This is a genomic window from uncultured Rhodoblastus sp., assembly GCF_903903185.1.
Taxonomy (GTDB): domain Bacteria; phylum Pseudomonadota; class Alphaproteobacteria; order Rhizobiales; family Beijerinckiaceae; genus Rhodoblastus.
On sequence record NZ_CAIUXT010000072.1, the window covers coordinates 1 to 48,402 of the forward strand.

Here is a 48,402-nt window from a genome sequence, read left to right on the forward strand (position 1 = left end):
CACAAAACTGCCACACATCGTCGGAAAAATCGTTCGACGGGAATCTGGCTCCGGGGAACCGTATGGCAATTTCGAATGAGGGTTCCGCGCAATTTTGTGGGAACGGTGGGGCGAGAATTCCGACTTGTGGAAAAGCACAAGGATCGCCTCGCGGCCTCATCCAACGCGCCTGTGACGTGGATGAGTTCAAGACGGAGACCTACCTGACGGTTGTGGGTCGCTTCATTCGAATCCGGGCATCGCTGGACGAGTTTAGAGACGTCCTGACTGAAGGACAGGAGCGTTGAAATCGCATAATCAAAAAAACGGCGGCCATGGGCAAGGGAGTCGGATGACTCCCTTAATTTGTTCGGGACAAAGGCCTGTCCAAGTCAGCGACGTGGATGCGTATATTGGGACGAAACAGATTGAGACCTGCGTTTCTCCCGAGCCATAGTTAATGGGCGTGTCCTTGCAATAGATTCCGACTTAGGCATGTGCTTGTTTAAAATGTTAATAATAGCAGCAAGCGCAGGATTCAATTGTGGGAACAGTTTAAGCGTTTCTCCTTTTACGCTGTCCTCGTCACTCGTCTGCTCGTATAACGCATCGACGATTTCAAATATACAAGTGATATCATAATTATTGCTTACGACTTTCCAAGGAAGCGTCGCAAGAGCGGTATTAAGCAGAAGCATGTTTCGCGTGCCGTTGGTCTCACGAAATATGTCGTTTTTTGCCGGTTTAAGCTTACTGAAATGAATCGGCACTGCGAATGCCGCGTATGTTTTTTTTCTCTTTTTCGAAAATGCGGGAGAGAAGATATCTCTGCTCAACCGCCATTCCAGATTCAAACGTTTTAGCTCGCGAGTGAGTTCTATTCTCCAGCCCCCCTCGGTTCCCTGTGTGTTGTGTCGCTTTGCGCCAACCGGCTTCTTCGAGTCAACGGATCGTCTCATACCAACTCTCCTCGCGAATTAATGACTGACTGGACAGTCGATAATTAAAAATACCCCTAAAATATCGATTTGTCAAGTGTTGGCTCGATTTCGATCAAATTTGTCGATGCATAAAGGTGCCATACACAAATATATGTAAACAATTCGGCATGAAAGATGTGAACATTTTTGCGTTGATGTCCGTAGAAATTAACCATTTTTCAACGCTAATTGCCTGACAATCGGTAAACAATATATGTGTTTACATGCGACGTCGTCGATGCACGGCTTGAAATTTATTGTGGAATTTGGAAGCACCCCGATTTGGGGGGATCATAAAACGCGCTGAAAACACCCCACCGGGATACGACATCATCGGGAGTCATCACAGCGGAACAACAGCTTATCCGCCCATGCTCAGCGCGTTCATCCCGCCGCCAGCCGCCACGACAGCCCCGTAGCAGCCCCCCTCGCACATCAACTGGCGTAGCTTCACGATGTTGGGAAAGCGTGTTCCGGCTTCCGGGGTGCCCTGATCAACGGCTCAAATGCCCCAAGCAAAGTGTTTGATATTCCACTTGCTTTATAGCGTCCAACAACGCCGCCGCCGGATACCCGCGCCCATAATTTTCCGCCGTGGCGTCGCCATCGCCATTCTCGTTTGCCCATCCGCCGAGCGCATATGTGATATCTTTTGGTATCCGGGCTTCTCGGAGGGCATCACGAAAATTATGTCGGAAGCTATGGAACGACGTTCGTGGCCGCTTCGCCCCCGCTTTTTCGAGGAAACGCGCGAACCACTTGGAGAAGTTGTCGCTGTAATATCCCGTCGACGCCAACGAGAGTTCTGGAAAGAGCTTTCCTTGACCACTCCCTCGGCGCTCCGCAAGGTGTTCATTGAAGCCGAATTCCAAGAGCTTCGGATGGACAGGGATAATCCGCTCGGCGTTTTCGGTCTTCAATTTTTTCCCGGTAGCCGCGCCAGCCGTTTCCGTGGTGACCACGAAACATTCAATGCCAACAATCGTGCGCACATCCGCGACATCGAGTTGACAAATCTCATTCAATCGCATGCCGGAGAAAAGACCAATCAACGGGACCCAAAAACGCCCGCGACGTGGATGGTTTTCACCCGGACTGGCATATCCTGCCTCATCATCAACGCATCCTCGAAAAAGCGGCGCGCTGAAAATCCCAGTCAATTGTTCGGTCGAAAAAGGCTTACGCTTGTCTTTTTTCCGCACTGGATCGACGACCCTGAGTCCGCGCGCTGGATTTTTGGAAATGATGCCCTCGTTTTCGGCCCAGTTGAATAGGGCGGAAAGCACTACGAGGTGAAGGTTTACCGTGGTTGGACTCATCGGGGCGAGACCTTCCGCCTTGGCTCGTTCGACGACGGCTTTCCCGCTTATGTTCCCATAACGCTTCACGGCATTGGGCGGCATCGACCGCAGCGTTTCGAGGACACGACGACAGTCATCGCGGGTTACTGAGGCAATCGGGGCGGATTCGCCTACGAGTTCGGCCAGACGATTATATATTGAGCGGTAGGCAAGCAGTGTTTTGGCGGAGCGGTGCGCTGCCGGATCGTCGACGAATCGTTGGTATATATCCTTCAGCGTCAATACCGGCTGGACCGGTCGGACAGGCTGAGGCGGCATGATCGGCTGAGGCGAAGTCGCAGCCTCTTGGCGTGGTGCGACGGTTTCTTGTCGCCTCACCGAAACAGTTTCGCACTCGGGGACAAATGGTTGAGGCATTGAGGCTCCCGTCCCCTGCCCTCCCCGGAACATTTGCTCGATCTCAAACGCGACGATCCGCGCCCGACGGATGGCGTCACGATAATCCGAGGTTTGAAGCGACCGGTAGACCAATTCTCGCCCCACCGTTCCCACAAAATTGCGCGGAACCCTCATTCGAAATTGCCATACGGTTCCCCGGAGCCAGATTCCCGTCGAACGATTTTTCCGACGATGTGTGGCAGTTTTGTGTGGCAGGGTTGTGTGGCAGTCTGGGCGAGTGTTTTCCCCACGGTTACAAACACTTATGGCCGATTCGGCGTCCTCAATGTGTGGCGCCGTTGTGCGACAGTCTTGTGTGACTGTAGCTGAAATCATTGTGAATTCAGATGGTTGTGAAAAATGGTGGGCGATATAGGGATCGAACCTATGACCCCACCCGTGTGAAGGGTGTGCTCTCCCGCTGAGCTAATCGCCCGGACGTCAGGGATTTTTCGATTAATCCGCATCGTCGGAGGCCCTGTTTAGAAAACCCGCGCCGCCGCGTCAAGGCGTTCGCGCCGCCGCCGGGGTTATTCGAGGTTCACCACGGCGGCAAAAAATTTTGCCAGGGAGTCCTTTTGTGGCGAAAATGCGTTAAGGAATCGGTCGGCGGCACGGGACGGGCCGTCTGAAAATCGGGTGAAGCGGGAGCTAATCGCATGGTGGGTCGCAATTCGCTTTTTGGTTGGCGCCTTTCGTTTGGCGCCGGTCCAGTCAAAGCCTTGGCGCTGGCTGGCCTTTGCCTTTTATCCGCCGCCCCGGCGCGCGCGGATATCTTCTCCGACATTTTTGGCGGCGGGCGCCCGCTCTCGCGCGAGGGACGCCCGCTCGCCGGCGGCATTCCGCGCGAGACCGTGGCCTATTCGGGCCGTGAAGGCGCCGGGTCCATCGTCGTCGCCACCTCCGAGCGCCGGCTCTATTACGTGCTCGGCGACGGGCAGGCGCTGCGCTATGGCGTCGGCGTCGGGCGGCCCGGCTTCGAATGGTCGGGCGCGCATCATGTCACCGCCAAGCGCGAATGGCCGGACTGGACGCCGCCGGCCCAGATGATCGCGCGCCGCCCCGACCTGCCGCGCCATATGGAAGGGGGGATAAAAAATCCGCTCGGCGCGCGGGCGATCTATATCGGCGGCACCCTTTACCGCATTCACGGCTCCAACGAGCCGGAAACCATCGGCCAGGCGGTGTCCTCCGGCTGCATCCGGATGACCAATAACGACGTAATCGATCTCTACGACCGGGTCAGGATCGGCGCGCGGGTGGTCGTCCAGCGCTGACAAGGCCAAAATCGCCGGCGGCGATCGTTCAGCCGGCGTTCAGCCGCGCGCCCGCCAGATAGGCGCCGCGCAGCGGATTTTTCGCGCCGCGAAGCGTGGCATCGCCCAAAAGGAACTGCATGACGCGCCAGGCCCGCTTTTACGGATCGGCCCGCTTTTTCGCCGCCGTCCTGATGGTTGGCGCGCTCACGGCGGGCCGGCAACAAATCTCGGCGCAGCCGGCGTCGGCGACCTCATCGCGCCTCGCGCTGGTGATCGGCGAGGCAGGATACAAGAATGGCCCCCTGTCCTCGGCGGCCAATGACGCCGGCCTGATCGCCGACACATTGCAGAAGGCGGGATTCGACGTCACCGGCGCCGCCGATCTCGACCAGAACGGTTTGCGCCTCACGTTGCGCGATTTCGTCGACAAGGCCTCGATCGCCGGTCCCAACGCCATGGTCTTCATCTATCTGGCCGGCCGGGGCGTGCAATATGAGGGCGAGAATTACCTCGCGCCCGTCGATGCGGTCATTCCCCGCGCCGTCAATGTGCCGCTGGAGGCGGTGCGGCTGCGCGATTATCTGCAACCGCTGTCGCAAATGCCGCTCAAGGCGCGGGTCATCGTGCTCGACGCGGCGCGCATCAATGCTTTCGCGCAAGATGGCGCGCCGCTGGCCGGCGGCCTTGCTCTGGTCGAACCCGAGCCGGGCGAATTGATCGCCTTCAACGCCGCGCCGGGTTCGGTGGCGCCCGCCGAGACCGGCCCCTATGGCGTCTATGCCCAGGCGCTGAGCGAAATGCTGCGCGAAGGCGGCCTGCCGCTCGACGCGGCTTTCGCCCGCACGAGGCTTCGGGTTTCCGAACGGACCAGAGGCGCGCAGGTTCCGTGGAGCGAATCGAAAATTTTGCCGGCGCCGGCGCTGTTCGCCCGCGCCCCCGGCGCGCCGCCGCCCGCCGTCGCGTTCGAGACCCAGGCCAACATGCGCGCCCGGCCGATCCGTGATTTTCCGGTCGATCAGGCCTATGGCGCGGCGCTCGAACAGGACACGCTTTCAGCTTACGTCGATTTCCTCAACGCCTATCCCAATTCCGCCTATGCCGAGCGCGCGCGCGCCATGCTGGCGCTGCGCCGCGAGGCGGTGACGTGGCGGCGCGCGTGGCTCGCCAATATGCCCGGCGCCTACTGGACCTATCTGCAATTTTATCCGCGCGGGCCGCACGCCGAGGACGCCCGCCGCCGCCTCGGTCTGCTCAACGTCGCGCTGTTGCCGCCGCCGCGTTTCGACGCTTACGCTTTCGACGTTCCGCCGCCGGCCGACGCGGAGGAGATCTATTTCAACCGGCCCTATGTGGTGTTCGACGATCCGGCCTGGGGCGCGCCGCCGCCGATGACCTATCTGTTGCCCGAGCGCCCGTTCCTGGTCGAGCGCGCGCCTCCCGCGCCGCCCTATGCCGGATTGCTGCCGCTGGTCGCGGCGCCGCTGCTTTTCGCCATTCCCGCCGTCCGGCAGGGGATTTTTCATGCGCCCGCCGCCGTCACGGCGCAGCAGCCCGGCGCCGACGCCTGGTACAGCAGCCGTAATGGCAAGCCGCCCGGCGCGGCGCCTGCGACGCCCGGCGCGCCCAGCGGAAAGCCTTTGCCGCCTGGTCCGCAGCGACAAAACGCCGCCCCTCCAAGCCCGGGCAAGTCCCCCGGGACGCCCTTGCCGCATCAGGCCAGTGCGCCCGGCGCGGCGCCGGTTGGAACGCCGGGCGGCGCTGCCTTGCCGCATGGCCCGCAGCCCCCTAAAGCCGCGCCGCCCGCCGTGACGCCCCTGCCCCACCCGGCGAATGCGACCGGATCAGCGCCCGCGCCTCAAGCCCCAAAAGCCCGCAAAGCCCCGAAAGCTCCAATTGCCGCTCCACCGGGCGGGACGGTCTTGCCCCATACGGCAAATGCGCCCAATGCACCGCCCGGCCGAGCGACCTTGCCGCGGGCCCCGCAGGCCCCGAACGCCGCGCCTCCCGGCGGGCAGCGCCCAGCCGTCGCGCCGGTTCCCCATGGGGCGCCGCCGCATCCGGATGCGCCCAGGCCGCAAGCGGAGCCTCAGCGTCCTCAGACGCCTCGTCCAGCGGCCGCGCCGCCGACGCCGCCTCCCGCCGCGCCGCCTGCCGCCGCGCCGCATCCTGCTGCTCCGCCCCAGCCCGGTCCGCCGAAACTCGAACCTCCACATGGCGCGCCGTCCCAGCAGCAGCGTCCCCGTTGCGGCACGGCCGGCGAAGCGCCCTGCCGTTGAGTTTTGGGTTTTGGGGCAAAAAACGCCCGTTGCGTCTCCCGCGCCGGGCGTTTTTTCGCTGCATGCGCTTTCATCTCGATCTCGATGCGCGGGACCTGTGGAGACACATTCGCGCCGTTACGCTATCACGAATCGCGGCGCAGCAGCCGCTGCGACCAGCCGCATAGGGGTAATACCCTCGACCCTTGAAAAGGACCGAGGGTATCCGCTCCGACTGGAGCGGCGCCAGCGGGCGCCGGTAGCGCGTTGCAAGCAAAGGCCGATGGTATAAAGCCGCATGGAGCCGCAATGACGGTCATCCGCCAATTTGCGCCGTTCGTCGGCGTGAACCCGGTTCGGGTCTCGACCGCCCAGACTCCCCCCTTTGACGGCTGGCGTCACTCCCGATGCGCCGCCGCCGCGACGATCAATCCGTCGGAAAACCAGTTGGCGAGAAATTGCGCCGCCATTGCGGCGAGATCTGCTTCCCCTTCGCCGGGCCGCGAAAAGGCCAGAGCCGCGCAGATGTCGCCGAAGGGTTTGCCGCCAAAAGCCTCGCGCAAGGCCATAGCCTCCAACTCGGCCAGCAGACGATAGCGGACCTCCAGCCCGTCGCGCCAGACCAGTATGACGCCTTGCGCATCGCCGAAAGCCGCCGGATTGAAGTCGGCGATTTCCGCTTGCGCGGCCTCGTAACAGCGTAATGCCGCGACGGGCGCGTCGACCAGAACGACGGTAGGATGAAAGCCAAAGCACAGGCGCGGCCAGTCTTCCGGCGGCGCGGCGCCCAAGCGATCGACCGGCAGAGTCGCCGCGTCGGCGGCGTCGAAGCTGCGCGCCAGCGCTTCCTCCAGCGCCGCCAGTCCGCAGATGAACCCGTCCCCGGCGAAGGGCGGGGTCTGGCTCAGGAATTCCGGCAGTCCGGCGCCGAACCAGCGCGCGTTGCGATGGCGCGACGGGCGCGCCTCGATATAGGTCTCGACAATGGCGCCGAAAACCTCGTCGCCCAAAGCCTCGCGCAGCACCGGATAATCATGGCTCAGGAATTCCGCCATGCGCAGGCGAAAACCGTCGTGATAGACCGCGAAGCGTTCTTCGATGTTTTTACCCCGCGTGGGAGGATTCAACCGCGCCAAGAACACCGAGTCCGGCGTTTCGGCCAGCACATTGGCCTGAAACAGAGCCTGGATTTGCGCGAGGTTCATGCCGGCTCCGGCTCAAGGTGTTCGACGCGCTCGACCCGCGCGGCGATGTCGCGCATATGATCGAGTTCCGCGAGCAAATCGGCGAAGGGCGGAAACGCGTCGTCGCGCTCGATCATCGCCGGGATGGCGCCGAATTTTTTCCGCACATGAGCGAACAGCGACCAGACCTCATCGCAGACCGGCTGGTCGTGGGTGTCGATCTTGTGGGTTTCGAGCGAGGTGTGGCCGGCGAGGTGAATTTGCGCCACGCGGTCCTTGGGCAGCGCGCCGAAATATTTTTCGGCGTCGAAACCGTGGTTGAAGCTGGAGACGAACACGTTATTGACGTCAAGCAGCAGCAGGCAGTCGGCGCGCGCCGCCAGTTCGGCGAGAAACGCCGCCTCGCTCATGTCGGCGCCGGCGAAGGCGACATAAGTGGAAGGGTTTTCCAGCGCGATGCGGCGGCCGAGAAATTCCTGCACGCGGGCGACGCGGGCGACGCAATGGTCGAGCGCCTCGCTGGTCAGCGGCACGGGAAGCAGATCGTGAAGATTGAAACCCTTGACGCCGGTCCAGGCGAGATGGTCGGAGACCAGTTCGGGCTCGACCCGCGCGGCGAGATTTTTCAGCGCGCGCAGATAGTCGAAATCGAGCGGATCGGTCGAGGCGATCGACAGCGATACGCCATGCATGCGCAACGGATAATCGGCGCGGATGCGATCCAGCATGGCGAGCGGACGCCCGCCCGGAACCATGTAATTTTCGGACAGGATTTCGAACCAGTCGACCGGCTGCGGGGCGCCTAGAATTTCCGGATAATAGACCGCCCGGAGGCCCAGCCCGAAACCCTGCGCTCTGTCGATCAACATCCAGGCCTCCGGAACCTTGAAAAAGCCCCCTCCCCGCGACCGGCGGGAAGGGAGTTGCAGAAAAAATCAGCCTTCGACCTTGCCGCCGGCCTTGGTGCAGGCCGAAACCGATTTCTTCGGCAGCCAGCCCATGCCCTTGCAGGAATTCTGGCCCTTGCAGGCGTTGCTGGCGGTCTTGCAGGAACTGGTTCCCTTGCAGGAATTGATGCCGACGCAATGAACCGGGGCCTTGCTGGCTTGCGCAGAGGTGGTCAGGCCGGCGCCGGAAACGGCGAGAGCAATGGCGGCGGCGGCAAGGCTGGCGCCGGAAACGATTTTCATCTGCATCGGTAACTCCCTGAGGAAATGGCTCTTGGGCAAGAGCGTCGAGTCAGGCCGTCGCGGCCTGCAAAGGGGTTACGAGGCCCTTGGCGAATGGTTACAGGCGAGGTGAAAATATTTCGGCAGGCGGCGATCGGAGGGAGAAATTCAGCCGCCGGTGAGGCTCATCGGGCGGCGCGCGGGGGCCATCCGGCCGGCCTTCTGGGCGACGAAATCATGGCCGCGCGGCTTGCGGAAAATCGCCTCGTCAAGCGCCGCGTGGAGCTTTGCGTCGTCCGGCGAGGCGCGCAACGGGGCGCGCAGGTCTGCCTTGTCCTCCTGGCCGAGGCACAGGTAGAGCATGCCCGTGCAGGTCACGCGCACGCGGTTGCAGCTGTCGCAAAAATCATGGCTCAGCGGCGTGATGAAGCCGACGCGGCCTCCGGTTTCCGAGACATCGAAATAACGCGCCGGCCCGCCGCTGGCGAAAGCCGAAGGGGTCAAGGTCAGCTTGCGCGACAAGGCGGCGGCGACCTCGTCGAGGGGCAGAAAATTTTCGATATTTTGCGCGGCGTCCTCGCCGAGCGGCATGGCCTCGATGAAGGAAATCTCCATGCCGCGCCCATGCGCCCATTCGGTCAGGCCTAAAAATTCGCCGTCATTGGCGCCCTTGAGCGCCACGCAATTGATTTTCACCCGCAAGCCCGCCTTTTGCGCGGCGTCTATGCCGGCCATGACCCGGGCGTGGTCGCCCCAGCGGGTGATGGTGCGAAATTTTTCGGCGTCGAGCGTATCGAGCGAGACATTGATCCGACGCACGCCGCAATCGGCCAGTTCACCCGCGAAGCGCGCCAGCTGCGCGCCATTGGTGGTCAGGGTCAGTTCATTCAGGCCGGCGCCCAGATGGCGCGACAGGCCGCGAAACAATTGCATAACATTGCGCCGCACCAGAGGCTCACCGCCGGTCAGCCTGATCTTGCCGACGCCGCGCGCGATGAAGGCCGCGCAGAGCCGCTCCAGCTCCTCCAGCGTCAAGAGATCTGACTTGGGCAGGAAATGCATGTTTTCCGACATGCAATAGACGCAGCGAAAGTCGCAGCGGTCGGTGACCGAAACGCGGATATAATCGACGCGGCGGGCGAAGGCGTCGACCAACGGCGTCCTTGCCGGAAAAGCCGCGTTCGGAGACTGGTTTTCTGGATCGTTCGGGCGCATAGAACCAATATAGGCGATTTGCGCGCGGCGAACAGGATATCGCGCGCAGGAAACTTTTTATGAGGAGCGGCGCGTGGCGGGGGAAGATCATTGGCCGACGGCGATCCGGCTCGCCGACCAGGGCAAAACGCTGAATATCGACTTCGAAAGCGGCGAAAATTTTTCGCTTCCGGCGGAATTCCTGCGCGTCAGCAGCCCGAGCGCCGAGGTTCAGGGCCATGACCCGAGCCAGAGAATCACCGTGCCGGGCAAGAAAAACGTCGCCATCGCCAGTGTCGAGCCGGTGGGCAATTACGCCGTGCGGCTCGCCTTCGACGACGGCCACGGCAGCGGCTTTTACACATGGACCTATCTCCACGAACTCGGCGCCCGGCAGGCGGAGCTTTGGGCGGCCTATCTCGATGATCTGGCGGCCAAGAAACTTCAACGCTGAACAAGGCGTCAATGGAACTGGCATGAACTGGAAACAGGATCTCGTCGCCTGTCTGGGCTTTTTTTCCCGCCTGCCGCTGCCGCACGCGCCGGGCGCGGCGGATTTTCCGCGCCCGCTGCGGCTCGCCCCGCTCGCCGGCGCCCTGCTCGGCCTCGCTTCGGCGATCCCCTTCGGCCTTGCCCTTCATTTCAACCAGCCGCCGGCGGTCGCCGCCCTGCTCGCGCTGGCGACGGCGACGCTGTTGTCCGGCGGCCTGCATGAGGACGGGCTGGCCGATGTCGCCGATGGTTTCGGCGGCGGCTTTTCGCGCCAAAGCAAGCTCGAAATCATGCGCGACAGCCGCATCGGCGCTTTTGGCGCCTCGGCGCTGATCTTGAGCTTCGGCCTGCGCGCCGCCGCCCTCGCCGCCCTTGCGGCGACGCCGGGCCGCGCCGTCGCCGTGCTGGCGGCGGCGGGCGCGTTGTCGCGGCTTTGCTGCCTCGCGCCGCTGCTGCTGCTGGCGCCGGCGCGCGCCGACGGAGCCGGACGGGCGGCGGCGCTGACGGTTGAACAAGCGAAGCCGGCGCTGACGCTGGCGCTGGCTTTTTCGCTGCTGCCCTGGTTCGCCGGCTTTACGCTGGCGACCGCGCTCGCCGCGCCGGTTCTGGCGGGGGGCGTAGTCTGGGGCTTTTGCCAATTCGCACGGGCTCAGATCGGCGGCCAGACCGGCGATGTCGCCGGCGCGGCGCAACAGATTTCCGAGATCGCCGTCCTGATGGTCTACGCCGGGGCGGCCGTATGAAGGTGGACAATAAAGTGGGCCAGAATCCGCACAAATATCTGGAAACAACCAGTTCGCCCTGCACCGGCCTGTGCCGGATCGACGAAATTTCCGGCCTTTGCGTCGGCTGCGGCCGCACCAGAGCCGAAATCGCCGGCTGGCGGGCGATGAGCGAGCCTGAGCGGCGCGCGATCATGGCCGTTCTGGCGCGGCGGACCGGTCGCGGTTCAGTTCAGGGCGCTGCTGATTGACGGGAACTTGCCGGCGACCTGCGAGCCGATCGAACTGAAGGCGGCGATCAGGCCGGTCGAGACCATCCCGCTGATCAAGGCATATTCGAGCGCTGTCGCGCCGCCTCGATCCATCCAGAAAAGCCGGAGCCGCCGCATCGATCCTCCTCTTGTTGCGAAAACCTGACATGGATTGACGAAGGACAGGTTAGCCCGCCGCCGGCCTTTGGGCCTCACGCAGGTAAGCAAGTGTCGCATTGTGCGACAGGCGCCGCATCCACCAGTTGCAGCGCCTCCTCCACCGTGCGCGCGTCGGCGCCCCTGCGCACCGCAAAAGTCGCGAGATGGCGGCGGAAGGCGCGGGCGCCGGGGCGCCCGGCGAAAAGACCGAGCATGTGCCGCGTCATGTCGGCCAGCCGGACGCCTTCGGTCATTTTCCGCTCGATATAGGGCAGGAAAGCCAGCGTCGCGGCGTGCGAACTGGCGAAAGGCGCCAGCGCGCCGAAAATTTGCGGATCGACCTCCTGCAGCATCGACAGGTTGTGATAGGCGGCGCGGCCGACCATCGCGCCATCGACGAAGGCGAGTTGCTCCATGGCCAGATCGAGCGTGTCGATCCCGCCATTGATGGCGATCGGCAAGGCGGGAAAGGCCCGCTTCAGTTCATGGACCAGCGGATAATCGAGCGGCGGAATATCCCGGTTTTCCTTGGGCGACAGGCCTTTGAGCCAGGCTTTTCGCGCATGGACGATAAAGGCGTCGGCGCCGGCGGCGATACAGGCGCGCGTCAGCGCGAACAAAGCCTCGCGCGGCTCCTGGTCGTCGACGCCGATGCGGCATTTGACGGTCACCGGCAGGTCCGCCGCTTCCTTCATCGCCCTGACGCAGCGGGCGACGAGCAAGGGCTCGCGCATCAGGCAGGCGCCGAAAGCGCCATTCTGCACGCGGTCCGACGGACAGCCGACATTGAGATTGATTTCGGCATAGGAAAATTCGGCGCAAATGCGCGCGGCCTGCGCGAGGTCCGCCGGATCGGAGCCGCCAAGCTGCACGGCAAGGGGATGTTCGCTCGCCTCATGGCCGAGCAGGCGCTCGCGGTCGCCGTGAATGATCGCCGCCGCGGTCACCATTTCCGAATAAAGCCGGGCATGACGCGAATGCAGCCGCGCCAGCGCGCGATAATGGCGGTCGGTCCATTCCATCATCGGAGCGATGCTGAATCGCCAGGTTTTTGGCTGTGTGTCTGCCTGCGGATGCATGCGGTTCGTCTACAGGCATTTTTCGGCATTGCCAAATAGCCGGCCGGCGAGCCGCGCGAAATCATCGACGCGGACCGGCGTTACCCCTTTTCCGAAACTCTCGTTATCAGAAAGCTTTGGTAAGGGTCCCCACCGTTATGTGCGGGAAGCTGAGGCCTTTGAAATTGATCAGGCCCGTCTGCGAATATTGCAGTTGCAGAAACTCGTCGCCATTGGCGTCGGTCACGCTTTCGATCGCGAAAACCGACTCCAGCGACAAGGTGTTGGCGTTGGTCGTGATGAACGGGATGTTGCCGATCGAACGGTCGTCGGGCGTCATGGTGATCAGCCGGGTGATCCAGTTCAGCACCTTGCCTTCGTCGTTGACCTGGCGCGCCAGCGTATCGCGCAACACCTGGTTGGGATCGTTGACGATCGCCTGGGTGATCTCGGGAGGAAGCGATTGGGAGCGATTCGGGGTCGCGATCGACAGGTCATATTGCGGAAAGGGGTTGGCGCTTCCCGGCGCCGGCGGCGTTCCGCCGATCGGGAAAGGAATGACGTTGGCCGGCGGAATCTCGGGAATGCGGTCGTATTGGGCCTGCTGCGTGAAGCCGACGGTGCAAAACGCATTGCCGTGCGGGATCGTCCCAAGGCGCGCGATGCTGGCGTCGGCCTTGGGATCGGTGGTCGCGGGAATGTTCAGCCACATTCCCGGTTCGATATGCAAGGCGCCGCCCGTCACCGCATCGGTCACCCGATGGAGATAGGTCACGCCAAAGATGGAGATGGCGCCCTGCACGCTGCCGCGATTAAGCACTGGCGAACCGATGGTGGTGATTTCCAGCGTTTCGCGCAGCAGGTTCAGCTGGAGAAACATGTCGTTATCGCCGCCCTCGAAATGCGGACGGGCGATGAGGCTGAAGCCGGTCCCCTCCCAATAGCCGGGCAGGTTCTTGAGCTCCCCCAATTGCTCGGCCAGGGTGGCCTGCGACTGCACGGCGCGAACGTGGGCGGTGCGTTTGGATGGGTCCGTATCGGTCATTGCCCTACCTTTCCGAGATTTCAAGCATGTTACCCCAGTCTGTCCTTTGGGCAATGCTGGCGATCAGGCGTATTCGGCTATTTTTGCGCGCAGAATTTCGATCCCGTCCTTCGCCACCTCATAGGCGCTGGCCACGCCGGCGACCGGCTGGTCTTCGCCCGGAATCCAGAATTTGCGCCGCGTCAGCCGCATCAGACGGTCGAAAGGCGGCACGGCGTTGAACACTTCGATCAGATAGGGACCGCTGAAGGCTTGCAGAAATTCCGGCATCAGCATGGCCCAGGGAATCCAGCTGTCCTTCAGCGCGCCGCGATCGGGCGGCGATATGTGGACATAGTGCAGGCGTCCATCTTTGCGCGCAGCCTTCACATTATCGCGAAAGGTCTCGGGACCGGTGCTGCCGAGGACGATATGCGCGGTGTCGAAGGTCGCCCCCACCTGAGCCAATTTGACACGGTCGGTAAAGGCGAGGACGTCCGACACCGTGTTGGGGCCCGGCGTTTCCCAATGATCGACGGGCTCGATCGCCAGCTTGACCTTTTGTTTGACGGCGAAATCGGCGAGTTCGTCGAACACGGCGACGGCATGGGGGTAACGCGGCGCCAGCCAGTCCTGCAAAGCGTCGCTCCACAGCGGATCGCCCGAGTCCAGCGTTGGAAACAGGCCGTAGGGATAGAGAAATGGCCCGGCCATGATCGTGTCGCCCTGATTCCCGTCGAGCACGCGGGTGATCTCGACTCGGGACTTGAGATAGGCCAGCGCCTGCCGGCGCTGTTCCGGGTAGGGCGAGGTCGGGTCGAAGGTGCTGGTCGCGCCGACATTGGTGGTAAAGCGCACGCCGTCGAGCCCTGCCCGGTCAAACGCCTCCCGCAGCCGCTTGTAATGGTCGATTTCGGCGCGGTGATCGAAGGTCTGAACGGGGGCGACCGGCAAGTCGAAGCCGGCATAGCCCAGCTCCCGCATTTTGTGGATATGACCGATCCACCTTTGCGCGGCCGAGTCATCACCCGGCTGCAGATTGGCTGTGAACATGAAAAAGCTCAGATAGATATCCCGTTGGGCTCCGCTCATTTTCACCACCCGAGCAAATGATGCAGATAGTCGCTGGCGATCTTGGCGTATTTGAGCGGGTTGGCCTTGGCCGGGTCCTGCTCCGCCTCCACCACCAGCCAGCCTTCGAATTTCGCGCCGGCCAGAATGTCGATCAACTCGGGGTAGGAGTTTATCGAGCCGTCCGGGTCGCCGGGCACGGTAAAGATCCCGGCCTCGATCCCCTGCTCGAACGACCAGCCTTTCGCATGAACTTCCTTGACCACTTTCTCGCGCATGTTCTTGAGGTGGACATGCTTGATCCGTGAAGCATGCTTTTTCGCAAGCGCGATGGGATCGCCGCCTGCGGCGGCGAGATGCGCAGTGTCGAGCAGCAGATGTACGACATCGGGGTCGGTCAGCGCCATCAGCCGGTCCACGCTTTCCGACCGCATCACGCCGGTGCCAAGGTGGTGGTGGTAGCAGAGCTTGCGACCGCGATTCTTGGCGAGGAGCCCGATTTCGTTCAACCCTTCGGCGAGCGCCTGCCACTGCGCGTTATCGAACACCGGGCAATTGGGAAACAGCGCCACCGGCAGGGGATTGACCGCATGGCCAAATTCCGCGACCACCAGATCGGCGCGACGCGGATCGTCCCACCCCGCCTCGAACTGCTCCATGAAATCCAGCTGCGCGCCGACCTTGTCGATGGTCTGCTGCTTCATCGCCTCGATGGTGAAATAGGTGCTGACCCAGGGCTCCGACACGCGCAGGTCGCGCAGGCGCAACGCCGCCTGCAACACCTTCGGATCGGTCGGATATTTGTGGCCGACGCTGCAGCCTTTAAAGCCGGCCAGCGCCATCTCGCTGACGCATTGCCCGAAGGGGATGCCGATGTCGATGGTCAAAAAGTCGTCATTCCACCAAAGCGTGGGCGTGACGCCCAGCCAGACCTTGTCCTTGGGCAGTTTGGGCGCTTTCGTAGTCATCGCGATCATCCTTGCTTGAAAGGCGGGTGCCCCCTGAGGGGAGTCGATGGCGGCCCGAAGGCCGCCAGCAGACGGCTAGAAGGAAGGAATGTTCGGCGGCAGCCTCCAGGATCCATAGCCGGGCGCTTTTGCCCCAGGCGGATGGGAGCCGATCGCCGGCCACAGCAGCCCTTCGACAAAGGCCGCGGGCGTCGGCACGAAAGCGTCGTTGCGCGCGGTCGGACCGAACTGCTCCTGCCAGGTCGAGGGCAAGGGATACCAGACGCCGATATACCAAAGCTTGACAATGGCGCGGGCCACCGGTCCGAGGCGTTCGCTGCCGAAAACCTCCAGCCTTAGCCGGTCGGTGCGCGCCGCGTCCGATCGTAGCGTGGCGATGGGCGCGAAAGCATCGAGCAAGGCGTCGGTGACGGCGGCGCCGACCAACCCGTCGATAGTGTCCAGATAAACGTCGGCAAGGCCCGTTCCCCAGATCTCCACTTTATTGAACGCGGTAATCTGCGCCGAAAAGGCGACGAAATTTTCAAGGCGCGGCGATGAGGTCATGGACCAATTCTCCTGTTCAAGGGGCCTCGTTTTTAGATTTCGTAGGTCGGGGCCGCATTGCCATTCCCGCCCGGCAGCGGATTGCAGATCAGTTGCTGGATCAGGTTTCGGAACTCGAACATGCGCGGCACGGCGTCGAGCAGCACCTGCGGCTCGCCGTTATAGGCGCGGGTCAGCAGGGCGAGGAACTGGCGGTAGGCGGAGTTGAAGGCGACGGCGGCGTCGTAAAGCTCCGAACCGGCGGGCAAGGCGGCGAGCTTGAGGTTGGTCGCAATCGGCCACACCGCGCTCCAGTCGGTGGTGAGCGCGGGGCCGGTCGGATTTTCAGGCGAATCGCCTTGCTGGTAATAGCGGTTTTTGTCGAGCTGCAAAAAGCGATAATAATGCGCGATCTCGCCGCTATCGCCGAAGATTGCCTGCGTCTTGCCCTCGCCCTGCTGGATGACGAGGTCGATGGCCTTGGCGGCGCTGGCGGGATCGACGATCGGCCACAGCTTCCCGCCGCCGGAATAATAATATTCGGAGGTCACCTGGCGCTTCGGATCGCCGGTAAAAATGGTTTCGCCTTTCGCCTTGGCCTGTTGGTCGAGATAGACGATGGCGTCGCGGATCGCGGCATAGAACTCGCCAATGCTGTAGTAGCGCAGCGTGGCGTCCTCGGGGAGTGTGCACAGATGCGTCGAATGATCGTCGGATTTGCGGACGACATGTCGGCTCTTGCCTGCCGGCGCCATGGCTGGCCGCTCGATCTTGAGGAAAGCCTTGAGGGTCTCCGGACTAAGAGGCCCGACCCCGACCGTGAAGTCGGTCTCGCCATCGGGCAGCGTCGCCGGATAGGAGGGCACGAAACCTTTCACGGTCAGGTCGGGCTTGCCCCCTATGGCGTTGAGCAGGTTGGCGGAAATGGTCAGGTGCAGCATTTCCTCGACCACGATTACGCGCAGGATTTGCGTGGCGTCGGTGTTGGCGCCCGGCCGGATCGAATAGAGCGCGGTGAGATAGGGCGGGATGGTCGCGTGCTCGAGTTGTATCGCCTTGGCCAGCTGGCTACGCAATACTTCGATCGAAGTTATGTCGGGGGAAGCCATCGTATTCTCCGTCACATTCCGTTGAGCCGGGCGGGCGCGTTTTCAGTGGTTGAGCGTCGCGATGATTTTCCGCGCGCTGCGGTAGGCGATCGCCGCCATGGTGAGCGAGACATTGGCGGTGCCGATGGTCGGCATGCTGCCGGCGCCCACCAGATAGAGATTGTCATGGTCCCAGCTGCGCTGATCGGCGTCGACCACGGAAGTTGATGGGTCGGACCCCATGATATGCGTGCCGGCGAGGTGATTGCCGCCACGGATCTCGTAGGGGTCGCCCTGATAGGCGATGAAACCATAGTTCGACGGATCGTAATGCGTGTGATCCTCCGCCCCGAGCCGCGCGAACAAGGTCTTGGCGAACTGCCGCGCATAGGCGGCCCCGCGCATCGAATATTCGGGCACGGCGAAGGAAACGACCGGGCGCATGTTGTCGAGCGGGTCTTTGTAGGTCGGATCGACGGTGACGCGATTGCTCTCGCTCGGCATCACTTCAATCATGAAGGCCAGCAGCAATTGACGCGACACCCTGTCGATGATCGCGTTGCGCAGATCGCGTCCGAACTTGTTGCCGTCATCGACCAGTTCGACCAGATCGGTGGAGGGCGAACCGGTGGCCCAGCCCCAGCCGTCATTGTGGATATCGACGGCGAAAGCGGCCTGGCTGCGGCGGAAGGAGCCGCCGCGCAAATCGACGATGCCGCTGGTGCAGCTGGTGCCGCGCGTCGTGCCGCAGATCTGCGGCATCAGCGCCCAGTTGAGCAGATAGGCGTGGTCCATAAGGTTGCGGCCCACAAGTCCGCTTTTGCTGCGCAGGCCGGAGGCCAGCAGCAACCGCGGCGTTTCGATCGCATTGGCGGCAATGACGTAAAGCCTGGCGCGGAGTGTGACCGTCTTGTAGGCGGGCGATGACACATGGTGATAGACTTTGGTCTCAATGCCGGTCACGCGGCCGCTGGCGTCGTCGATGATCACTTTCGAGGCCACCGCCTGCGACAGCAAATCGACCCGCCCGGTTTCAAAGGCCTTGGCCAGCGTCTTGCCCGAATGGTACTTGGCCTGCACCGGGCAAATCGGCACGCAATTGGTGTTGCCCTGGCAGCGGCCTCCGATGTCGATCTGATGCGAGGCGACCGCGCTTGTCGGCTCGAAGCCCTTGCCCCCGTCATAGGCGGGATTGGGGATGCCGTTGCGCGCCTGCGGAAAGGGCCGCACCTTCAGCGCGTAGCGCTCGCCGTATAATTCGACCTGCGAATTGTCGATGCCCTGCGCCACCTGCTCGTCGAGCCAGGAGGGCGGCAGGCCGCGCATCGGAAAGACGTAGGAATCGCGAAATTTGAGGTCGAGATATTTTTGATCCTCGACATCGGCGGATACACCCATCTCGCGCTCCGCCGTCTCGTAATCGGTCTCAATATCCTCGTAGCCGATCGGCCAGTCCCTGCCCTGGCCGAACACGGTCTGGGTCTTGAAATCCTGCGGCAACATCCGTGGCGTCTTGGCTTCCCAGTGGATGCTGGTGCCGCCGAAAACCCTAGTATAGACCGTATCGCTGACATAGGGGCCGGATTGGACGATGTAGGAAGAACTATTGGTCTCGAGCGGGTCGAGCTTGCGCAATTCGGAACCGCGCGGCGTCGCGGCGTTGGGATTTATTGGGAAGGGCGACTGGTTGTCCTTGGCGCTCTGCCCGTAAAAATGATTGAGATATTCCGTGTAGCCCTCATAGGTGCGATCGGTTTCGGGGGCCGCCTCCACGATCAGCACGCGCTTTCCCGCCTGCGCCAGCTCATTGGCGATGATCGCCCCGGAAATGCCCGAGCCGACGACAATCGCGTCATAGTCGCTGTCGCTTTGCAAAGCAGCGAGGTCGGGCCGGTTGGGATTTTTGACGAATGGCGACACGTTCGTTTCCTTCTACCAGAATGCGAATGAGCTCCTGGGCGCTTCGGTCGGCTTGCAACGGAAGCCGTTCAGCCGCCGTCGTGCAGTTTGGCGATGATATGGTCGGCGGTGCGCAGCGCCAGCGCCGCGAGGGTCAGCGTCGGGTTCGAAGTGCCCATGGTCGCGAAACTGCCCGACCCCAACAGGAACAGGTTGGGGTGATCCCACGAGCGCTGGAATTCGTCGACCACGGAGTTCGAACGGTCGCTGCCCATGGCGTGCGTGCCCGCGAAATGTCCCATGCCGTGGTAGTGGACCTCCTCGCCATCATAAATGGCCGTCGGGAACCGCAATTCGGCGGTGGAGCGGGAGCAGTCCTTGATACCCGCCTGGCGAAAAATCCGGGCGGCGACCTTGCGCGCCGCCGCCATGCCCTCGAACGTATAATCGGCGATCCGGTAATCGATGACCGGGCGCGGATTTCCGAACTTGTCGCGATAGGCGGGATCGATGGTCACGCGATTATCCGGATCGGGCAATTGCTCGACCGCGAGCGACATGCGGACCTGCCGCGACAGTTGGTCCGCCAGCTGGGTTCGTAATTGCCGGCCGAACAGTTTCTGGTTGGTCACGGCGTCGATGACCGTCGCATCGGGGGCGCCGGTGGCAGCGCGCCAGCCGTCGTTGCCGATGTCGAAGCGGAAGGCGGCATGGCGGGCGCGGAATCCCCCGGCGCGAAAATCCTCGATGCCCGACGAGGATTGCGGTCCGCGAAAGGCGCCGACATTGAACGGCGCCAGTCCCCAGGCATAGAGAGCGGGATGATCCATCAGCCCCCGGCCGACCTGACCTTCGCCGGATTGCGGCCCGGAAGCCAGAAGCAGCTTGGCGTTTTCGACGGCATGCGCGGCGAGAATGTAGACGCGGCCGGTCGCCACCTCCTCATTGAAGGATGTTGAACGCGGATCGTCGTACCGCTTGTAGCTGATGCCGCTGACCGCGCCGGTGACGCCGTCGAACAGGATTTGGCTCGCCACCGCCTGGCTGCGGAGGGTCAAATGGCGCCGGTCGGCCCGGGCGAAGGTCTTGTTGGCGTTGTATTTGGCCTGAACCGGACAGATCGGCGTACAGGCGGTATTGCCTTCGCAGCGCTCGCCGATGTAGGTCGAGCGCTCTTGGCCATCGGAACCTATATCGAGGGCTCCGATCGGCTGATAGTCGCCGCGCGGGATGGAATTGCGCGCCGCCGGATAGGAGCGCACCCGCACCGCCACGCGCTCTTCGCCCAGATCCACTTCGAGCGAATTGACCGCCGCGCCGAGCACCCGGTCCGAATAGCTGGGCGGGATGCGCCGCATCGGATAGTCATAACCCGCCGTAAAGGTCAAACCATGGTAGCGCTGCTCTTCGACGTCGGCCGAGACGCCGATCGCGTGCTCGGCCCGGTCGTACCAGGGGGCCAGCGCGGCATAGCCGATCGGCCAGTCGCGCCCTACTCCATGGCGCGCGCGAAGCTCGAAATCCTCGGGCAGCATGCGCAGTGAGACGCCTAGCCAGTGCAGAGTCGAACCGCCGAAGGTGCGCGTATAGGTGCTGCCATAAAGGTGTGGCCCGCGCTGGACGAAATAACCTTCCTGCTTGAAAAGATCGGCGCCATCGGGCTGCGGCGCGCCCTCGGCCGGCGGCCATGGCGTTTCCGCGCCCTTGGACGAGGCGGTGTAAAAGGTTTCCAGATGGGCGTTGTAGCTGGCGAGGTCGCGGGTCGTATCCGGCCCGGCCTCCAGCACAAGCACTTTCAGGCCGGACTTGGCGAACTGCCCGGCCGCCAGCGCTCCGGCCACGCCCGCGCCGACGATCACGACATCGAATTCGGCGGCCTCGCTCATGGCGTGTCCTCCCCTGCGGGCAGCAACGCCCAGGAACCATAGCCCTGCTGGCGGGCTCCGACGGGGTGCGCGCCGGCGATTTCCCATTGCAGGCCGGCTTGATAGGCGGCAGACGAAATCACATGATTCGTGTCCCCCGCCGATGATCCGAAACTGGCGCGCCAGGCGGGCGGCAGCTGGCTCCACGCGCCGCGATACCAGAGCAAGATCAGGTTGCGCGCCACGGCCCCGAGTCGCGGATCGGCCAAAATCCCGGACTCCAGCGCCGGCTCCAGTGCATCGCCGGCCGGCAGGGCGGCGAATTGCGAGAACAGGTCGTCGATAATGGGCCACGGCACGATGGCCTCCACCGCCGCCAGATAGGCCTCGGCCTGCCCCGTGCCGCGCAGTCGAAACGCCTTCACCCCGGTGAGCGCGGCCGAGAGCGCGACAAAGAGTTCGAGACGGTCATTGGGCGCGCTCATTTCGCACGCGCCCGCAAGGCGGAAAGAAACGAGGCATAGCTCCACGACGGATTGTAGACGCTCTTTTCATAGCGGCCCGTTCCGTCGAACTGTCCGTTCGGCTCGGAGCGGACGCCGTCGAAGATGATGGCGCGCAACATGGCGTCGGCGGCGTTGCGCAACACGACCGCCGCATCTCCCGGCGCGGTCGCGGGCAAAGAAGGCGCGGCGAAGCAACAGCCGGGGCGAGAAAAATCGCCGGTCGTTGGGCAGGGATCCTCGCTAATGACACCCGCCGTGGTCCAGATGCGCCTCATGAACATCAGCATGGAGGGGGCGAGACTGGAAAGATCAGGCTGCTCATAGGGGGCGACCTCATGGGCCCGCGCAGCTTCGGAACCCAAGTTTGCGCCAAGCCCTTTAAATTGCTCAGGGACCATTGAAGCCTCTCGAATGAGTATGCGCGGAGTTTTGGTTTCAGGCGGACGGTATTGCGGCCGCGGGACGTTCCCAGTACATTTCATTGACGACCGACACACCGTCGATGATCGCCGGATCGGTGCGCAAGACCAGCTGCCCATTTTCGAATGCATAGCCCCGGGACGTCAGCTTTGCCGACCAGTTCGGATAAAGGCTCGCCTCGATATCGTGCTCGACCTTGTCGCCGACCACCTTGAACGTGCCGAAATAAGCAAGACAAGTCGAATAGGCTTGCGCCCGCTCGTCAATACTTCCCCCGATTGGGTCTGTACTTTTTATCAACGGGCGATCCTTGGCAAGCATCTGAACGATCATCGCGCCACCTGGAAGATAAACCAGCAGGCCAACAGGATTTTCGCCAAGAGGATGAACCGTTTTGCCGTCGTTTCCGACGCGCCGCCAATCAACCAAAGACCACATGCCCAATAAAGAGTGCATAGATCCCCCTCCCCGTGAGGTAACAATTTAGGGCTAATACTAAATATTGAACCGGCAATTAGCCAGTTTATATTCTTTTGCAGTTTATTAGTGTTTTTTCTCCCCACCTTATTTTATATTTGGAAAAAATTAACACAATGCGACGGTATCGTCAATTGCATTTTGACCTAAGGTTCCACCCTGTCATAGGAAATTCGACTGATTGACACGAGGTTGAAGAAAATCGCCGCCGGCCTGCGGATCGGATATTTCGGCAATTCACTGTTTTGGCGAACGTTACAGGTCACGCGTCGACACCGGCGCGCGGCGGCGGCTGAAACGGCTTCCAGGAATTGGAAGGCAACACAAGTATTGAAGGCGCCAAATGAGCGCCCTGTGCGAAGCGGCCGGGGATGGCGTTCACGCCCGATCTCCGGCGCCGGACCTGGACGTCGCGCCCGAATGGCCCCTTACCTCACCCGCAGCGCGATCCGGCGCGGCGGTGACCCCGGGACGCGAAAACCCCGCCCGGGCCGTCATGAACTCGACGGTGGTGTAAGGTCGCCCGTTGGAGGCCACGAACAGCGATCCGTAAGTCTTCAGGAACCATTGGAAAACCTCGCCGTTGACGTGGTTCAGGAAAGCCTGCGCATCCCGGTAGACTTCATAGAACTCGACCGACAGGGGGCCAACCGGCGGCAGGCTTTGCAGGCGCCAATGGTCGATCAGGGGCGCATGGACCAGATAGGTCAAAGTGTCGGGTTCGTTGACGAAAACCGCCTCGGCCAGTTCCAGCAGGGCGGCCCAGCCCGCCTCCTCGGCGCCAGGACGCAAAAACCAGCGGGAAACCAGGCTCACGTTTCCGTTGGAGGCCAGATTCATGGATTGGCTCCGGCTATCCAACGACGGCGCGCCGCAGCAAATTCGCAACATGCGCGACAAGCGGCTGCGTCTGGCAATTGCGGAATTCGAGACCTCTCCTGCATTTCCTGCCCCCAGCCATGACGATAGCATTCGCAGCAAATTCTGTTATTTAATGTGCAAACAGGAGAGTAAACTCAATTACAAACCACTACAAAATTTTTTCTACTACATTTAAAATTATTTTTCAGACCTTGCCCTAATCTTTTGATTCGTACCACTGACTTAATTATATTATCCTTGCCTTAAATTGATAAAGGCGCCCACAGTCCTTTGTCAAGCTCAGGATCGTTCTTTAGCCGCCGGCTTCACGAAAATTTTATCGGAACCGAAAAATATCAATACAATTATGTGCGGGTTACAACCTTGGAGTTGTCGGGCCTTCGAAGCAATTTCCGTTCTGTTCTCGCGTTCCTTGAACATTATGACTAGGCCGTGACGGCCGAAGGCGCGCACTTGTTCATGCGTCCGATGACGGCCCGGCCTTTTACCATCGGCCCTTGAAAAGGACCGACGATATTTCGCCGGCCGCGGCCGGACGCGCGCCCGAGCGGCGCGCGGCGCCCGTCGCCCAAGCAAAGCTTTCTGTCTTGCCGCATATTCCTGTCCCGATCGGCGCCTTGTGCGCCGCTTTCATCGGCGCCGCTCCTTGATGGCTGCCCCCGCGCAAATAAATCGGCGAAGGACGCAGTGGCGCCTCACGCCCGGACCCGGCCGTCAGCCCCGGCCGATCTCGACCACGCGCAAGTTGTTGGTTGTTCCGGCGCGGCCAAACGGGATGCCGAACACGACGACAACGTTGTCGCCGACTTGCGCGAAGGCTTCGCTTCGCGCGATCTCCGCTGCATGGGAGATCATTTCGTCGTAGTCGAGGGCCGCGGCCGAATGAACGCTATGAACGCCCCACAGCAACCGCAGGCGACGCGCGATGGCGGCGCTCGGGGCGATGGCCAGGATCGGCAGCATCGGGCGTTTGCGGGCGATGCGCGCCGCCGTCGTGCCGGAAGAGGTGAAGGCGACGATCACCGGAGCGCCAATGGCTCCGGCCACGTCGGCGGCGGCGGCGGCGACGGCGTGCGGCGGCGTCTCTTCCGTTTCCGGCTGGGTCGCGTGGATAATCGAGGTGTAAAGCTTGTGGCCTTCGGTCGCGCGAATGATGTTGTCCATCATCCGCACGGTCTCTACAGGATAGTCGCCGGTCGCCGATTCCGCCGACAGCATCACCGCGTCGGCGCCATCGTAGATCGCCGTGGCCACATCCGAGGCTTCCGCTCGCGTCGGCGTTGGCGAGGACACCATCGAATCGAGCATCTGGGTGGCGACGATCACCGGCTTGACCGCCAGACGCGCGGCGCGAACGATTTCCTTCTGGCGGCCCGGGACGTCCTCATGCGGGATCTCGACGCCCAGATCGCCGCGCGCCACCATGATGGCGTCCGACAGCAGGATAATGTCTTCGATATGGTCGAGCGCCGTGGGTTTCTCGATCTTGGAGACGAGGCCCGCCCGGTTGCCGATCAGCGCCTTGGCTTCGATCACGTCCGCGGGCTTCTGGACGAAGGAAAGCGCCACCCAGTCCATGCCGAGTTCGAGGCCGAAGGCGAGGTCCGCCCGATCCTTCGCGGTCAGCGGCGACAGGTTCAAAATCGTATTGGGCAGATTGACCCCCTTGCGATCGGAGATCACGCCGCCATAAATCACCTCGGCGTCGATGGTGTCGTCGGTCATGCCGGTGACGCGGACCCGCACGCGGCCGTCGTCGATCAGCAGGTCATGTCCGGGCATGACGGCGGCGAAAATCTCGGGATGACGCAACGGGATCGACATGGCGTCGCCGTCGCCGCCTTGCAGTGCGAATCGCACCTTTTCGCCCGCCGCGACCACGATTTTGCCGTCGCGAATCGCGCCGACGCGAATCTTTGGGCCTTGCAGGTCCTGGAGAATGCCGATCGGCATGCGGACTTCCTCCTCAAGGGCGCGAATGGCCGCATGGACGCGGGCATGATCGGCATGGGTCCCATGGCTGAAGTTCAGGCGGAATGTGTCCACTCCCGCGACAAACAGGGCTTTCAACTGGGCGGGCGCGGCGCTTGCCGGCCCGACGGTGGCGACAATCTTGGCTCGGCGGTGTCGACGCATGGCGGAAATTTCCTTCTGTCTGGCGCAAAGGGAGGCAGATATTGCTTATCGAAACGGGGGCGCATTCGGAGCAGAGCCGTTCGCCGAAAACACTCTCGGCTTTTTTTATGCAATTTCCGCACGCGAAGCGGCCTCCGTTTCGCTTAAAAATGCTTCAGGCAGAAAAACCCCACGGATTCCTTAAAAAAATTTCCAAGGGAAATTGGCTTTCGTCAGTCGCCGAAGGCCGATACGCCAAGATGGCAGCAAGAAGGCCGCAAAGGAGGTCCCATCGCAACGAACGAGGAATCGACTGGCCGACGCCGCCCGGAAGCCGCATCATGGGCTCCGCGAAGCCATCAAGGCGCGCGCTCATTGGCTTCGGGGAATGGCGCCGGAACGAGCATGGCGCGCCCGACTGGCGGAGACAGGGCGTTTGCGCCAGACGGGCGCATCGCGAACAGGCGTTCGGCCGCAGCCGGGATAAATCAATGGAAATGATTTCGGGCCTTGCCGCCGTTGTCGCCCCCGTGTTTCTGCTGTCGGCGGCAGGCTATATCTGGGAGAAAAGGGGCTATTCCTTCGACCAGATGCTGGTGACCGATCTCGTGTCGCTGATCGCTGCGCCATGTCTGGTGTTCTCGACCTTCACCAGCGCCCGGATTTCCTTCGCCGAGACCGGCCTGATGGTCGAGGCGACGCTGGCCTGCCTGGGCCTTTTCGCCCTCGTCGCCGGGCTCGGCCTTTGGCTGACCGGGCTGTCGCTCCGGGTCTACCTGCCGTCGTTGATTTTCCCCAATATCGGCAATCTCGGGCTTCCTGTCTGCAAGTTCGCCTTCGGCGACCGGGGTCTGGCTTTGGCGATGGTTTATTTCGCGGTGACCAGCATCGGCCAGTTCACCCTTGGGCCCGCCATTGCCTCGGGCCGCTTCGAACCGGGCGCGATGGCGCGCACGCCGCTGATCTATGCGGTGGCGGTCGCCGTGGCTTTGTCCGGTTTCGACGTCGCCATTCCCCGCTGGATCGCCAATACCGCCGAACTGGCCGGAGGGATGGCGGTTCCGCTGATGCTGATGGCGCTGGGCGTCGCTCTCGCGAAAATCAAGGCGACAAGTCTGGGGCGTTCGACGACCATGGCGTTGGTTCGGCTGGGGCTCGGGACCGCCGGCGGCTGGGCGGTCGCCGCCTGATTGTTCGAACACGACAACGTGGCGCGCGGCGTCGTGATCATGCAAAGCACCATGCCCGTGGCGGTGTTCAATTATCTGTTCGCGCTGATGTATCGCAATCGGCCGGAGGAGGTCGCGGGCATGGTGCTGACATCGACTCTCTTCGCCATGCTGTGGCTGCCGCTGTTGGTGGCCGTCCTGACCTGAGGTTTGGCCGGACTGGCCGTTGTTCCCGAATCGTGGCGCAGATGGAAAATCGCCACCTTCGACGACAGGTTTGCCAGACGGGAGGAGGTATGCATTAACTTGATTTCAGGGGTGCAATCGGGGTTTTTGTCGATGCGGGACGAGGAACGGGCAAGGCTTTTCGTCGAGAGGGCCCGCGCGGCCCAGGGCGCCTTTGCTCAGGCAAGCCAGGAAACCGTCGACCTCGCCGTAACGGCCGCCGGCTGGGCGGTCATGGAGCCGCGCCGCAACCGGGCGCTTGCCGAGCAGGCGGTGCGAGACACCGGTCTCGGGTCGGTCGAGGACAAGGTCCTCAAGAACCACCGCAAGACGCTGGGGCTGCTTCGCGATCTGCAAGGCGCGCGCTCGGTCGGCGTGCTGCGCGAAGACCCCGCCGCCGGAGTCACCGAAATCGCCCGGCCGGTCGGCGTGGTGGCGGCGATCACGCCCTCGACCCATCCCGTGGCCGCGCCGATCAACAACATCATCAACGCCCTGAAGGGGCGCAACGCCATCGTGCTGGCGCCGTCGCCAAGGGGCGCCGGCGTTTGCGCCAGCTTGCTGGGCTATGTGCACGACGAACTGGCGAAAGTCGGTCTGCCGAAGGATCTGGCGCAGGCATTGCCGTCGCCGGCGTCGAAAGCGCTGACAGCGGAATTGATGCGTCTGGCCGATCTGGTGGTGGCCACCGGCTCGCAGGCCAATGTCCGCGCGGCCTATTCCAGCGGCACGCCCGCCCTTGGCGTCGGTCTGGGCAATGTCGCGGCGATTGTCACGCCCAACGCCGACTTTCGCGCCGCCGCCGCCCGCATCGCCGCCTCCAAGACCTTCGACTACGCCACCAGCTGTTCCTCGGAAAACAGCCTGGTGGTGATCGGCGACGCATGGGGGCCGCTGCTTGCCGCTCTGGAGGCGGAGGGCGGCGTGCTGGCGACGCCCGACGAGCGGCGGCGGCTCGAAGCCGCGATGTTCCCTTCCGGCGCGCTGTCGCCCGCCGTCCTCGCGCAATCCGCCCCGCGACTGGCGCAGCTGGCAGGACTAAGTCGCGACAGTTACGCTGACTGCCGTTTCATCATGGCGCAGGAAAACGTCTCGAACATCGGTTCGCGTCACCCGCTGTCCGGCGAGAAGCTTTCGCCGGCGCTGACCGTCTATCGGGTCGGCGATTTCGACGCCGCGATAGATCAGGTGCGGGCGATCTACGATTACCAGGGCAAGGGCCATTCGGTCGGGGTCCATGGCGCGAGCCCGCATGAAATCATGCGTCTTGGCGAGGAATTGCCGGTGGGCCGCGTGATCGTCGATCAGGTCCACAGCCTCGCCGTCAGCGGGTCTTTTGAAAACGGCCTGCCGTTCTCGATGTCGATCGGCTGCGGCACCTGGGGCGGAAACGGATTTTCCGACAACCTCAACTACCGCCACTTCCTCAACATCACCCGGATCGTGCGCCCGATCCCACCGCGAGAGCCCCGGGTCGAGGATATTTACGACGACTATTGGCGGCGTTACGGGAAGTGACGCAAAGGTTTGGTCGTCATGATTTCAGGTTCCGGGCGTTAATGAAGCCTTTACCTTGTTGGAACAAAGCTGGCCTTGTCCAAAGGCTTCGGACTCCCGTGAACGATCCGGTCCCATGAGTTATCTTTATCCGCCTCCCGGCGATGCGCCTGTCGTGGTCATGAAGGACGTCGGCGGCTATGTCGATCAATATGGCGCCCAGACGGAGCGCTATTTGGCGAGCAACCGCGAGGTACGGCTGCACGAATGCCGCTCCGCCTGCACGCTGGCGCTGAGCCTGCCCAATGTCTGCGTCTATCCGTCCAGCATCCTGAAATTCCACAAGGCCTATAATCCGGTCACCAAAAACGCCAATGAGGAAATTTCCGAGGCGATGATGGCGGCCTATCCGCCCGCCGTGCGCCAGCGACTCGGGGAACTGACGCGTCAATACAAGGTGCTGACCGGCTCGGAGCTGATCCGGCTCGGCATTCGCGATTGCGACGCGCCGCGCGAGCCGCGCATTCTGATCGCCCGCGCGAAGCGTCAGGAAAACCCGCCGCAAAACCCGGTCTCCAACGCATTTGAAGGCCTTGTAGCCGCTTTGGCGCCGCAGCCGGCGCCGGGCGCGGGAACGCCGGTGAAAATCCAGACCGTCCGGGCGCAGTTCGGACTCCCCGCTGGCACGGCGACGCCGCCTGCCGGGCCAGCGACGTCGCCGACATTGCCGGCCGAGGCCAATGGGGCCAATCCGGCGGAAAGCCCGACGCCGCCGCCGCGCCCGGCCGAACTGGCGGTCGCGAGCGCCACCGCCGTCGCGCCTGCGACGCCGCAACCGCGCCCCGACCTGATCGCCGCTGTGGCGCCCAAGGCGCCCTACTCCAATTGGGGCCGCCCGATCAGGGGCGCGGCGCCCATTCTCGTCTCGGCGCGCTTTGCGCCCTTCCCCTATCGCCTCGCCAGCCGGAACTGAGTTTTGGCTTTCCTTCAAAACAGGCTCAACTGCACGCCGCCGCCGGCCGGCCTCGCGAACAGGTCGGTTCGCAGCCGGGTCTTGTGCTTGTTAAAGCCGATCTTTTCGCAGGCCAGTTCGAAACGCCGCCCGATCATCCAGGCATAGGGGCCGGTTCCGGTCATGCGCTTGCCCCAGGCGGCGTCATAGATCTTGCCCTCGCGGGTCGAGCGCAGCAGCGCCATCACCTTGCGATATTTGCCGGGATGGTGTTCGAGCAGCCAGCCGGCGAAAATATCCTGCGTCTCCAAAGGCAGGCGCAACAGGATATAGAAGGCCTCGCTGGCGCCCAGCGCATGGGCGCGCGTCAAAATGGTCTCGATCTCGTGATCGTTGACGCCGGGAATGACCGGCGCGACCATCACCGCCGCCGGAATCCCCGCCAGGCTGAGCTTTTCGATGGCGTCGAGCCGGCGCTGCGGCGTCGAGGCGCGCGGCTCCATCGCCCGCGCCAGATCGCGGTCGAGCGTCGTCACCGACAGCGCCACTTTCGCCAGCCCCCTCGCCGCCATCGGGCCGAGAATGTCGAGATCGCGCAGCACCAGAGCCGATTTGGTGACGATGGCGACCGGATGATTGGCCTGCGCCAGCATTTCGAGGATCGAGCGCATGACGCGATGCTCGCGTTCGATTGGTTGATAGGGATCGGTATTGGTCCCGATGGCGATGGTTTTCGGCTGGTAGCCGGGCGCGGAAAATTCGCGGCGCAGGATTTCCGCCGCATTGTCCTTGACGAACAGCCGGCTTTCGAAATCCAGCCCCGGCGACAGGCCGAGAAAAGCGTGGGTCGGGCGGGCGAAACAATAGACGCAGCCATGTTCGCAGCCGCGATAGGGATTGATCGAACGGTCGAAGGCGAGGTCGGGCGACTCGTTGCGGGTGATGATTTTCTTGGGCTTTTCGTGAGCGACCTCGGTGACGAAAGCCGGCAACTCGTCGAGCGAGCCCCAGCCGTCGTCGAGATCGACGCGCGCCACAGGTTCAAAGCGCCCGCTGGCGTTGGCGTTCGCCGTGCGGCCACGCCGCCGCTTTGGCGCAATCTTTTCGCCGCCCGCCGAAGCCGGGCCGGGCGCCGCGTCAGGAATCGTCACATCGACGCATAAAGCCGGGATCATCGCCGCCTCGCGGAAACAACAGGATGTGTTAGAACAAATAAAGAACATTAACCTTTTGTCAAGCCTCTTTGCGGCGCGGCGCGAAAGGGCTTAAGTGACTTGCTCTTTGATTCAGGCGCCGCCCCATGATCTCGGCCATCGTCCTTTCCCCGTCGCTGCGCGCCGCAAGCCCGGTCGCGCGGGCGGGCGAAGCCGTGGCGCGCAGCCTGGCCATGCTGGTGCGCCTCGCCGTGGACGGATTTTTGCGCGATGTGGCGATTGTCGGCCCCGCCGGCTTTGACCTCGCCGAACTCGCCGAACACGCCGGCTGCGCCTTCATCGAAACGGCTTCCGCGCGCGACGGGCTGCGCCTCGCCATCGAGCGGGCGCGTGCGGAAATCCTGTTGGTGCTCGAAGGCGGCTTTGCGCCGCAAAGCGGCTTCGCCGACGAGGCCGGCGATCTGCTGCTCGAACCCGGCGCGTTTCGAGGCGCCCTGCTGCGGCTCGCGCCCAACAGTCTGGCGACGCGGCTCGCGCCGGCGCTGTCGCCGCCGGTCGGGGCGCTGGCTGGGCGTCAAGCCTCGGCAAAGGCCGCGCCAAAAGATCTCGCCGACCTGATTCGCCGCCTGAAAATCCGCCGGGCGCTCAACGTCCGGGCGCAGAAACTGATCTGAGAAAGGCCGCCACGGAATGATCGACTTTCGCGACGCCTCGCTCCCCGCCCGCGCGGTGCGCGAAATACTTGGCCTGACGCCGCATCCCGAGGGCGGGCATTTTCGCGAAATCTGGCGTGACGTCCCGGCCGGCGGCGGCAGAGGCGTTGCGACCAGCATCCTGTTTTTGCTCGCGGAGGGCGAATTTTCGCGCTGGCATCGCGTCGATGCGGCGGAAATCTGGCTCTGGCACGCCGGCGCGCCGCTGCATCTGGGCCTGCGCGATGCGGATTCACCCGAGAAAACCGCAAAACTCGGCCCCCAACCGCAAGCCGGCGAAGTCTTGCAGGCCGTCGTCCCGGCGGGCGCGTGGCAGGAAGCCAGAAGCCTTGGCGGCTGGAGCCTGGTCGGCTGCGTCGTCGCCCCGGCTTTCGAATTTTCGGGCTTTGAACTGGCGCCGCCTGGATGGGCGCCGCCGGTTCGATAATCGTTCAGCCGCCGGTCACTGCCCGAATGTATTGCAGGCCGAGACCTTGCCCGATTGCAGCCCGCGTTCCAGCCATTGCACCCGTTGCGCCGAAGAGCCATGGGTGAAGGAATCCGGCACGGCATAGCCGCGCCCCGATTTCTGCAACCGGTCGTCGCCGATTGCCTGTGCGGTGGCCATGGCCTTTTCGACGTCGCCCTCTTCGATGACCTGCCATTTCTGATGGGCGTTCGCCGCCCAGACGCCGGCGAGGCAATCGGCCTGCAATTCGACCCGCACCGAAATGGCGTTAGCCTGGGCTTTCGAGCCGGCGTTCTGTTGCGCGGCCTGGGCCTTGGGCAGAATGCCGAGCAGATTTTGCACATGATGGCCCATTTCATGAGAAATGACATAGGCGTAGGCGAAATCGCCGCCGCCGCCGAGGCGCTTCTGCATGTCCTTGAAGAATGCCGTGTCGAGATAGATTTTCCGATCTTCCGGGCAATAGAACGGTCCCATCGCCGATTGTGCTATGCCGCAGCCGGAACGCGTGCCGCCCTGGAACAGCACCACCGGCGCGGGGACGAAGCGCACGCCGGTCTGGGCCGGCAGCACCTCCTTCCAAACATCCTCGTTTTCGGCCAGAACGGCGGAGACGAAATGGCCCATCTGGTCGTTGGGGGCGCCCATCGGCTTGGAGGGCGCGGTCTGCTGCTTGCCCGAACCGGACGTCACATTGCTGACCAGTTCCGCCCCGCCGATGAGCAGGCGAGGATCGATCCCGAAGGCATAGCCGATCAGGCCGAGAATGATCATCGCGCCGATGCCAAGATGTCCCGAGGAGCCGCCGCCCCCGCCGGCATATTGGGTGTCGCCACGGCGATCCTCGACATTTTCCGACCGGCGAAAATCTTCCCATCTCATGCGTGTCGTCTCCCGCGTATCGCGCTCGTTTTCTAGCAGATGGGATTCGTTTTGGGGAGGGCTGGCGCCTCATTCATAAGCCACATCGAGGCCCAGCCGGTCGAAAGCATCATCAATGGCTTCGAGGATGATCTGCAATTCGGTCATTTCGATCTCGGTGTCGTCGTCGGGCGGATCCCAGCAGACCAGGTCGTCGAGGCTGACGGTGAAATCGGGCGCGTCCTCGGCGTTGGTCGGCGCGGGCGCCGGCAGGATGGTTCGGGTGCGCCCTCGCCAGACCACGCGGATCGCGCCTTCCGTCAGTTCGACTTGCGGCTTGTCGCCGCGTTTTCTCGTCATGCGCGAACTCCGGGATGCGCCGGTCCCGCCCAGCCGGAACGCCGCCCCCGCATCATGAACGTATCCGCGCGCCTGACAAGCCCGAAGCGGCGAGATGAGCCCTTGCGCAGGCCTCCACCTTTCGCATCACGCTGGGCAAGGCGGCGGCGCGCATCCGGCTCTCATCGAGCCAGACAAAGCCTTCCGGCGCCGGCGTCGATCGCGGCGCGGCGCCGACGAAAACCGTCAGGTTCAAGGCGAAATGGGTAAAAATATGATCCACTTCGCCGGCATGGCGCCACGCCACGCCGGGCATCGGCGCCCCTTTGAGCGCGCCTTGCGCGAATTGGCGCAAGGCCCAGTCCGGCGAGCGCTCGGCGCGCCAGTCGGCGCAGCAAAACTCGACCATGCCTCCGAGCAGGCCGCGCGGCGGCCTTGTCCGCGTCAACAGGGCGCCGTCGGCGCGGCGCAGGTAAAACGTCGCCCCGCGCCGCAGCGGACGCGGCTTTTTCAAAGCCTTGCGCGGAAAATCCTCCGGATGGCCGCAAGCCGCGCCGGCGCAATCGCCGTGCAGCGGACAATGCCCGCAATCGGGATTGCGCGGCGTGCACAAAGTCGCCCCGAAATCCATGCCGGCCTGGGCGAAATCGCCGGCGCGGTCTTGTGGCGTCAGGCTTTCGACAAAGGCGTAGATCGCCTTTTTGGCCGCGGGAAGCGGCGTCTCCAGCGCCAGCAGCCGGGCGGCGTAGCGCTCGATATTGCCATCGACGACAATGGCGCGCCGGCCATGGGCGATGGCGACGATGGCTGCCGCCGTATAGGGGCCGATACCCGGAAGGCCCCGCAATTGCGCCTCGTCGGTCGGAAAGACGCCGCCGAAATCGGCGACGATTTTTTGCGCGCAGGCGTGGAGGTTGCGCGCCCGCGAATAATAGCCTAGCCCGGCCCAGGCCTGCATGACCTGTTCGACCGGCGCCGCCGCGAGGTTTTCGACACGAGGCCAGAGCGCCATGAATTTGCGGTAATAGGCGGCGACGGTGACGACGCTGGTCTGCTGGAGCATGATTTCCGACAGCCAGACCGCGTAAACATCGGATTTTGCGCCAGACGCCGCGCGCCAGGGCAGGTCGCGGCGGCTGGAATCATACCAGTCGAGCAGCTTTTTTGCCCGCACATCGCCTTGCGTCTTGCTTTTGCCCATGGCTCTTCCAAGATGGCGCATGGCGCCTTCGAAAAAATTCTCCAAACCCGTCCCGCTCGCCGAACTCGTCGGCGTCGCGGTCGACCCTTTGCTGGCCAGACAGGGCTTTGGCCAGTCGAGCCTCATCCTGCACTGGGACGACATCGTTGGCGCGCGTCTTGGCGCCTGCAGCGAGCCCATCAAACTGCAATGGCCTCGCCGCCCCGTCCAGCGCCTTCCAGAGGCTTCAGTCGAGCCGGCGACGCTGGTGCTGCGCGTTTCGGGGGGCATGGCCATCGAAATCCAGCACATGGCGCCGCAACTGATCGAGCGCGTCAATTCCCATCTCGGCTGGCGGGCGGTGGGACGGCTGGCGATCCGCCAAGGTCCGCTGAGCAAGGCCCTTGCGCGCCCGCGCATTGCTCCGCCCGACGCGCAGGCTCTGGCCGAGGCGGGCAAAGCCACGCAGGGCGTGGAGGACGAAGATCTGCGCAAGGCCCTGACGCTTCTGGGCGCGCGGGCGCTACGCGGGCCTGCGGGGCGAGAATGAGTGAAATTTCTAAAACGCCGGAGCACAATATTTCGCCGTCCGGACAGCCGGCGCGAGATACGCGGCTTCAGGCCGAATCCGGATAGAGCGGCGCCATTCGCAACGCCTCCCCGAATCGCGGGCCGGAAAAACGGCTCGCGATTCGCAGAATTTTGGCGAATCGATCAAACCCGGGGGCTTGGCGGAGCGACGCCCGAGCTTATTTGTAGTAGCCAACGCCGCAGCCCAAATCACCCACCTTGGTGACCAGGCTTACTTTCGGAACTGGGGTCTTGTCCGGCCCGGGCTTTGGAAACACATAGGCAACCTCGGTGATTTCACCTTCGGGCTTCTGTTCCGCGGCAAAAATGGCCTCGCCGAAAGCATTTCCGGTGGGGTCCTTCAGCGTCCTGATGTCCAGACCGAGCAACCGCTTGGAATTCGGGTTGCCGATGGCGACGAACTCGCCATTGGCAACCTTGGTGCAAAACACATAAAGGTCGCGGTCGAGGAACCCGCCGTCGGCGCTGTTGAACGAGTCAAGGGCCTTGGACTTGTCGGCTTTGACGGCGGCGACCGCTTTGGTCAGCAGGGCTTTGGCTTCCGCCGCCGTGCCGCCGGGTTGCTGCGCAAAGGCGGCCGATGAGGACAAAAGAACCGCAACGGAGGCCGCAGCGATCAGAAATGGACGAAACATGGCATTCCTCCCGGTATGAATAGCGTGCCTATGGCATCTTTGAAGCGATGCCATTTGCTGGCCGCATGGTTGTTGTAACGCCATGCTTGGTAGCACGAGTTCGTGAACGCCATCAAGCCGGTCTAAAAAAGCCAATGCCTGAACGCTGCCGATAACAATCTGAAATGACGTTTTAAAGCGGTTCCCGATACCCAAGGCCAAGCTCGTTCACGTTTCCTTGATGGCGATTACGCCGCCACCCAGCCAGATCGCAAATCAGCAATCAAATCAAATCGAAACGAAACGAAAAGAAACGCGCCAGATCGCGTCCTGCCGCAGCGGAAGCCGGGGACAGGCGCTCAGCTCCCCTGCCCCAGTTGTTTGAGCCGCAAAAGCTTGGCTTCCGGACCGGCGTAGGGTTCCTGGCGATCGACGTTCCAGTAGCGCAGATCTTCGAGCGCGACATGCGCGCCGGTGGCGGCGCAGACGACGTATGCGCCCGGCTTCTTGATCTTGAAATCGCCGTCGAGATATTCGACTTCCGCCGGTCCGCTCAAGGCGACGCGGCGATCAATCCGGTTCATGCGCGGTTTCCGTTCCGGCCCGGTTCACGATAGGGCCAAAACCATTTAACGCCGATGGCGGCGCGCATCAATCCCGGCGTCTCAATCTAGATCCCGAAACCCGCATCCGGTTCGGTCTCGATTTCCTCGCCGAGCGGCGCGGGATCGGTTGGCCGGGGCAGCCGCACCAGCGTGACGGTGCAGGGCGCCTGGGCGGCGATGCGCGCGGCGACCGGGCCAATGTCGCGCCGGCGCGGCGAACCGGCGCCGATCACCAACTGATCGACATGGTTTTCGCGCGCAAAATCGATCAGGGCGGCGGCCGGATCGGTCGCCTCCAGCGCATGGGCCGTCACCTGTTCCGGCCGCAGCCCGAGACCGCTGGCCCAGGCGCGCATGTCCACCAGTCGCCCGACATGGAGGTTGCGGCCCTGCTCGTCCTGCGGGTTGTCGATGCGCAGGCGGCTGGTTTTGATGACGGTGACACAGGCGAGCCGCGCGCCTGGCGCGGTCTTCATGACCCGCCCCGCCGTGTCGCGCACGACCTCGGCGAGCGCCGCGTTTTCCGCCGCGAGATCGATCGCCGCCATGACGATGGGCGCGCTCGCCCGGCGCGACGCCATCGAGCGCGAAAAACGGGTCGGCTCGAATTTTTGGCGCCACCAGCGCCGGCGCGCCGTCAGCCAGGAATCGGCGCGCGACTTTTCCGCCCGCCCGGTCAGACGGATCTGTCCCGGGTTGGCGAGGTCGAGCGCCAGTTGCGCCGCAGTCGAATAGCGCTGGTCCGCCTCCGGCTCCAGGCAATGCAAAATCGCCTCCTGCAGCCAGGGCGGACAATCGGGATTGAGCGAACGCGGCGGTTCGGGATCGCGCCACAACCGCCGCGCCAGCGCGGCCTTCTTGCGCGGATAGCCGAACGGCCGCACCCCGGTCAGCAGATAATAAAGCACCACCCCGAGCGCGAAAATATCGCTGCGCGGATCGCTGCGGTCGCGGGCGATCTGTTCAGGAGAAAGATAGGGGCCGGTGCCGATGGGCACGCGGAACTCCTCGGCCAGCAGGTCGGGCAAAAGGTCGTGGCGCGACAGACCGAAGTCGATCAGGGTGAATTCGCCGTCCGGCCGGCGCATGATATTGGACGGCTTGAGGTCGAGATGGATGACGTTCTGGCGATGCAGGTCGGTGAGCGCGCGGGCGACGCCAATTCCGATCTCGACCACTTGCGATGCCGGGAGCGGCGCGTCGTCAACCCGATCGAGCAGCGAGGCGCCCTCGACCCATTCCATCACGATATAAGGTTTCTTGCTGAAATCGCCGGAAGCGATGAATTTTGGCGCATGGGGGCCGCTGAGCAGGGGCAAGATCATCTGCTCCATTTCGAAGCTGACGATGGCCGTGGCGTCGTCGCCGTCCTGCACGATCGGCGCCTTTAGAATCGCCGGGGGCGACATATCGTCGCGGGTGACCCGCCAGATATGGGCCATGCCGCCGACATGCAGACGCTCCACCAGCCGAAAACCGTCGATGACGTCGCCGGGGCGCAGATCGGAAAAGCCGGGCGTTTCGCTGGAAATGGGACGACTCCCTCGATTTAGTCTCGCCTGAACTGTTCTAGCAGGATTTTTGCGCGAAAACCGGCGGCTGATTTTTTGCAGATGCGGCCCGGCCCGGCCGGCGGCGCCGCAAGCCTAAGCAATCCGGCTAAATTGATACCTATGCAGGGTGTTTTCCCCCCCAAGCTGCGCTAGTAAGGGCGCGTCATCCTCGCGGGGAGTTCATTTCATGACGCCTAAAAAAATTCTGGTCGCCCAGGGCGGCGGCCCCACTGCCGTCATCAACCAGTCGCTGGCCGGAGTCGTGCTCGAAGCGCGCAAGTTCCGAGGCGTCAGCCGGGTCTATGGCGCCCATCATGGCGTCAGCGGCATCGTCAACGAAGATCTGCTCGATCTGACCCAGGAAACCAGCCATAATCTCGAAATGGTCGCCAATACGCCGTCCTCGGCCCTCGGTTCGACCCGGGACAAGCCCGACGCCAAATATTGCCACGAAATCTTCAAGGTTTTGCAGGCGCATGAAATCGGCGCCTTCTTCTATATCGGCGGCAACGATTCCTCCGATACGGTGCGTATCGTCTCCGAGGAGGCGCACAAGGCCAAATATCCTTTGCGCTGCATTCATATTCCGAAAACCATCGACAATGATCTCGTCGGCAACGACCACACGCCGGGCTTTCCCTCCGCCGCGCGTTTCGTCGCCCAGGCTTTCACCGGCGTCAATCTCGACAATGCCGCTTTGCCCGGCGTCTATGTCGGCGTGGTGATGGGCCGTCATGCGGGTTTCCTCACCGCCGCTTCGGCGCTCGGCAAGAAATTCCCCGAGGACGGCCCGCATCTGATCTATGTGCCGGAACGGGTGTTCGACATCGACAAGTTCCTCGCCGACGTCAAGGCCACCTATGAACGGCTCGGCCGCTGCGTGATCGCGGTTTCGGAGGGCATTCACGACGCCAAGGGCGTGCCGATCATCACCAAGCTGGCCGAGCAGATCGAGCATGACGCCCATGGCAATGTCCAGCTTTCGGGCACCGGCGCGCTGGCCGACCTGTTGTGCGAGGAGATCAAGATCAAGCTCAAGATCAAAAGGGTGCGCGGCGACACGTTCGGCTATCTGCAACGCTCGTTCATCGGCTGCGTCTCCGACGTCGACCAGCGCGAAGCGCGCGAAGTCGGCGAAAAGGCGGTGCAATACGCCATGTGGGGCGACCGCAGCGGCTCGGTGACGATCCAGCGCATCGGCTATTATTCGGTCGATTACGAACTCGCGCCGCTCGAAGCCATCGCCGGCAAGACGCGGGTGATGGAGGACGAATTTCTGTCCGAGTGCGGCACCAACGTGACCGACGCCTTCCGCCTCTATCTGCGGCCCTTGCTCGGCTCGCACATGCCCGACGCCTATCGGCTGCGCCCCAATGCGGTGGCCAAGGAACTGCACAAGGGTTGAAAGATGAGATGGCGCCGGTTCGGTTGTTCGCCGAACCGGCGCGGAACGGATAGATGCGCCTCTACTATATCAATCTCGACCGCGAGCAGGACCGCCGCGCCCATATGGAACAGGCGCTGGCCGGCCTCGATTTCGAGCGCGTCGCGGCAACCGACGGGCGGCAAAGCCCACCGACCGAAAAAGGCCCGACGCGGTTTGAAATCGCCTGCCTGACGAGCCATCGCGAGGCCTGGGCGAAGTTTCTAACGACGGATTCAGCCTTCGCCTGCTTTCTCGAAGACGACGTGCATTTTTCGCCCGATTTCGGCGCTTTTGTTGGCGAGGAAAGCTGGATTCCCGCGACTGCCCAGGCGGTGAAACTCGACACTTTCTTCCAGTCGGTCATGCTGGGGCCGCCCGAGGCGCAGGTGAAACGCCGACGTCTGGCCCGGCTTTACACCCGCCACGAAAGCTGCGCCGCCTATATATTGAGCCGCGAGGGCGCCGGCTTTTTTATGCGCGCGACGGAAAAACCGACCCTGCCGGTGGATTACATCGTCTTCCCCGAAGACCCGGCCCAGCAAGGTCTTATGCTCCTGCAACTGGCGCCGGCGGTGGCGATCCAGGATTCGCTCTATCTGCGCCATCATGACCAGGGCAGGAATTTCGCCAGCGCCATCGGCAAGCTCGACGTCGCCAAACCGTCCGAAAAGCAACGAAAAATCCTGTTCACGCTGCGGCGCGAGGCCGAGCGCCTCTACCGCCAGATTTTCAAGGCGAGACGATATCTCGTCAATCGCCTCGGGCGCGGCCTGCGGCCCGAAATCGTGCCGTTTGTCTGAAACATTTCTGGGGGCGCGCCATCGCACACGTATTCGGCGATTTCTGGACCATTTTGAAGTCGGGGCAATTCCGCCACGCCGATTACGCCTGGCTGCACTTGCGCTCCCGCCTTCTCGCGCCCTTCGCCTTGCTGCATTATCTGCTGGCCGGCGAGGCCTCGGGTTTTCGCCCGACGCCTTTGTTCGATCCGGATTTTTTCGCCCGCCATCGCGGGTTGAGCGAGGGCGCGGCCTTCGCCGCCTTCCTGCGCGCGCCGTTGGGCGCCCCGGCCTGCGAGGAATATGACGAAAGCTTTTATCTCGCGCAAAACCCCGATGTCGCGGCAAGCGGCGTGTCGCCCTGGGCGCATTGCCAGGCGCGTGTCATCGACGATCTGCGCGATCCCTCGAAGCGCCTCTCCAGCGCTTTCGTCATGATGGCCTATAAGGCCAAGCCGAAGCGCCGCGCCCGCATGCTGCTGAAATTGTTCGAGGAAAGACGCGGACCCCGCCGCCTCGCCCTGCCCTTGCTCGAAGCCGAACTGAAGGAAAACCAGGCGCGGTTTCGCGCCGAAATCGAGCTGAAAATTCTTAAAAGCGGGCCGAGGCGCCACGACCATCTGGTGTTCGTCCAGACCGACGGCCGCCATCCGCGCAGCTTGCACGATGCGGCGCGAAATTACGATCTCTTGCTCAATTATTACGCGCCGCCGAAGGAGCCGCCTCCGCCCGCCGAATATGTCGTCATGCAGACCGGAACCAAGGTCACGGCGATCGACAAATTGCTCGCCGAACGGCCCGAAATTTTGGGCGATTATGCCTATGTTCTGTTTCTCGACGACGACATCGGGATTTCCGCCCAAAAAATCGACCGGCTATTTGCAATCATGCGCGACGAAAAACTCGATCTCGCGCAACCGTCGCTGACGCCGGATTCTTTTGGCTCCTTCCCGGTTCTCTACCAGCGCCGGAACGGCCCCGGATTTCGCCGGCTCAATTATGTGGAGATCATGGCCCCGGCCTTTTCGCGCCGCGCGCTCGTCGCCAACAAGGACAATTTTTCAAGGTCGATCAGCGGCTTTTCCGTCGATGCTCTGATCGGCGCGCACAGCCGGAAATTGTTCGGCGAGACGGCGGCTGTGATCGACGCTGTCGCCGCAGAACACAAGCGCCCGATCGATCTCGACGGCGGCGCGCTCTATCTCTTTCTGACCGCCAAGGGCATCGATCCCCGCATCGAAATGCATGTGCTGGAAGCCGAAGAGGAGCTGGAGCATGGGCTGAGGGAAATCTAGCGGGCCCGTGTTTATCCGCCTGGCGGCCAAGGGCGGGTGAAGCTGGATCGGCTTAATCCGGATCGAAGTCGCAATCCGCGGGATGTTCGCTGACCCTCTCAAGGCGAAATTGAACATTCGTCCGCCCGCCAGGGTCCTATGCGCCGGCTTCGAAAATGATGCAAACAAAAGAGAGACCGCCGCGAGGCGGTCTCTCGGTTAGGCAAAACAGGGATATATTCAGGCCTCGACAGCGTTCCGCCTGCGATTGCCGCCGCGATACCCAGCAAAGCCGAGGCCCGCGAACCCGAGCAGCATCATCGCCCAGGTCGAGGGCTCGGGGACCGAGGGATTCACCGTCACATTGGCGTCGAAATACAATCCGGATTGCACAACGTGCCGATCGGCGAAAAATACTTTCACGGTGTTCAGTCCCGGAGCCAATCCCGCCACCGTCGTGGGGGCGGTGACCAATGCGTGAATGCCGCCGTTGTCAACCACGAGGTTGCCATTCAGGAAGATCCAGGCATCGTCGTCCGAGCCAAGCTTGAAGATAACGCTTCCGCCGGCAGGCGTGTTGAACGTTCCACTGAGAATCGCCGACGTATATCCGCCGGCGTTGGAGCCGCCGGTCCCATTGGGGAAGAAATTCTTCTGGATATCGAACGGCAATGCCGCCGGGTTCGGATAGGCATAGGAAACGCCCGCCGTAACGTTAACGCCATCGGGCGTCCACCACAGCAATTCGCCAGCGCCATTGACGTTGGAGAAGGTGCCGGCAACGGCTTCCACCGGGAGACCATCCGGACCGAGCGTCGACTTGACCAGACCAGTGACGAGACCCGTTATCGCCCCGCCGGCGTCGGGGTTTGCGGTTGTGATTGTGCTATAGATCACTGTGACCGAACTGGCGTAGGCCGTCGTGGCGGCAACCAAAGCTCCGCCCGCGATAAGCGCTGCAAGCGCTACCGTCGAAATACGCTTCGTCATGGAGTTCCCCCATTATCGTTGTGGCATGATTTACCACACCTGTAGTTTCGCCCGACATGAACGCAAAGTCAAGCAAGAAACTTCAAGACTTACTTCGCAAGCGCTCCGCGCTCGCACTGCAAGTCCATCGACGCAACTCGAATAGACCCTGTTCCAAAAAAAATGCTGGAGACATTTTCGTTAAAAAAATACGATCAAACAATTAGATAGAACTAATTTAGCGAATGGGGATTGCGTGGATAGGCTCCAAGAACCTACGTAATAACCGAAAGGTTCGCGCTACACCAACGGTTTAGCTTGAGGTTAATAAGGTTCACCGGACTTCAAGTTCGATCCGATGCGAGGTCGCAGCACCGGATTTGGGGCAGCGGGAGGGTCCATCGTTGGATCGTTTTGCATGAACCTCGCCGTCGCCGAGACCCATTTTCCAGCGCGGCTTGATCGCTCCAACTCTGAAAAACCGACAGAGCCGCGTTGCGGCGGCCCGGCTTTTCCGTCCAAAGCGAGAGATGAACCGCGGCTTTTGAAAGCCGTCACCACATTTTTTGCAATCGCGCGACATGGGGATTTGTTTGCTTGCGCCCGAAGCTCCAAATGCCATTGGCCAATTGTCATTTTTCCGTTTTATATTATAATACAATGAATTAAGAGACGAAGCGTCAATTTGAGAAACGAAGCGTAAACTGCGCCGTGCGATCCAAGGAGGATTTGAAAATGTGCCGCGGGTGTTTCAGCCAGCTCCTCCTTCACAATGATTTCTATTCCGGCGGGATCGCGGGCCTGCTCGGCAAGGCGGTGTTCACGCCGAGCCGACGCTCCTTCATGGCCTGTTCGGTCGGCGCCGCCTCGGCGCTCTCCGCCGTCGGGAGCGCTCCGGCCTTCGCCGCTGATGAGGGCGCCGACCTCCTTCTGCGCGGCGGGACGATCCGCCCGCTGGCGGGGGCGCCGACCGCCTCGGCGATTGCGATCAAGGGCGGAAAGGTGCTTGCGGTCGGCGACGACAGCGCGCTGTCGGGCCTCAAGACCGGCAATACCAAAATTGTCGAACTCGACGGCCGCACGGTGCTGCCGGGCCTCATCGACCCGCATAACCACACGATTCTGGCCGCGCTGATTTTCGAACTGCTCGACGACGTCGGCTACGCCAAGTATCCGACCCGCGAAAAACTCGTCGCCTATTTGAAAAAGCTCGCCGCGACCACGCCTAAAGGCCAGTGGATCGTCGGCTCCAATTTCGACAATCTGCTGCAGGGCGGCGATTTCACACGGCCCGAGCTCGATGCGATCTCGACCGACCATCCAATCTTCATCTGGTACACCAACGGCCATGACGCCGGCGTCAACAGCGATGCGTTGAAGGTCGCGGGAATCCCCGAGGATGTCGGCGCCCTTCCGGGCGGCGGCCATTTCGGCCGGGGGCCGGACGGCAAGCTCAACGGCATCGTCTACGAGGAAAGCGCGATGCTCAAATTCGCGGTCCACTTCCTCGGCAAGATCACGCCCGAAGTCGCGGCCAAGGCGGTGACGGATTACGCCCGCCATGTCGCGTCCGTCGGCAACACCCTGCTGCATGAGCCCGGCACGATCCGCTCGGAGTGGATCGGACCCTTTACGAAACTGTCGAATACGCTGGCCGTGCGCACCAGCGCCAGCGTGATGTTCGACGACATGAAGGGCCTTGAGCCCTACCGAAAACTCGGACTCGGAAAAGGCGAACCCGTCGATCACTCGCTGTTCTCGCTCTATGGCGTCAAGATCGTCGGCGACGGCTCCAACCAGACCGAAACCGGAGCGCAGACCAGGGATTATCTGAACACGACTTCCAAAGGCTCGCCGAACTTCGACGCGGCCAAAATGAAACAGATGGTCGCGGAAGTGCAGGCTTTCGGCCTGCCGGTGCAAATCCACTGCAACGGCGATTACACGATCGATATCGCGCTCGATGCGATCGAGGCGGCCTACAAGAGTTCGACCGCCCATGGCGTCAACCGGATCGAACACGCGACCATGGCCCGCCCCGACCAGATCTTGCGCATGAAGGCGCTCAATGTGCAGCCGAGCTTCCTGATGAACCATGTGCGCCTCTATGGCGCGGCCTATCGCGACCAGATCTTCGGCCCCGAACGCGCCGCCTTCATGGACCCCGCCGGGGCCTGCGTCAAAGCCGGCCTGCCGTTCACGCTGCACACCGACGGGCCCTGCTCGCCGCCGGGGCCACTTGCGCTCATCGGCACGGCGGTGACGCGCCGCTGCATCATCGACAATTCCGTAGTCGGGCCCGATCAGATGGTTTCGCTCGACGACGCCATCCGCGCCGTGACCATCGACGCCGCCCGGCAACTCGGACAGGGCGACCGCCTGGGCTCGCTGGAGCCGGGCAAGGAAGCCGATTTCACGATTCTCGAAAGCAATCCCTACAAGGTGAGGCTCGACGCCATCACCGACATCAGGATCAGCGAGACCTGGGTGGCGGGGGAGCGGAAATTCGCCGCCTGACGCGCTGACGCGGCGACCGGTCCGGCCATTCGTGTTGCAGCGAAGCGCCGCCCGGCCCGCGCTATCGCCCCTCGTAAAGCCGCTCGGCCAAAAACTCCGGCAGGCCCGCCGCCCGGATTTTTTGCGCCGTTTTGTCGATGTCATAGGGGAGGCGGATGAAATTAAGGGCGCCGCGCGCGTCGTCGTAAAGCGCGAAAGCGGCAAGCGGATTGCCGTCGCGCGGCTGGCCGACCGAGCCGAGCACCGCCAGCCAGCGCCGGCTGCGCGCCAGAGGCATCGACAGGTTGGCGGTGGGATTGAACAGAATCGGTGGCTTGCCGCGCGCCATGTGATAAAGCTGCGGGCGATGGACATGGCCGCAGAAAGTCACCTGCGCCGGGGTCGCGTTGAGCGAGCGTTCGGCCTCAACCTCTCTGGTAATATAGGCGAAGCGCTCAGGCGCGCTGGCGTCGGCATGGACGTAAAGCGTCTGGCCGCCAACCTCGTTGCGGCTCGTCGCGGTGAAGGGCATGGCCGCGAGAAAGGCCAGTTGCGCGCTGTCGAGTTTTCCCGCCGTCCATTCGATGGCGGCGCGGGCGGGGACGTTCATATAGTCGGTCGCGCCCTGCACGGCGGCGAGATCATGGTTGCCCATCAGGCACAGCGCGCCGCGCGAAACATCCTCGGCGACGCGATCGACAATATAGGACGGATCGGCGCCATAGCCGACGAGATCGCCGAGATAGACGAATTTCTGCGCGCCAAGGCGCCGCGCCTCCGCATGGCAGGCGTCGAAGGCTTCGCGATTGGCGTGAATGTCGGTCAGCAGGGCGATGAGCATTTTGATCCAGATCAACGCAAATCTTGACCTATTCGAGAAACGCGCGCAAGTCGCGGCTAAGTTCAGAACAGGCTGCCCTGCCCGCCCGCCGGCGCTTTTCCGAGTTTTTTCGCCGCCGGCCGGCGTGGGACCGGCGCGGTCTCACCCGGCGCTTCCACCGTGGCCGCGATCCGGCCGTCGGAAAATTGCAGGCTCAGCGCCGTCCCCGGCGGCGCCTGGCGCACCGAATGGACGGCGGCGCCCGCCGCGTCGCGCACCAGCGCGAAGCCGCGCTTCAGGATGGCGCCATAGCCGAGCGCGAAATGCAATTTTTCGAGGTTGTCGAGTTTTTCACGGCGGCGGTCCAGCAGCGCCTTGATGGCGGCGGAAAGCCGCGACGCCAGAGCCTGCCGCCGTTGCTCGCGCGCGGCCAGATCTCCGCGCAGCAATTTTGCGCGCGAGGCGAAAGCCGCGTCAAAACTCTTTTTTGCCGTCTCCAGCCTTTCCCGCCGTTTTTGCGTGATCGGCGCGCGCGCCGCCGCAAGACGAAAGGCCAGCGTGTTGAGCCGCCCCAAAGCCCGCTGCAATTCCGCCTGCGGCGCATGGCGGGCCAACAAGCGCGACGCCTGCGCCAGCGACAATTGCCGCCGTCCGAGCGAGGCCAGAGCCGCCGCGCGCACTTTCTCGCCCGCGCGGTCGAGCCTTTGGCGCGGCGTGGCGAGCAGCGACTCCCCGCCCGGCAGCGCGCGGGCCAGCGCCCGCAGATCGGCGCGGCGGCGTTCAAGGGTGCGGAAAATCGCGTCGGTGTGGCGGCGCGACAGGCCGGCGATGTCGCTCAAAAGTTCGGCGCGCACCGGAACGGCCTTTTCGGCGGCGCCGGTTGGCGTCGGCGCGCGCAGATCGGCGACGAGGTCGAGAAGCGTCCAGTCGGTCTCGTGGCCGACCGCCGAAATCAGCGGAATTTTGCTTTCCGCCGCGGCGCGCAAAACTTCTTCCTCGTTGAAGCTCCACAAATCTTCGAGCGAGCCGCCGCCGCGCGCGACGATCAACAAGTCGGGACGCGGAATCTTGCCGCCCGGTTTCAACGCATTGAAGCCGCGTATGGCGTTGGCCACTTCCGTCGCGGAGGTTTCGCCCTGCACCCGCACCGGCCAGACCAGCACGCGGCGCGGAAAGCGGTCGTGCAACCGGTGCAAGATGTCGCGAATCACCGCGCCGGTCGGCGAGGTGACGATGCCGATGGTTTTGGGCAGAAATGGCAGTTTTTTCTTGCGCGCCTCTTCGAACAGGCCCTCGCCGGCCAATTTTTTCCGCCGCTCCTCCAGCAGCGCCATCAGCGCGCCGAGACCCGCCGGCTCCAATTGCTCGATGACGATCTGATAGGAAGACTTTCCAGGAAAAGTGGTGATCTTTCCGGTGGCAATGACCTCCAGCCCTTCCTGCGGCTTGGTCCGCAACCGGGAGAACACCCCCTTCCACACCACGGCGTCGATGCGGGCGCTGGCGTCTTTCAACGAAAAATAGGCGTGGCCGGAGGAATGGGGGCCGCGATAATTGGAAATCTCGCCGCGCAGCCGGACATGGCCGAACTGATCCTCGATGGCGCGCTTGAGCGCCCCCGACAATTCGGACACGGTCAGTTCGGGCGCATTGGTCAGCGGGGCGGAATCGCTCATGGCGCGAAACTAACCCTTTTGGCCGGGTTCTGGCGAGCGCGAAGATTTGGCGCGAAACATGCTGCGGCGCAGGGAAACGTCAAGGAGGCGACATGCCGTCGATCAAGGTCGCGCAATGGAACGAACAGGGCCAGGACATGGTCATCGTCATCATGGACCCCGCTTTCGCCCGCGCCTCACCTACCCAGCAGGAAGCGACCATCGGACAATTGCAGGCGAGGGCGAGCGCCTGCTGCCTCAAGGGGACGGTGGCGATGGTCTGGGACGCCGGCGAAAAAATGGATTATCTCGTTCCCCAGCCCTGGCATGACTTTTTCACGCGCATCACGCTCGCCGACGTGCGGGGCCGGCTCAACGCCGAAATCGTGTGGTGACAGGCAAAGTTGAAACCTCGCCCCGCCTCGCCTAAACAGACGGCGAAACGAGGACTTCATGAATATCCTTCTGATCGGCTCCGGCGGACGCGAACATGCGCTCGCTGTCGCGCTCGCCAAAAGCCCTCAGGCGCAAAAATTGTTCGTCGCGCCCGGCAATCCCGGCACGGCGCAAGTGGCGCAAAATGTCGCGCTCGACGTCGCCGATTTCGGCGCGGTGATCGACTTCTGCCGGTTGCAAAATATTGGCTTGGTGGTGATCGGGCCGGAACAGCCCTTGGTCGAAGGGATCGTCGATGCGCTGGAGGCGGCGGGGATCAAGGCGTTCGGGCCGAGCAAGGCCGCCGCGCGGCTCGAAGGCTCGAAAGGCTTCACCAAGGACCTTTGCGCCAAATACCACATCCCCACCGGCGCCTATCGGCGCTTCGCCGCCCGCGAACCGGCGCTGGCCTATTTGCGCGAACAGGGCGCGCCGATTGTCGTAAAGGCCGATGGACTCGCCGCCGGCAAGGGCGTGGTGGTCGCCCTGACGCTCGCCGAGGCGGAGCTTGCGGTCAACGAGATGTTTTCCGGGGTTTTTGGGGAAGCCGGCGCGCAAGTGGTGATCGAGGCATATCTCGATGGCGAGGAGGCGTCGTTTTTCGCGCTTTGCGACGGCGACAAGGCGCTGGCTTTCGCCTCGGCGCAAGACCACAAGCGCGCCGGCGACGGCGACGTCGGGCCGAACACCGGCGGCATGGGGGCCTATTCTCCGGCGCCCGTGGTCACGCCGGAAATTACCGCGCGGGTCATGGCGGAGATCGTCGCGCCGACCGTCGCGGCGATGAAGGCCGAAGGTTGCCCGTTCAAGGGCGTGTTGTTCGCCGGACTGATGATCGGAGAAGGCGGCCCGAAACTGATCGAATTCAACACGCGTTTCGGCGACCCGGAATGCCAGGTCATGCTGGCGCGGCTGGAGGACGACCTGCTCGGGCTGTTGCTCGCCTGCGCGCAGGGGCGGCTGCCCGACAAGGTCCAACTGTCGGACCGGACCGCGCTGACCGTGGTGCTGGCGGCGCAGAACTATCCGGCGGCGCCAAAACAGGGCGGACTCATTTCCGGCGTCGAACAGGCCGAACGAATCGAAGGAGTCAGCGTCACCCATGCCGGGACCAAACGTGTGGACGGCAAACTCGTCGCCAATGGCGGGCGTGTGCTCAATGTCACGGCGCTCGCCGATGACGTGGCGCAGGCGCAGGCGCTCGCCTATCGCGGCGTCGCGGCGATCGATTTTCCCGAAGGTTTCTATCGCCGCGACATCGGCTGGCGGGCGGTGGGGCGCTAGAGCAATGAGCGAAAAAGTGGACGCCGGTTTTTTGCAAAAACATTGCGAAAACAAGGGAATCTAGAGTCGATTGCGATTCAAC

52 protein-coding genes and 1 tRNA gene are annotated in these 48,402 nt (G+C 63.0%); 22 read left to right on the top strand and 31 right to left on the bottom strand.

The genetic code is table 11. The annotated features are described in order from the left end of the window. Positions 1 to 287, top strand: a 287-nt coding sequence (locus tag QZY01_RS06520; protein ID WP_294534855.1) for a hypothetical protein, incomplete at its 5' end; no start/stop codon positions are given. A gap of 84 nt (positions 288 to 371) precedes the next feature. On the opposite strand, the gene QZY01_RS06525 is transcribed toward QZY01_RS06520, so the two are convergent. The 3 genes from QZY01_RS06525 to QZY01_RS06535 form a co-directional block, all read right to left on the bottom strand. Continuing rightward, on the bottom strand, positions 372 to 938 hold the full coding sequence (locus QZY01_RS06525; protein ID WP_294534858.1) for a hypothetical protein: 567 nt from the start codon (positions 936 to 938) through the stop codon (positions 372 to 374). Between the two features lie 515 nt (positions 939 to 1,453). Next, entirely contained in the window at positions 1,454 to 3,034 is a 1,581-nt protein-coding gene (locus QZY01_RS06530) for a DUF6538 domain-containing protein (protein WP_342394881.1), read from the bottom strand. Positions 3,035 to 3,059: 25 nt separating this feature from the next. Further along, positions 3,060 to 3,134 (bottom strand) — tRNA-Val (locus tag QZY01_RS06535). A 223-nt stretch (positions 3,135 to 3,357) separates the two neighbouring features. On the opposite strand from QZY01_RS06535, the gene QZY01_RS06540 reads away from it, so the two are divergent. Then, positions 3,358 to 3,975 (top strand): L,D-transpeptidase, encoded by a 618-nt coding sequence (locus QZY01_RS06540; protein ID WP_294534864.1) that lies wholly within the window; start codon positions 3,358 to 3,360, stop codon positions 3,973 to 3,975. Between the two features lie 119 nt (positions 3,976 to 4,094). After that, positions 4,095 to 6,233 carry a caspase family protein gene (locus QZY01_RS06545; RefSeq protein WP_294534866.1) on the top strand — a complete coding sequence of 713 codons (2,139 nt, stop codon included), beginning with the start codon at positions 4,095 to 4,097 and terminating at the stop codon, positions 6,231 to 6,233. Between the two features lie 377 nt (positions 6,234 to 6,610). Here the strand turns inward: QZY01_RS06545 and QZY01_RS06550 are convergent, their stop codons facing one another. The 4 genes from QZY01_RS06550 to moaA all read right to left on the bottom strand — a co-directional run bounded on the left by QZY01_RS06550 (position 6,611) and on the right by moaA (position 9,780). After that, positions 6,611 to 7,417 (bottom strand): DNA-binding domain-containing protein, encoded by an 807-nt coding sequence (locus QZY01_RS06550; protein WP_294534869.1) that lies wholly within the window; start codon positions 7,415 to 7,417, stop codon positions 6,611 to 6,613. Beyond that, entirely contained in the window at positions 7,414 to 8,265 is an 852-nt protein-coding gene (locus QZY01_RS06555; protein WP_294534872.1) for a DUF692 domain-containing protein, read from the bottom strand. The genes QZY01_RS06550 and QZY01_RS06555 overlap by 4 nt, the downstream gene beginning before the upstream one ends. A 66-nt stretch (positions 8,266 to 8,331) precedes the next feature. Continuing rightward, on the bottom strand, positions 8,332 to 8,592 hold the full coding sequence (locus tag QZY01_RS06560) for a hypothetical protein (protein WP_294534875.1): 261 nt from the start codon (positions 8,590 to 8,592) through the stop codon (positions 8,332 to 8,334). Between the two features lie 141 nt (positions 8,593 to 8,733). Further along, positions 8,734 to 9,780: a GTP 3',8-cyclase MoaA gene (gene moaA, locus QZY01_RS06565; protein WP_294534878.1), complete on the bottom strand. Its 1,047-nt coding sequence runs from the start codon at positions 9,778 to 9,780 to the stop codon at positions 8,734 to 8,736. 73 nt (positions 9,781 to 9,853) lie between these two features. Between moaA and QZY01_RS06570 the strand changes: the two genes are divergently transcribed. The 3 genes from QZY01_RS06570 to QZY01_RS06580 are packed head-to-tail and all read left to right on the top strand — an operon-like array spanning position 9,854 to position 11,224. Beyond that, entirely contained in the window at positions 9,854 to 10,213 is a 360-nt protein-coding gene (locus tag QZY01_RS06570) for a DUF971 domain-containing protein (protein WP_294534880.1), read from the top strand. A 22-nt stretch (positions 10,214 to 10,235) separates the two neighbouring features. Further along, positions 10,236 to 10,994 carry an adenosylcobinamide-GDP ribazoletransferase gene (gene cobS, locus QZY01_RS06575; protein ID WP_294534883.1) on the top strand — a complete coding sequence of 253 codons (759 nt, stop codon included), beginning with the start codon at positions 10,236 to 10,238 and terminating at the stop codon, positions 10,992 to 10,994. Further along, on the top strand, positions 10,991 to 11,224 hold the full coding sequence (locus tag QZY01_RS06580) for a DUF1289 domain-containing protein (RefSeq protein ID WP_294534886.1): 234 nt from the start codon (positions 10,991 to 10,993) through the stop codon (positions 11,222 to 11,224). The genes cobS and QZY01_RS06580 overlap by 4 nt, the downstream gene beginning before the upstream one ends. On the opposite strand, the gene QZY01_RS06585 is transcribed toward QZY01_RS06580, so the two are convergent. The 13 genes from QZY01_RS06585 to QZY01_RS06645 form a co-directional block, all read right to left on the bottom strand. Further along, positions 11,201 to 11,362: a Flp family type IVb pilin gene (locus QZY01_RS06585; protein ID WP_294534888.1), complete on the bottom strand. Its 162-nt coding sequence runs from the start codon at positions 11,360 to 11,362 to the stop codon at positions 11,201 to 11,203. The two genes, QZY01_RS06580 and QZY01_RS06585, sit on opposite strands and share 24 nt — an antisense overlap. A gap of 74 nt (positions 11,363 to 11,436) precedes the next feature. Further along, on the bottom strand, positions 11,437 to 12,462 hold the full coding sequence (dusA, locus tag QZY01_RS06590; RefSeq protein ID WP_294534891.1) for a tRNA dihydrouridine(20/20a) synthase DusA: 1,026 nt from the start codon (positions 12,460 to 12,462) through the stop codon (positions 11,437 to 11,439). Between the two features lie 106 nt (positions 12,463 to 12,568). Beyond that, complete coding sequence (locus tag QZY01_RS06595) at positions 12,569 to 13,486, bottom strand: heme-binding protein (RefSeq protein ID WP_294534894.1); 918 nt, start codon at positions 13,484 to 13,486, stop codon at positions 12,569 to 12,571. A gap of 63 nt (positions 13,487 to 13,549) precedes the next feature. Continuing rightward, entirely contained in the window at positions 13,550 to 14,557 is a 1,008-nt protein-coding gene (locus QZY01_RS06600) for a sugar phosphate isomerase/epimerase family protein (RefSeq protein WP_294534897.1), read from the bottom strand. A gap of 2 nt (positions 14,558 to 14,559) precedes the next feature. Next, positions 14,560 to 15,513, bottom strand: a complete 954-nt coding sequence (gene iolE / locus QZY01_RS06605; RefSeq protein WP_294534901.1) for a myo-inosose-2 dehydratase — start codon at positions 15,511 to 15,513, stop codon at positions 14,560 to 14,562. Positions 15,514 to 15,579: 66 nt separating this feature from the next. After that, positions 15,580 to 16,050: a hypothetical protein gene (locus QZY01_RS06610; protein ID WP_294534903.1), complete on the bottom strand. Its 471-nt coding sequence runs from the start codon at positions 16,048 to 16,050 to the stop codon at positions 15,580 to 15,582. Positions 16,051 to 16,082: 32 nt separating this feature from the next. Next, positions 16,083 to 17,138 carry a ferritin-like protein gene (locus tag QZY01_RS06615; RefSeq protein ID WP_294534905.1) on the bottom strand — a complete coding sequence of 352 codons (1,056 nt, stop codon included), beginning with the start codon at positions 17,136 to 17,138 and terminating at the stop codon, positions 16,083 to 16,085. Between the two features lie 42 nt (positions 17,139 to 17,180). Next, a complete protein-coding gene (locus QZY01_RS06620) occupies positions 17,181 to 19,037 on the bottom strand; it encodes a GMC family oxidoreductase (RefSeq protein ID WP_294534906.1) in 1,857 nt (618 codons plus the stop codon). Between the two features lie 68 nt (positions 19,038 to 19,105). Beyond that, the gene (locus QZY01_RS06625) at positions 19,106 to 20,902 is read right to left on the bottom strand and encodes a GMC family oxidoreductase (protein ID WP_294534909.1); all 1,797 of its coding nucleotides are present in this window, start codon (positions 20,900 to 20,902) and stop codon (positions 19,106 to 19,108) included. Beyond that, positions 20,899 to 21,366 carry a hypothetical protein gene (locus tag QZY01_RS06630; protein WP_294534911.1) on the bottom strand — a complete coding sequence of 156 codons (468 nt, stop codon included), beginning with the start codon at positions 21,364 to 21,366 and terminating at the stop codon, positions 20,899 to 20,901. The genes QZY01_RS06625 and QZY01_RS06630 overlap by 4 nt, the downstream gene beginning before the upstream one ends. After that, on the bottom strand, positions 21,363 to 21,749 hold the full coding sequence (locus tag QZY01_RS06635) for a hypothetical protein (protein WP_294534914.1): 387 nt from the start codon (positions 21,747 to 21,749) through the stop codon (positions 21,363 to 21,365). Before QZY01_RS06635 ends, QZY01_RS06630 begins: the two co-directional genes overlap by 4 nt. Positions 21,750 to 21,822: 73 nt before the next feature. Continuing rightward, positions 21,823 to 22,263, bottom strand: a complete 441-nt coding sequence (locus QZY01_RS06640; RefSeq protein WP_294534916.1) for a lipocalin-like domain-containing protein — start codon at positions 22,261 to 22,263, stop codon at positions 21,823 to 21,825. 399 nt (positions 22,264 to 22,662) lie between these two features. Then, the gene (locus QZY01_RS06645; protein ID WP_294534919.1) at positions 22,663 to 23,124 is read right to left on the bottom strand and encodes an antibiotic biosynthesis monooxygenase; all 462 of its coding nucleotides are present in this window, start codon (positions 23,122 to 23,124) and stop codon (positions 22,663 to 22,665) included. Between QZY01_RS06645 and QZY01_RS06650 the strand changes: the two genes are divergently transcribed. Next, positions 23,123 to 23,341 (top strand): hypothetical protein, encoded by a 219-nt coding sequence (locus tag QZY01_RS06650; RefSeq protein WP_294534922.1) that lies wholly within the window; start codon positions 23,123 to 23,125, stop codon positions 23,339 to 23,341. The genes QZY01_RS06645 and QZY01_RS06650 overlap by 2 nt on opposite strands. A 539-nt stretch (positions 23,342 to 23,880) precedes the next feature. Here QZY01_RS06650 and pyk read toward each other — a convergent pair. Further along, entirely contained in the window at positions 23,881 to 25,302 is a 1,422-nt protein-coding gene (pyk, locus tag QZY01_RS06655; protein ID WP_294534924.1) for a pyruvate kinase, read from the bottom strand. On the opposite strand from pyk, the gene QZY01_RS06660 reads away from it, so the two are divergent. The 5 genes from QZY01_RS06660 (at position 25,301) to QZY01_RS06680 (ending at position 29,145) form a co-directional block, all read left to right on the top strand. After that, positions 25,301 to 25,486, top strand: a complete 186-nt coding sequence (locus QZY01_RS06660) for a hypothetical protein (RefSeq protein ID WP_294534927.1) — start codon at positions 25,301 to 25,303, stop codon at positions 25,484 to 25,486. The genes pyk and QZY01_RS06660 overlap by 2 nt on opposite strands. A gap of 286 nt (positions 25,487 to 25,772) precedes the next feature. Then, positions 25,773 to 26,471, top strand: a complete 699-nt coding sequence (locus QZY01_RS06665) for an AEC family transporter (protein ID WP_294534929.1) — start codon at positions 25,773 to 25,775, stop codon at positions 26,469 to 26,471. Then, on the top strand, positions 26,472 to 26,657 hold the full coding sequence (locus tag QZY01_RS06670; protein WP_294534932.1) for a hypothetical protein: 186 nt from the start codon (positions 26,472 to 26,474) through the stop codon (positions 26,655 to 26,657). It abuts the gene before it with no gap. 99 nt (positions 26,658 to 26,756) lie between these two features. Further along, the gene (locus QZY01_RS06675; RefSeq protein WP_294534935.1) at positions 26,757 to 28,193 is read left to right on the top strand and encodes an aldehyde dehydrogenase family protein; all 1,437 of its coding nucleotides are present in this window, start codon (positions 26,757 to 26,759) and stop codon (positions 28,191 to 28,193) included. Between the two features lie 115 nt (positions 28,194 to 28,308). Then, positions 28,309 to 29,145 (top strand): hypothetical protein, encoded by an 837-nt coding sequence (locus QZY01_RS06680; protein ID WP_294534937.1) that lies wholly within the window; start codon positions 28,309 to 28,311, stop codon positions 29,143 to 29,145. Positions 29,146 to 29,159: 14 nt separating this feature from the next. On the opposite strand, the gene QZY01_RS06685 is transcribed toward QZY01_RS06680, so the two are convergent. Beyond that, complete coding sequence (locus tag QZY01_RS06685) at positions 29,160 to 30,299, bottom strand: PA0069 family radical SAM protein (protein ID WP_294534940.1); 1,140 nt, start codon at positions 30,297 to 30,299, stop codon at positions 29,160 to 29,162. Between the two features lie 125 nt (positions 30,300 to 30,424). Between QZY01_RS06685 and QZY01_RS06690 the strand changes: the two genes are divergently transcribed. Then, positions 30,425 to 30,952, top strand: a complete 528-nt coding sequence (locus tag QZY01_RS06690; protein WP_294534943.1) for a transposase — start codon at positions 30,425 to 30,427, stop codon at positions 30,950 to 30,952. A 16-nt stretch (positions 30,953 to 30,968) separates the two neighbouring features. Continuing rightward, positions 30,969 to 31,418 (top strand): cupin domain-containing protein, encoded by a 450-nt coding sequence (locus QZY01_RS06695; RefSeq protein ID WP_294534945.1) that lies wholly within the window; start codon positions 30,969 to 30,971, stop codon positions 31,416 to 31,418. A 15-nt stretch (positions 31,419 to 31,433) separates the two neighbouring features. On the opposite strand, the gene QZY01_RS06700 is transcribed toward QZY01_RS06695, so the two are convergent. From QZY01_RS06700 to QZY01_RS06710, 3 genes are all read right to left on the bottom strand, one after another. After that, on the bottom strand, positions 31,434 to 32,321 hold the full coding sequence (locus QZY01_RS06700) for a neutral zinc metallopeptidase (protein ID WP_294534949.1): 888 nt from the start codon (positions 32,319 to 32,321) through the stop codon (positions 31,434 to 31,436). Between the two features lie 69 nt (positions 32,322 to 32,390). Further along, complete coding sequence (locus tag QZY01_RS06705; RefSeq protein WP_294534952.1) at positions 32,391 to 32,660, bottom strand: Imm74 family immunity protein; 270 nt, start codon at positions 32,658 to 32,660, stop codon at positions 32,391 to 32,393. 52 nt (positions 32,661 to 32,712) lie between these two features. Further along, positions 32,713 to 33,840, bottom strand: coding sequence for an A/G-specific adenine glycosylase (locus tag QZY01_RS06710; RefSeq protein WP_294534954.1), 1,128 nt, complete (start codon positions 33,838 to 33,840; stop codon positions 32,713 to 32,715). A 19-nt stretch (positions 33,841 to 33,859) separates the two neighbouring features. Here QZY01_RS06710 and QZY01_RS06715 point away from each other — a divergent pair, with 19 nt between their 5' ends. Beyond that, on the top strand, positions 33,860 to 34,369 hold the full coding sequence (locus tag QZY01_RS06715) for a DciA family protein (RefSeq protein ID WP_294534956.1): 510 nt from the start codon (positions 33,860 to 33,862) through the stop codon (positions 34,367 to 34,369). A gap of 199 nt (positions 34,370 to 34,568) precedes the next feature. Here the strand turns inward: QZY01_RS06715 and QZY01_RS06720 are convergent, their stop codons facing one another. The 3 genes from QZY01_RS06720 to QZY01_RS06730 all read right to left on the bottom strand — a co-directional run bounded on the left by QZY01_RS06720 (position 34,569) and on the right by QZY01_RS06730 (position 37,095). Continuing rightward, complete coding sequence (locus tag QZY01_RS06720; RefSeq protein ID WP_294534959.1) at positions 34,569 to 35,240, bottom strand: cache domain-containing protein; 672 nt, start codon at positions 35,238 to 35,240, stop codon at positions 34,569 to 34,571. A gap of 143 nt (positions 35,241 to 35,383) precedes the next feature. Next, positions 35,384 to 35,608, bottom strand: coding sequence for a DUF2093 domain-containing protein (locus QZY01_RS06725; protein ID WP_294534962.1), 225 nt, complete (start codon positions 35,606 to 35,608; stop codon positions 35,384 to 35,386). An 86-nt stretch (positions 35,609 to 35,694) separates the two neighbouring features. Then, positions 35,695 to 37,095 carry a bifunctional serine/threonine-protein kinase/universal stress protein gene (locus tag QZY01_RS06730; RefSeq protein WP_294534963.1) on the bottom strand — a complete coding sequence of 467 codons (1,401 nt, stop codon included), beginning with the start codon at positions 37,093 to 37,095 and terminating at the stop codon, positions 35,695 to 35,697. Positions 37,096 to 37,369: 274 nt separating this feature from the next. Between QZY01_RS06730 and QZY01_RS06735 the strand changes: the two genes are divergently transcribed. The 3 genes from QZY01_RS06735 to QZY01_RS06745 are packed head-to-tail and all read left to right on the top strand — an operon-like array spanning position 37,370 to position 40,682. Next, complete coding sequence (locus tag QZY01_RS06735; RefSeq protein WP_294534966.1) at positions 37,370 to 38,587, top strand: 6-phosphofructokinase; 1,218 nt, start codon at positions 37,370 to 37,372, stop codon at positions 38,585 to 38,587. Between the two features lie 53 nt (positions 38,588 to 38,640). Continuing rightward, positions 38,641 to 39,408 carry a glycosyltransferase family 25 protein gene (locus QZY01_RS06740; RefSeq protein WP_294534969.1) on the top strand — a complete coding sequence of 256 codons (768 nt, stop codon included), beginning with the start codon at positions 38,641 to 38,643 and terminating at the stop codon, positions 39,406 to 39,408. A gap of 53 nt (positions 39,409 to 39,461) precedes the next feature. Further along, entirely contained in the window at positions 39,462 to 40,682 is a 1,221-nt protein-coding gene (locus tag QZY01_RS06745; protein WP_294534972.1) for a DUF707 domain-containing protein, read from the top strand. A gap of 219 nt (positions 40,683 to 40,901) precedes the next feature. On the opposite strand, the gene QZY01_RS06750 is transcribed toward QZY01_RS06745, so the two are convergent. Continuing rightward, on the bottom strand, positions 40,902 to 41,651 hold the full coding sequence (locus QZY01_RS06750) for a PEPxxWA-CTERM sorting domain-containing protein (protein WP_294534975.1): 750 nt from the start codon (positions 41,649 to 41,651) through the stop codon (positions 40,902 to 40,904). A gap of 397 nt (positions 41,652 to 42,048) precedes the next feature. Here QZY01_RS06750 and QZY01_RS06755 point away from each other — a divergent pair, with 397 nt between their 5' ends. Next, a complete protein-coding gene (locus QZY01_RS06755; RefSeq protein ID WP_294534979.1) occupies positions 42,049 to 42,294 on the top strand; it encodes a hypothetical protein in 246 nt (81 codons plus the stop codon). 71 nt (positions 42,295 to 42,365) lie between these two features. Next, positions 42,366 to 44,147 (top strand): amidohydrolase, encoded by a 1,782-nt coding sequence (locus QZY01_RS06760; RefSeq protein ID WP_294534982.1) that lies wholly within the window; start codon positions 42,366 to 42,368, stop codon positions 44,145 to 44,147. Between the two features lie 61 nt (positions 44,148 to 44,208). Here the strand turns inward: QZY01_RS06760 and QZY01_RS06765 are convergent, their stop codons facing one another. Together QZY01_RS06765 and xseA are read right to left on the bottom strand one after the other, a co-directional pair. Next, entirely contained in the window at positions 44,209 to 44,967 is a 759-nt protein-coding gene (locus tag QZY01_RS06765) for a metallophosphoesterase family protein (RefSeq protein WP_294534995.1), read from the bottom strand. 62 nt (positions 44,968 to 45,029) lie between these two features. Further along, the gene (gene xseA / locus QZY01_RS06770; RefSeq protein WP_294534986.1) at positions 45,030 to 46,622 is read right to left on the bottom strand and encodes an exodeoxyribonuclease VII large subunit; all 1,593 of its coding nucleotides are present in this window, start codon (positions 46,620 to 46,622) and stop codon (positions 45,030 to 45,032) included. A gap of 92 nt (positions 46,623 to 46,714) precedes the next feature. On the opposite strand from xseA, the gene QZY01_RS06775 reads away from it, so the two are divergent. Together QZY01_RS06775 and purD are read left to right on the top strand one after the other, a co-directional pair. After that, positions 46,715 to 46,996 (top strand): hypothetical protein, encoded by a 282-nt coding sequence (locus QZY01_RS06775; protein WP_294534989.1) that lies wholly within the window; start codon positions 46,715 to 46,717, stop codon positions 46,994 to 46,996. A gap of 58 nt (positions 46,997 to 47,054) precedes the next feature. Then, positions 47,055 to 48,320 (top strand): phosphoribosylamine--glycine ligase, encoded by a 1,266-nt coding sequence (gene purD / locus QZY01_RS06780; protein WP_294534992.1) that lies wholly within the window; start codon positions 47,055 to 47,057, stop codon positions 48,318 to 48,320. Positions 48,321 to 48,402: the final 82 nt, after the last annotated feature.

Excerpts from the sequence above, each read along its gene's own strand:
- QZY01_RS06755 (WP_294534979.1), top strand. The coding sequence starts at position 42,049 with ATGAACCTCGCCGTCGCCGAGACCCATTTTCCAGCGCGGCTTGATCGC.
- QZY01_RS06710 (WP_294534954.1), bottom strand. The coding sequence starts at position 33,840 with ATGGGCAAAAGCAAGACGCAAGGCGATGTGCGGGCAAAAAAGCTGCTC.
- cobS (WP_294534883.1), top strand. The coding sequence starts at position 10,236 with ATGAACTGGAAACAGGATCTCGTCGCCTGTCTGGGCTTTTTTTCCCGC.
- QZY01_RS06615 (WP_294534905.1), bottom strand. The coding sequence starts at position 17,138 with ATGGCTTCCCCCGACATAACTTCGATCGAAGTATTGCGTAGCCAGCTG.
- QZY01_RS06695 (WP_294534945.1), top strand. The coding sequence starts at position 30,969 with ATGATCGACTTTCGCGACGCCTCGCTCCCCGCCCGCGCGGTGCGCGAA.
- QZY01_RS06750 (WP_294534975.1), bottom strand. The coding sequence starts at position 41,651 with ATGACGAAGCGTATTTCGACGGTAGCGCTTGCAGCGCTTATCGCGGGC.
- QZY01_RS06685 (WP_294534940.1), bottom strand. The coding sequence starts at position 30,299 with ATGATCCCGGCTTTATGCGTCGATGTGACGATTCCTGACGCGGCGCCC.
- QZY01_RS06725 (WP_294534962.1), bottom strand. The coding sequence starts at position 35,608 with ATGAACCGGATTGATCGCCGCGTCGCCTTGAGCGGACCGGCGGAAGTC.
- QZY01_RS06545 (WP_294534866.1), top strand. The coding sequence starts at position 4,095 with ATGACGCGCCAGGCCCGCTTTTACGGATCGGCCCGCTTTTTCGCCGCC.
- QZY01_RS06525 (WP_294534858.1), bottom strand. The coding sequence starts at position 938 with ATGAGACGATCCGTTGACTCGAAGAAGCCGGTTGGCGCAAAGCGACAC.
- QZY01_RS06555 (WP_294534872.1), bottom strand. The coding sequence starts at position 8,265 with ATGTTGATCGACAGAGCGCAGGGTTTCGGGCTGGGCCTCCGGGCGGTC.
- QZY01_RS06580 (WP_294534886.1), top strand. The coding sequence starts at position 10,991 with ATGAAGGTGGACAATAAAGTGGGCCAGAATCCGCACAAATATCTGGAA.
- QZY01_RS06610 (WP_294534903.1), bottom strand. The coding sequence starts at position 16,050 with ATGACCTCATCGCCGCGCCTTGAAAATTTCGTCGCCTTTTCGGCGCAG.
- QZY01_RS06775 (WP_294534989.1), top strand. The coding sequence starts at position 46,715 with ATGCCGTCGATCAAGGTCGCGCAATGGAACGAACAGGGCCAGGACATG.
- QZY01_RS06585 (WP_294534888.1), bottom strand. The coding sequence starts at position 11,362 with ATGCGGCGGCTCCGGCTTTTCTGGATGGATCGAGGCGGCGCGACAGCG.
- QZY01_RS06560 (WP_294534875.1), bottom strand. The coding sequence starts at position 8,592 with ATGCAGATGAAAATCGTTTCCGGCGCCAGCCTTGCCGCCGCCGCCATT.
- QZY01_RS06640 (WP_294534916.1), bottom strand. The coding sequence starts at position 22,263 with ATGCACTCTTTATTGGGCATGTGGTCTTTGGTTGATTGGCGGCGCGTC.
- QZY01_RS06690 (WP_294534943.1), top strand. The coding sequence starts at position 30,425 with ATGATCTCGGCCATCGTCCTTTCCCCGTCGCTGCGCGCCGCAAGCCCG.
- QZY01_RS06645 (WP_294534919.1), bottom strand. The coding sequence starts at position 23,124 with ATGAATCTGGCCTCCAACGGAAACGTGAGCCTGGTTTCCCGCTGGTTT.
- QZY01_RS06625 (WP_294534909.1), bottom strand. The coding sequence starts at position 20,902 with ATGAGCGAGGCCGCCGAATTCGATGTCGTGATCGTCGGCGCGGGCGTG.
- xseA (WP_294534986.1), bottom strand. The coding sequence starts at position 46,622 with ATGAGCGATTCCGCCCCGCTGACCAATGCGCCCGAACTGACCGTGTCC.
- QZY01_RS06705 (WP_294534952.1), bottom strand. The coding sequence starts at position 32,660 with ATGACGAGAAAACGCGGCGACAAGCCGCAAGTCGAACTGACGGAAGGC.
- pyk (WP_294534924.1), bottom strand. The coding sequence starts at position 25,302 with ATGCGTCGACACCGCCGAGCCAAGATTGTCGCCACCGTCGGGCCGGCA.
- QZY01_RS06540 (WP_294534864.1), top strand. The coding sequence starts at position 3,358 with ATGGTGGGTCGCAATTCGCTTTTTGGTTGGCGCCTTTCGTTTGGCGCC.
- moaA (WP_294534878.1), bottom strand. The coding sequence starts at position 9,780 with ATGCGCCCGAACGATCCAGAAAACCAGTCTCCGAACGCGGCTTTTCCG.
- QZY01_RS06630 (WP_294534911.1), bottom strand. The coding sequence starts at position 21,366 with ATGAGCGCGCCCAATGACCGTCTCGAACTCTTTGTCGCGCTCTCGGCC.
- QZY01_RS06530 (WP_342394881.1), bottom strand. The coding sequence starts at position 3,034 with ATGATTTCAGCTACAGTCACACAAGACTGTCGCACAACGGCGCCACAC.
- iolE (WP_294534901.1), bottom strand. The coding sequence starts at position 15,513 with ATGATCGCGATGACTACGAAAGCGCCCAAACTGCCCAAGGACAAGGTC.
- dusA (WP_294534891.1), bottom strand. The coding sequence starts at position 12,462 with ATGCATCCGCAGGCAGACACACAGCCAAAAACCTGGCGATTCAGCATC.
- QZY01_RS06735 (WP_294534966.1), top strand. The coding sequence starts at position 37,370 with ATGACGCCTAAAAAAATTCTGGTCGCCCAGGGCGGCGGCCCCACTGCC.
- QZY01_RS06700 (WP_294534949.1), bottom strand. The coding sequence starts at position 32,321 with ATGAGATGGGAAGATTTTCGCCGGTCGGAAAATGTCGAGGATCGCCGT.
- QZY01_RS06760 (WP_294534982.1), top strand. The coding sequence starts at position 42,366 with ATGTGCCGCGGGTGTTTCAGCCAGCTCCTCCTTCACAATGATTTCTAT.
- purD (WP_294534992.1), top strand. The coding sequence starts at position 47,055 with ATGAATATCCTTCTGATCGGCTCCGGCGGACGCGAACATGCGCTCGCT.
- QZY01_RS06715 (WP_294534956.1), top strand. The coding sequence starts at position 33,860 with ATGGCGCCTTCGAAAAAATTCTCCAAACCCGTCCCGCTCGCCGAACTC.
- QZY01_RS06595 (WP_294534894.1), bottom strand. The coding sequence starts at position 13,486 with ATGACCGATACGGACCCATCCAAACGCACCGCCCACGTTCGCGCCGTG.
- QZY01_RS06600 (WP_294534897.1), bottom strand. The coding sequence starts at position 14,557 with ATGAGCGGAGCCCAACGGGATATCTATCTGAGCTTTTTCATGTTCACA.
- QZY01_RS06680 (WP_294534937.1), top strand. The coding sequence starts at position 28,309 with ATGAGTTATCTTTATCCGCCTCCCGGCGATGCGCCTGTCGTGGTCATG.
- QZY01_RS06650 (WP_294534922.1), top strand. The coding sequence starts at position 23,123 with ATGGATTGGCTCCGGCTATCCAACGACGGCGCGCCGCAGCAAATTCGC.
- QZY01_RS06550 (WP_294534869.1), bottom strand. The coding sequence starts at position 7,417 with ATGAACCTCGCGCAAATCCAGGCTCTGTTTCAGGCCAATGTGCTGGCC.
- QZY01_RS06740 (WP_294534969.1), top strand. The coding sequence starts at position 38,641 with ATGCGCCTCTACTATATCAATCTCGACCGCGAGCAGGACCGCCGCGCC.
- QZY01_RS06665 (WP_294534929.1), top strand. The coding sequence starts at position 25,773 with ATGGAAATGATTTCGGGCCTTGCCGCCGTTGTCGCCCCCGTGTTTCTG.
- QZY01_RS06765 (WP_294534995.1), bottom strand. The coding sequence starts at position 44,967 with ATGCTCATCGCCCTGCTGACCGACATTCACGCCAATCGCGAAGCCTTC.
- QZY01_RS06660 (WP_294534927.1), top strand. The coding sequence starts at position 25,301 with ATGGCGGAAATTTCCTTCTGTCTGGCGCAAAGGGAGGCAGATATTGCT.